This window comes from Candidatus Atelocyanobacterium thalassa isolate ALOHA (assembly GCF_000025125.1).
GTDB classification, from domain to species: Bacteria; Cyanobacteriota; Cyanobacteriia; order Cyanobacteriales; family Microcystaceae; genus Atelocyanobacterium; species Atelocyanobacterium thalassae.
On the sequence record NC_013771.1, the window covers coordinates 1,326,443 to 1,384,113 of the forward strand.

Here is a 57,671-nt window from a genome sequence, read left to right on the forward strand (position 1 = left end):
CTTGCTAAACCCTGCCCAACACCTATACCTTTACCTAGTATTGCTCTAATCGTCTCTATCTTTATTAAGTCGGTTGATCCCGTTATCCCTTGAATACTTCCAGCTGTCATGACGACCAAATCTCCGTCTTTAAGTAAATTATTTTCTTGAGCTACATTAATTGCTGATTGGAAAGTCTGAGTAGCTGATGGTGAATCTAAAACTAATAAAGTTTCCAACCCCCAAACTAATTGTAATTGTCTTGCAACATCTATTCGAGGAGTTACAGCCAATATTGGAATATGAGGACGAAATTTAGAAATATTACGAGCAGTTAAGCCTGTTTTTGTTAAAGACATTATTGCAGCTGCGTTTAATTGTTCGGCAATTTGACTAACTGCTGCCGAAATTGCATTAGTAATAGATTGTTTTCTCTGAGAGGAAATTTTTATGGTTGTAGGCTCTTTTTCTATACGTTCGGCAATAGTCGCCATAGTTTTGACAGCCTGAACAGGATATTTTCCTACAGCTGTTTCATTTGATAACATGACTGCATCAGTACCATCTAAAATTGCATTGGCTACATCAGACACTTCTGCACGAGTAGGACGAGGATTATTAACCATGCTATCTAACATCTGAGTAGCAGTAATTACGGGGATTCCTAAATTGTTTGCAGTGGCAATTAAGCGTTTTTGTAAAATAGGAACATCTTCTGGTGGTAACTCAACGCCTAAGTCCCCTCTGGCAACCATTACACCATCACATAAATTGAGAATTTGTTCCATATTGTCAATAGCTTCGTGTTTTTCAATTTTTGCAATTATCGGAATATTTTTTCCTGCATTAGTTATAATTTCTTTCACTTCTAAAATATCTTGCGAACTTCTTACAAAACTTAATGCGACCCAATCTACTTGATTTTCCAAACCAAAGATCAGATCTTTTTTATCTTTAGTTGTTAACGCTTTTACGGATAAGGAAATTCCCGGAAAATTAACACCTTTATTATTAGACAAAATCCCGCCAATAACTACTCTGCAATATAAATTTTGATTATCAATATCAACTTTCTCAACTAGCATTTCGACTTTGCCATCATCCATTAAAATTCTTGCCTGTTCTGGAACCTCTTTTATTAAATTTTTATATGTAACGTAACTAATTTCTTTATTACATTCTACTTCTCTGCTTGTAAGAATAAAAGAATCACCAGCTTCGAGAGTTATGGAATTGTTTTTAAATAATCCAAGACGAATTTTAGGTCCTTGTAAATCTTGAAGAATAGCTACAGGTTGATGTAATTCAAAAGCAATTTGTCGGATAAGCTTAATACTTTGTGCATGACATTCATGATCACCATGGGAAAAATTAAGACGAAAGGTAGTTGCGCCAGCCAAAATTAATTTGCGTAGAATTTCTTTGTCTTGAGTAGCAGGACCAATAGTTGCCACTATCTTAGTTCGACGAGGCATAGAATAAGATCGCATGATAATTTTAATAAAATATAATAACTAATATTTGCATTGTATAAAAAGTCAACTTTGCTTTGGAATTGCATGAAAGACTATCGTCGTTTAAGTATTTTTCCTGCATTTTTGATTTTTATAACTTCAGAACTAGATAGTTAATAGATAATCATTACATTAATATGTAGTTATTATTTAGTTTTTAAATTAAATTTAAGAACGAATTTTGAAAACAAGATATATTTTGATAACTTTTAGTATCTATACGAAATTTATAAGTCATAACGATTAATATAATAAATAGAAAATAAAGATAACTGTACAATATGTGAAGTTTAAATTATAAATCAGTATCAATAAGCATCAAATTGTTTCAAGTAGGTAGGTATTTTCAAAATTGGACTGTGTAGAAATAAATTTACTGAAATCATTTTTTAATTAAATTCTTGAAGTCATATATAATAAGGTTGAGTTGAAGTTATTTTAAATAATAATCAACAATAAATTAATATCACTTGTTAACTTACAGGCTACATGAAAATACTAGTTACAGGCGGTGCTGGTTTTATTGGCTCCCACCTCATTGATCGCTTAATGGAAAAGGGACATGATATTCTTTGCTTAGATAATTTTTATACTGGCAATAAAAATAATGTTTTGAAGTGGGTTGGAAATCCTCATTTCGAATTAATTCGTCATGACATAACCGAACCTATTCGTTTAGAAGTTGATCAGATTTATCACTTAGCATGTCCTGCTTCTCCGATTCATTATCAACATAATCCTGTAAAAACTATTAAAACCAATGTTTTAGGAACATTGAATATGTTAGGTCTTGCTAAACGGGTTAGCGCACGTATTTTGCTTGCATCTACTTCTGAAGTATATGGTGATCCGGATATACATCCTCAACATGAAGAATATAATGGAAATGTAAACTGTACGGGCTTAAGAGCTTGTTATGACGAAGGCAAAAGAGTAGCGGAAACTTTAGCATTTGAGTACCATAGAGAACACCAAACAGATATTCGAGTAGCACGTATCTTTAATACATACGGACCTAGAATGTCAGAAAATGATGGTAGAGTTGTAAGCAATCTTATTGTACAAGCTTTACAAAATAAATTTTTAACCATTTATGGAGATGGAACTCAAACCCGAAGTTTTTGCTATATTTCTGATATGGCAGAAGGATTGATAAAGTTAATGAATGGAAATTATATAGGTCCAATAAATCTAGGTAATCCTGATGAGTATACTATTCTAGAATTAGCTACGATAATTCATAAAATGACTAAATCAAATGCACAATTAATTTATAAAGAATTACCTAAAGATGATCCTAAAAAGAGGCAACCTGATATTACTAAAGCTAAATTTCATCTTGATTGGCAACCACAATTTTCTTTAGAAAGAGGACTGGAATTAACAATCCAGCACTTTCAAGATCAATTATTTGAATAATAATTAAGTTCATTTAGAAGAATTCTAAATATTTATAAAAACACAGTTGAATCTCAAACTTTAAACAAATTAAAAAAGATAAAATCATGCGTGTTTGTGTTATTGGTACAGGTTATGTTGGATTAGTGACTGGGGTTTGCTTAGCTCATATTGGTCATCATGTTATTTGTGTTGATAATAATGAGGAAAAGATTAAGTTAATGAAGGCTGGTCAATCTCCTATTTATGAACCTGGACTTTCAGAATTAATGCACTCTTCTATGAAAGAACAACGTTTAGAGTTCACATCAGATTTAGCGAAAGGTGTTCATCACGGAGAAATTCTTTTTACTGCAGTAGGTACTCCTGCTTTAACTAATGGAGAGAGCGATACTCGCTATGTTGAAGCTGTCGCGAGGGGTATTGGAGAAAATTTAAACTGTGGATATAAAGTCATAGTAAACAAATCTACTGTACCAATTGGATCTGGAGATTGGGTAAGAATGATTGTTATGGAAGGTTTGGCTAAACAAAATAATCCTTCCATGAAAGTAGAATTTGATGTCGTTAGTAATCCTGAATTCTTAAGAGAAGGATCTGCAGTCTATGATACATTTAATCCTGATCGTATCGTTCTTGGGGGTAACAGCAAACAAGCTATTGATTTAATGAAAAATCTTTATAAACCTTTAATCGAAAGAAAGTTTTCTCAAGATAAAACTTTACCTTTTGTTTCTTTAGTGGTGACAGATTTAAATTCTGCAGAAATGATAAAGTATGCTGCTAATGCATTTTTAGCAACTAAAATTAGCTTCATCAATGAAATTGCAAACATTTGTGATCGCGTAGGAGCAGACGTTTGCCAGGTTGCGCAGGGAATAGGGCTAGATTCTCGTATTGGTAGTAAATTTTTAAAAGCAGGGATTGGGTGGGGAGGCTCTTGCTTTCCAAAAGATGTTTCAGCTTTAATTCGTACTGCTAATGACTACAACTATGAAACACAACTACTAAATGCAGCTGTTAGGGTTAATAAAAAGCAAAGATTAATAGTTATAGAAAAGTTACAACAAGAGTTAAAAATTCTTAAAGGTAAAACTATTGGTTTATTAGGATTGACTTTTAAAGCAGATACTGATGATATGAGAGATGCTCCTGCACTGATAATAATTGAAGAACTTAATCGTTTAGGAGCTAAAGTTAAAGCATATGATCCAATAGTTTCTCAATCTGGTTTAAGTCATGGACTATCGGGAGTTATTATTGAAACTGATGCTGAAATGCTTTCAGATAAATGTGATGCTCTAGTATTAGTGACAGATTGGCAAGAATTTCTTAATTTGGACTATGAAAAAATGGCCACAGTTATGATCAACCCTGTTATTATTGATGGTCGTAATTTCTTAAAACGTGAAGAACTGCAAATGGCAGGTTTTCATTATGTAGGAATTGGTTGTTAATCAATGATTTAGTCTCATTAAAATATGAGTTTTACTATTCTAGTTAATCAACTAATATATTATGATTCTGAATATTTTTTATTCAAATAATAAAAATTAGTATTGATATTTTATTTAATAGGTAAGATGTAAATAGCTAACACAGAGTTCAATTGATTATTTCTTATTAGGTTTAGTGTATGATTTGGAGAAGACGTCATATTTTGAGTTTAGCTGATTGGGAAGAAGAAGAATACAATATACTACTTCAAACTGCTTCTAGCTTCAGCGAGGTCCTATTACGACATACTAAAAAAGTACCAGCTCTTCAGGGACTAGTAGTTACTAACATGTTTTTTGAACCATCTACAAGAACCCGTAGTAGTTTTGAACTAGCAAGTAAACGTCTTTCTGCAGATATATTAAACTTTTCTCCAGGAACCTCATCTCTAGTAAAGGGAGAAACTATTCTAGATACGGCTAAAACTTATTTAGCTATGGGAACAAACATTATGGTCATTCGCCATAAACAAGCAGGAGTTCCCAAAATAATTGCTAACGAAATGGATCGCTTGCAAAGCGGTGTCAGCATTTTAAATGCTGGGGATGGTATGCATGAACATCCTTCTCAGGGATTATTAGATTTATTTACTATTTGTTCTGAGCTAGACTCTAGTTATCCAAGATTAGAGTTATTGCAAGGTAAAAAAATCGTTATTGTTGGTGATATATTACATTCCAGAGTTGCTCGTTCAAACATATGGAGCTTAACAAAAGCAGGAGCTAACGTTCATTTAGTAGGTCCTCCAACATTACTGCCTAAGTGGTTTACAGATATAAAAAATACAGATAGCAAAGGCCAATTATTTATACATTGGAATTTGGAAGATGCTTTAAAACAAGCAGATTTCATTATGACATTACGTTTACAAAAAGAAAGAATGACAGAGGCTTTACTGCCTAGCTCGAGAGAATATCATAAATATTATGGTATTACTCATAATCATTTAAATATTTGTCAACCTAATGTAAAAATTTTACATCCAGGGCCAGTAAATCGTGGAATTGAAATCAGCTCAAAGTTAATAGATGACCTTAGTATTAGTTTAGTTCAAAAACAAATTACAAACGGTATTGCTGTCCGTATGGCTTTACTATTCTTATTGGGAACATTTTCTGAATAAAAATAATAGTATTTTTTAATAAACAAAATTATATTTTTGGCCTAAATAGATTTTGAAAATGTATTCTCCTTTGATTTTTTAAGATATGGATCAAATATTGATGCAATATTTCTAATAAGCCAGCGTCCTGAGCTAGTAACCTCTAAGCGATCATCATATAAGCTAACTAATCCATCTTTTTCCAAAGGTTGTAAATCAATTAATTCTTGTGCAAAATATTCATCAAAATTAAAGTTCAAATTATACTTGCTTTTAACACGATTTTTATCAAGTTGAGATTGACACATTAATTCCATAATGATGGAGCGACGAATAATATCATCTTGACTAAGAGCAAAGCCTTTCTCAATAGGTAAAAGCCCTTCATCTATAGTTCGATAATAATCTTTAATTTTTTTATGATTCTGGACATAAACATCGTGAAGCATACTAATAGATGTCATTCCAAAAGAGATAAGATCAGATTCTGGTTTTGTTGTATATCCTTGAAAGTTACGATGCAAGTCACCTTTCTCTTGAGCAATTGACAACTCGTCATTGGGTTTAGCGAAATGATCCATGCCTATATATACATAATTATTGTCGTTAAATTTATCAATAGCCATTTGTAAGATAGCAAGTTTTTCTGATGCGCTAGGCAATTCATCGATAGGAAGATTTTTTTGAGCAGGTTTTATCCAAGGAATATATGCAAAGTTGAATACAGCAATACGATCAGGATTCAATTCTATTGTTTTTTGAATTGTTTTTTCAAAGGTATATCTGTTTTGGAATGGCAAACCATAAATCAGATCAACATTAACGCTCTCAAAATTTGCTTCTTTTACCCAGTCCATAACCTGAAATAACATTTCTTCAGGCTGAACACGATTAATAACGTTTTGTACTTTTTCCTCAAAATCTTGAATCCCGAAACTAATACGGTTGAAACCAATATTTCTTAGAAAAAAGATAAGATTTTTATCGACATATTTAGGATTAACTTCAATAGATATTTCTGCATTTTTATCTATATTAAAGTTATTTTTGATCGTATTAAACAATTGTTCTATCTGAAGCTGATTTAGATAATTAGGTGTTCCTCCTCCCCAATGAATTTGATTTACTAATCGATCTGAAGAAACAAATTGAGAAGTTTTTTTAATATCATTCACTATATATTCTAAATAAGAAGAAGCAACTTTCTTATTTTTTGTAATGATTGTATTACACCCGCAAAAATAACATGCACTTTCACAAAAAGGAATATGACAGTAGAGAGAAAGTGGAGTTTTTTTCTTGTTACCTGATTCAATACCTAATTTAAACTCTTTCTCTCCTGAATTTATCTTCAGTTCAGTAGCAGGAGGATAGCTTGTATATCTGGGAAGAGATTTATCATATTTTTTGAGTAATTCTTGATCAAAGCTTATGCTTTTTAATTTTGATTTCATAGTTTTAATTACTTTTCAATGATTAAGATAGTCTAAAAATAGTAAATTTCAAAAAGAAAATTCAAATGAAAGTTATTATTTAACATTTGAATTTTATTTGTTACATAAGCAATAGTTTTAAATTCTTATTTCTTAACTTATTAGTCAGTTTTCCGAATTTTTATAATACTGATTGTTTTCTAATAAACTAGAAGCTTTTTAGAAAGAAACGAGCAAAAGTCTTAATATTTGTACATTAAGCTTAACTTTAAAATAGAAAATTAATAATGAATTTACGATATGGTCCTAAAACTTAACAGGGAAAAATTCATAATAGGAAACTATTTCAATATAGTTCAGCAAATTAAGTAAAAAATATTTGATTTGCTATTAAATTTAAGATTGTAATTTCTTAGTTTATTTTATTGCCATACAGTTATATTATCATTGAATTGTCCAATATGCTCAAAATTGATATCATCTCAAGTTGTAAGCTGATTATTGTTAAAACTATTAATATACTTAAAACACAAAAGTAGTTAAGCAAAAAAATATTTGGTCTTAAATAATTATTTTTTAAAAATATTGAAACTAGTTGATAAAAATATAAATTTTAATCTTTTGTTAATTCAGGGATAGACAAACTTCTTGCAAGATAAGATAATATAACTATCAAGTTATATAAATATAATTATGGTCACTACTTCAGTTAATACACAGACAAATCAGCTGAAATCTAATAAGAAAGAAGTCACTAAAGAGACTTTATTGACTCCACGTTTTTATACTACAGATTTTGAAACTGCAGCTACTATTTCTTTAAAGGATCAAGAGACTCAACTACAAGCAATGTTGACAGAAATGCGTAACGATTATAATCGTTATCATTTTGTACGTGACGAAACCTTTAAGGATCTTTCTTTAGATCATTTAGATAAAGACACAAGAGAAGGATTCGTTGAATATTTAGAAAGATCATGTATTTCTGAGTTTTCTGGTTTTTTACTTTTTAAAGAATTATCTAGAAAAATTAAAAAAAGTAACCCTACATTAGCAGAAATTTTTCATCTAATGGCAAGAGATGAAGCACGGCATGCTGGATTTCTTAATAAAGCAATGGCTGATTTTAATGTTGCATTAGATTTAGGAAAAATAACTAGAACACGTAACTACACCTTCTTTCCACTAGAGTGGATAATTTATACAGTATATCTATCTGAAAAAATTGGATATTGGCGATATATTGTTATTTTCCATCACTTAGAGAAACATCCTGAAAAAAAATTCTATCCAATCTTTGATAAGTTTGAGAATTGGTGCCAAGATGAAAACCGTCATGGAGATATTTTCAATGCTTTATTGCGTTCACAACCTAAACTTTGGAATGATTGGAAAGCAAGATTATGGAGTCGCTTTTTTCTTTTAGCTGTATTCGTAACACATACATTAACTGTACATGAAAGAGCAAAATTCTATAAATCTTTAGGATTGGATCCAACAGAATTTGACAAAGAAGTAATTCGCGAAACAAATAATACGGCTGCCAGAGCATTTCCATCTATTCTAGATGTAGAAAATCCGGAATTCTATTCCCGTTTACAGAGATGTTCAGAACGCAACTTGGCAGTGAAAGCTTTACAAAAAAGTAACAAGTTAGGAATTATAAAAACTTTAGGGAAAATTTTACTATTTACTGGCATTGCTGGAGACTTCTTTAAAGCTTTTCTTATAAAACCTATTGATACAGAAGCTTTACGCGGAGATATTCATTGATAATATTTATGTAAGATTGTCTAATCTTTATATATAAACATCTACATTTTTGCAGAACGGTGTAGATGTTTACATATAATATTAATAGATATGTTTTCAGTATTAAAATATTTTTTGCTTTACTAATCTTTTTAAAACAAAGGTAAATAGCAAAGTATTTCTTTATTTAAATCAAAAATAGAAAACTATAATATGTTAAGCTCAATTTTATTTAAATTTTCATAATTTATAGATTGTTGAATAATATTTTGATGAATCATTTCAAATTGAGGCTTTATTTCAGAATAGAATAAATGTGATGTGCAGTTACAATCAGAAGCCCCAAATTTTTCTATAGAAGCCTTAAATAAGTTACTATTCAATAATAATTTAGCCCATTGATGTTCTTGTTTTATTGAAGATGTTGAATACCATACTTCTAACGGAATTAAGTATTGTCTTAAATAATCAAGATGCCAATGTTTTTTTTTATAAATTTTTGCGTGTCTTTGTATCCTTGAGCTTAAGCCACCTGATCCAAAAGCACTTCCCACATATAGATAATACCCTAGATTTATTGGATGAATACCTAGCCTACCTATATTGACTAATGTTGAATTAAAACATAAAAATAATAAGCAATAAGTCCCTTTATCGTTTTTTGGTAACAATTTATAGCCCATAATTATAAATTTTCGAATTTATTAATAACTCTTATTTATATTAGAGTTTTCTAAAAAGTAAAAGTTGTTCTAATTGTTCCAATTACTAAATCATCATTAGCATTATCATAATTAGGTGACGTGATAATTACAATTCCAGGAGTAATCTTAACATTATTATTAATCGTATATTCATAAAAAGCTTCTAAGTGAAACGAAGCATTTTGATTACTATTAATTAATTTTCCAGGCAAGTTAATATTTGACTTAGCAACCCAAGGTTCCATTCCTATAACTATAGCACCTATTCCACCTTCAATTAGTGCATCTGGGAAAGCTAATGTTACTGCCCAATTCCAAATATCTAAGTTTCCTCTATTAATAAAGTCTTCTTGTAATATTACTGGACCAGTTTTCGTTGTAGTAAAACCTCCCCAGCCTCCGAAAATAAAATTAGGGGATACACTCCACATAAACTCTATTCCATAAGCATTATTAACAGTATCTACATTAGATGAAAATTCTTCTTGAATAAATGATTGAAAATTTGATAAACGGCTTCCTGTACCAGAATCAAGATTATTATAACCATGAACATACGTAAAATCAACAGTAAAATTTCCATCAGTTCCATATGGATACCATCCAACCTGTCCAATGACACCATAAGGACCATTAAACATTCCTGAGTCTAAATCAGGATCATTACCATTGTTAGCTAAATAACCACCACTCCACTCAAAAACTTCAAAAATAGTTCCTCGAAATCCAATTCCAGGCCCTCCAGCCATGAAATATAAAGGATTGCGGCTGCCAAATGAAGTAATTGCACCAAATGCTCTATCTCCATCTAAAAAATTCACTGTTGGTACAAAATCATCAAATGCACCACCTACTGGTTCTATAAACATTCTTACGTTTTCTGCTAAATTAAATTGATAAATAATCAACTGTACAGATAGATCAGAACTATCTGGTTGTTGAAAACCTAAATCTCCTTCAAACGTATCTGTAATAGTTGCATAGGAAGGGATTGTTCCTGTTGCAACACGAGTATAAAGTGAATCATTCCCATCAAAGCTTGTATTTAACTCAATTCGTCCTCTATAACCTAAATTATTAGTATTATGTATATCCTCAATTCCTCTCTTTTTTTCTCCATTAGTAATTCCTGTTAAACCTATAACAAACTGTCCACTAAGAGTTGTAGTAGTGGAAAATTGATGGTTTTCTATATAAGCTACTCTTTTTTCTAAATTTGATACCTTAGAACCTGAAATAATTACTTCTTTATCAAATGCTTGCATTAGATGCTTAGATATTTCGATATCTTCTTTTGAAATTGCAATATTTTCTTTTAATAATTCTTCAATAGTATTTAAACATTGATTTAATCCTGCGCTAAACTCATTGCGAGATAAATTATATTTTCCAGCAAAAATCTTATTAGGGTATCCTGAAATACAATCATACCGTTTGACTAACCTTTGTAAAGCTTTATAAGGCCAATCTGTAGTAGATATTTCTTCTAATTTAGAAAGATTAGTAACTTTAGAAGTTAATTTTCTAGAATTATGAAGAGGATTAATAAATCCATCACGGAATTTCTGAAGCTTAAGATTCTGGGATGTTTCAGGCCAAGCTTGAGTAGTAGTAGTGTTTGACAAAAAAATTATTAAAACAGCTACGCCAACTGTTTTATACATAGAAAACAAATAAAACATTAGTTTTTCACACTTCATATAAAATGAAGCTTTGTCAAAAAACAAAGAACAGAACAACAACATGATAATCCTATCTCAAGATACAGAAATTAAAATATATAACTTATTACAAAATCTTCTAAAAGATAAGTATTTATTAACATTCAATATTTAACAGACCTTTCTCTTTTAACCATTTCTTATTATAAATACGTGATTGATAGCGTGCACCGCCATCACATAATACTGTAACAATAGTATGTCCAGGACCAAGTTTTTTAGCTAAAGCAACTGCAGCTCCTACATTGATACCTACAGAGCCTCCCATGAATAAACCATCATGAGATAATAATTGATTAATTACTTGAATTGCCGTATGGTCGTTGATCTGTATAGCGTCGTCTATAGGAGCTCCTTGCATATTAGCTGTTATGCGGCTATTCCCTATGCCCTCTGTTATGGAGTTACCTTCTGATTTTATTTCACCTGTTTTTACATAACTATATAATCCACTACCCATTGGATCAGCTATTATGCATTTGATTTTAGGATTTTGTTCTTTGAGGAATAAAGCTGTACCAGCATAAGTTCCCCCCGTTCCCGTAGCTGATATCCAGGCATCTATTTTTCCATCTGTTTGATTCCAAATTTCAGGACCTGTTGTTTTATAATGTGCTTCACGATTTGCTAAATTATCGAATTGATTAGCCCAAACAGCGTTATCTATCTCTTTTGCCAATCTACTTGAAACTTTAACATAATTTTCTGGATTTTTATAAGGGACTGCAGGGACAAGTCTTACGTCTGCTCCTAATATTTTCAATAGATCAATTTTTTCTTGTGATTGAGTTTCAGGAACAACAATAATACATTTATATCCTTTAGCATTACAAATATGAGCTAATCCGATACCTGTATTGCCTGCAGTTCCTTCAACAACAGTTCCTCCAGGCTTCAGTAATCCTTTTTCTTCCGCATTTTTAATAATATATGAAGCTGCTCTATCTTTGACAGATCCTCCAGGGTTAAGGAACTCTGCTTTGCCTAAAATATTACATCCTGTCTCCTCACTATAACTTTTAATTCTAATGAGAGGGGTATTTCCAATAGTATTAATTAAATCTTTTTTAATATCCATAAATTAAAGTATTCAAACAAATAAATTATATCTCAAATGTTTATTGTATTTTAACCAAAGACTTTATGAAGTAGTTAAAACTTATTTGTTAAGAATATTATAAGCATTGGTTAAAGTTTTAACATCTCCTACATTACCAGGAAATAAAAGAATTAGTAAGCCTGGGAATAAAGTATTGTTTTCTGATGTTTTAACAATTGAACAACCAGGTAAAATTTGTCCTAATAAACGAATAGATCTTAGTTTTAAGGTTGTACGTAAAAAATTATTAGAAGTTGTACCTCCTTTACTTATTAGAAAACTAATATTACTAGGTAAATTTTGAGTAATTTTCGTTAACAATAAAAAAATAAGTTTTTCAAAATTAGATTTTTCTTCAAGAGAAGTAAAAGTTATTTGTTGTCTACTAGTATAAATAACTACAGTTTTCCCACTATTATGGATAGTTTTTATTTGGTCTAAAAATTTTGTCAAGAATCTACTTTGATTATCTAGATAATCCTGTAATTTTTTTAGGTTAATTTCAAGTCCTAAAACATTATTTTGCTGCAACAGATCATTCAATTGCTCAGTTGTTTTTTTTGAATAGGAACCGACTAAAATAATTCCCGGATTATTTTTATACTTGTATTCTTGTATATTTTTATTTTCTAACGGCTGTTTACCGATTTTAGCTAATGAAGTCAACATACTTGCAGCACCACAAAGTAAAAATTTTTTACCAAGATTTACTGCTGTTTGTAAATCTTTAGCGAAATAATTTAAATCTGACTGATGTTCTGCATCAACTACAATACAGCGATTACTATTTAGATTCATTAACTTATTTAGACTACCTTTCCTAATATCTTTCAATAATAAGCGCCCTACATCAGTTGCCTTTAATAATTTCTTTGTTTTTTCTTCTATATAGTAAGGTAGATAGCTATGGGAATAATTAAAAACAGAATCTTTAGCAAACTCTGTCCTATGGACTGGATCTAAATCAACTCTATCGTCTAAGTACTGTATGCTATTGATGGTTTTTCTTCCTCCTTCAAGAAAAGCAGGAATAAAAAAATGAGAATCAAATTCCCCGAAATTATTAGAAATAATTTCTATTTCTAAAGGATAGTGGCCTCTAAGCGTAGAATCGAAACGACTATAAATTAAAAATCTTGTTATATTTTCATTCTCAAGAGCAATTTTCAAATTATGACAAACTTGTTGAGTAATTTTTTTCGCTTCTTCTGAAATTAATGCTCGCGTATTCGTTATGATAAAGAGTATAGAAGATTTATCTCTTAAACCTAATCTAATCGTTTCTATATCCCACTCCATTAATAGCAAACAACTATGTACAGTTTGAGAGCCGGTAGGGTCATCATCTAAAACAATAATTTTTGATACACAAACCATATCCACAGTAAATAATAATTACGGCGAAGCTTATTTGCATAATGCTTCGCCGATATTAGGTTACTCAAAAATATTCTTAACTTCTTACTCAATTAATTCTTAACTATTTAGCAACCTTAGCAGCTTCTACCACTTCAGTAAACGCTTCAAAGTCAACAATTGCTAAATGAGCTAACATTTTTCGATTAATGCTAATACTAGATTTTTTCATAAGCCCGACTAGCTTGCTATAGCTTATTCCATTTTGTCTGGCAGCTGCATTAATTCGTGTAATCCATAATCTGCGGAAGTCTCGCTTGCGTTTACGACGATCTCTATAAGCATTGCGTAAAGCTTTCATTACCTGTTGATTAGCAATACGGAATAATCGAGAATGACTTCCTCGAAATCCTTTAGCAAGTTTAAGAATCTTTTTCCGACGCTTACGGGCAACATTGCCCCGTTTTACCCTTGTCATAATTCAGCTTCTAGTGTTTTGTATATTTAATATCAATTAGTTTATAGATAAGGTAACATTAGCCGAACATTTGGCTCATCTTGCTCACTGACTAAAGCAGTCTGAGATAAACGACGACGTTTTTGTTCAGAACTTTTGTGATTTAACAGATGGTTCTTATAGGCTTTACGCCTAACAATTTTTTTACCGCTTCCTGTTACCCGAAAACGCTTGGCGGCAGCTTTACGCGTTTTTAGTTTTGGCATAAATTTTGTAGAATTAAAAGACGCTTAATTAGCATAGCATTAACTAATCAATAAACGCAAAAAATCAAGAAAAAATTTTTATAAAAAAGTTCTAATGACATCGAATTTTAATATCTTAGAGAAATTTCCTACAGAAGGAATACTATGTCGCTTGGTATAGATAATTGATAAAATGGTATAGATAATTGATAAAATAAATGTTTTTTTACTAACTATCTATCAAAATTGACAATACTTTTAAAAAATTATGTACAGTCTAAACTAAATTAATTAAATTTTCTGATTATTATCTTATACATAAGATAATTTTACGGATTAATTTAATTAAAAAAAATGGAGCTAAGCGGATTCGAACCGCTGACTTTCACAATGCCATTGTGACACTCTACCAACTGAGTTATAGCCCCTCGGTTACGTTATCTATAAACATATTTGAAATAGACTTGGTTGTAATAGTAATAATGCAATGATTACTATTACTTCGTCAAGTACCTCAATTGAAAATTCACATAAAGTTTCAATATTCTATTGTTTTGATAATAAAATTCATCTACTATGTTTCTAAAGTAGAATATTAAATAACAATTACAACAAACATCATATAAAAAAATGGCATCTTATGTAACTTCGTCTGCTAGAGCAGAAATGAGTGAATTAAGGCGGTTAAGAACGCTGCTACCGCTTGAATTGCAAAACTGGGTCATGATAGAAGGAAGTACAGAAATTAATCCTCCTCTAATTCGATGTGAAGAACTTGGAAGGGATGAAGTTGAGATTCAAGTTGATTTAGCTAAATGGGAAAGTCTAGCTATAGATCAGCGAAATTTACTATTTTGGCAGGCAGTTGCTCGTATTCAAAATGATACTATACCGCGCGAAGGATGGGAAATGGCAGCTCTGGCTATTGGCTTAGGGGGAGCTGTAGGAGAACTTTGGGTCCAAGATGCTTTGTTATTAATTCTAGCTATAGGTTTATGTAGTGTCTCTGGTTATAGGCTATGGCAAAAAAATAACGGAGGACGTAAGCTTAAAGAATCTATTGAAGCAGATGAAAAAGCGATAGTTCTGGCCACACGTTTTGATTATACACTTCAAAATGCTTATAAAAGCTTAGGTAGTGCTTTCAAGACACTTATTGAACAGACTCCCAACCGTCGTCAAAGAAAAGAGTATGAATCAAGACTACAAGCCTTAAGACGTAGTGCTAGTAAAGCAAAAGAAAAAATGCAGAGAGAAAAATAATGATAATGAATTGATTTTAAAATTAACAATTAATTATGATAGTGTAAATTTGCATAAGATAGTTAACAAAGTTTTAAATAGTAAAATTAATAAGTTAGAGTCAAGGGTTATTTGTCTATTCCTTGATATAGTTATTAAAAGAAAAAGAGGAACAGTTTGTACAAACTGTTCCTCTTTTTCTTTGAGTAACTTCTATTTCTTTTAATAACTTTTATAACTTATAAATATAAGAAGTAAGAATGTCATTATAAAAGTTGAGGACCAACTATACATCATAATAAAGAGCGAACTCATAAGGATGAGGACGTAAACGCATGGGTTGAATCTCATTATCAAACTTATATTCAATCCAATTGGTAATAAAATCTTCTGTAAAGACGCCACTACTGGTTAAAAATTCATGATCCTTTTCTAAGTTTTCTAACGCTTGTTCAAGAGAAGGAGGAGTGGAAGGAATTTTATTTATCTGCTCAGGAGGTAAGTCATATATATCAACATCTAAAGACTGTCCTGGATCAATTTTATTTTTTACGCCATCAATTCCTGCACATAAAATAGCTGAAAATCCCAAATAAGGATTACATGTTGCGTCAGGACAACGAAATTCTAATCTTTTTGCTTTAGGATCAAGACCTGATACGGGAATACGAATAGAAGCAGAACGATTTCCTTGAGAATAGGCAAGATTTACAGGAGCTTCATATCCAGGAACAAGACGTTTATAAGAGTTAGTAGTAGGATTTGTTATGGCTAAAAGTGCAGGAGCATGTTTTAAAATACCACCGATATAGTGTAATGCAATTTCACTTAAATTTGCATAACCATCTCCCCAGAATAAAGGTTGTCCATCTTTCCATATCGAGTGATGAGCATGCATACCTGAACCATTATCATTAAACAAAGGTTTAGGCATAAATGTTGCTGTTTTACCATATTTCTTAGCTACATTTTTAATAACATATTTATAAGTCATTAAGTGATCTGCTGCTTCAATTAAAGGAGCAAAGCGAAATCCTAATTCGTTTTGTCCTCCTGTCGCAACTTCATGATGATGTTGTTCAACAGGAACACCGCACTTTGCCATGGTTAACAACATTTCTGTTCTCATGTCTTGCATAGTATCGGTTGGAGCAACAGGAAAATAAGCTTGTTTAAAACTTGGCTTATAACCTAAATTACCCCCTTCTTCTTTTTTCCCTGTATTCCAACGCCCTTCTACACTATCAATGTAGTAATAAGCTTTATTTTCAGTTTGATCAAAACGTATGTCATCAAAGACGAAGAATTCTGCCTCTGGTCCAAAATATGCAGTATCTCCAATGCCTGTGTCTTTTAGGTAATCTACCGCTCTTTGAGCAATCGTACGTGGATCTCTGTCATACCAGTCTCCAGTACGTGGTTCCTTGATTCCACACGTGAGACTTAGTGTTGGTTCTTTATAGAATGGATCGATCCAAGCTGTTTCAGGGTCGGGAACCATACACATATCAGACTCATTAATGGTTTTCCACCCTCTAATACTAGAACCGTCAAAAGGCACTCCATCAATGAAGGAATTTTCATTAATTTGATTATGATAAAAAGAACAATGTTGCCAAGTTCCAGGCATATCAATAAATTTAAGATCAATAATTTTAATATTTTGATCTTGCACCATTTTCAAGATTTCTTGAGCTGTTTGGGCCATGTAAAACTCCTTAGAATACTAAAATATATACAGTAACTTGATATGAGGCTTCGAACAACTGATAATACCGAAAGCTTTTTAAAGATTTTACGCAATCTAGTATTTGTCAGAGTTATTAAACTTATAAATAATATTAAATTGTGACAAAAATAAGAAGAAAAATCTTATTTTCATCTCATATGCCATGTCAATATCAATAAACTAAGAAAAAGTAATTCAATCTAATTAGATTAACGATATAGTACAATTTGATATAAGTTTATTGAACATCTTTTATTAATGCAGGTTTTATTCCAATTCAAATCCATTATTTGGTTAATTTCAAGTATATCTTTGAAACATTTCAAATATGATGTTAAACATTTCCTTACAAAAAAGCAATGGCAAAGTACGATTGTTTATTTATTAATATCCACAATGACTACTTTTATGCTTGCTTGGAACTGGAAATTAATTTGTGCAATCTTAATAGGTATCATTTTAATGATCTTTATACAGAAAGCTCAAAATAAAAGCTTTCAAAATATTGTATTAAATTGGTATAAATTTTTGAATAGCCCAAAGGGAAAACTTGCTTTAGCTGTTGTGAGCGGCTGTTTTGGAATAATGGGAAGCTACATAACTTTATCTGCATTACCTAATATTGGAAATTATTGGTTGGCAAGTGAACTAATTTTTCAAGACTTAGGAATTTTTATAATATTAATAATTCTTGTTCCGCAGTTATTTGATTTACTAGAAAAAAAGCAAAATATACAGTATAAGGAGTTAATATCCCAATTAAGTGAACTTAATCCTTTAAAGCGTTTAATTGCTGTTCAGGATGTATCTCAATTACTTGAAAAGAAACAATTAAATATAAACCAAGAAAAAGAAGTACTAGAATATTTCAAATTTATGTTGAATCAAGAACAAGAGATAGTAATTCGCCAAAATATTTTAAAAAATTTATTTTAAGGTATTTTTTGAAATTATTATTTTTTATTTGACCTATTATCTAAATTTGTTTAGCAAAATGGTTCAATTGCTTGAGATTAGTCAATGATAAGGTTTGTTGGATAGTATTTATCTCTATACAACCTTGATTTTGTAATTGTATTATGATGTTTTGACATTCTTCACGAGAGATGCCAGAAGCATCAGCTAAATCTTGGTTAGTAAATTGTAATATCTCTAATCCTTCTGATGTTAACTTGCCATAGGTTTCGGCAAATTTAATTAAAGCCTTAATTAATCTTATTTTTGGCTTTTGTTGGCGTAGTTGAAGACGGCGATATAAATAGCGATATCTTTTAACGCTTAGTTGTAGCATTTTGTGATGTACTTGAGGATCCTTAAATAGCATCTGTAAGAAGCGCTGAGCTGAAATACTTATTAAATGAACTTCAGACAAAGCGACGACATCTATACATTTAAGAGGTTCGTCAAGTATTTCCATTTCTCCCCAAAAATCACCTTTGCTGAGGATTTCTAAAGTTAGTTCTTGGCTAGAATCACGAGAACGTACTTTAACCCATCCAGAAATTATGAAGTAAATTGCCTTTCCACAATCATTCTCCTTGATAATTTCTTCATTTTGAGCATAGTGTTCTTCATCTGCTACGGATATTATCCACTCTATAGTTTCTGGACTTGCTACACTAAACAGAGGGAATAGCTCTACGATTACTTGAGTTTCCATTAAAGGTGCTTTAAGATGGCACTGAATAAAAGGTTAAAAGGTATTAATTGATTGATTTTATCTTTTTTCAATCTCCCATTCAATGATAAACCCCATAGATACTCTAAGTCTAGAGTTGTTAGAATGGTATAGAGAAGAAAATCTAACAAAAATTAGCAAACATACAGTTTTTAAAGAAATATTAACTAGATTTATTTTTAATATAAATGATTTAAAAGTATTATCTAACTAATAATATTAGAAGAAAACTATGGGAATGATATATTTTTTCATCTTTTTATATATGTAGGTGCTAGAATATCAGCTACTCAAATTAAATAGAAATACACAGATACTCATGATGTTAGACCAATTCCGTAATTACTATCCTCAAGGAAGTTTAATTAGTGAGCTAATAACTATTGATCATGGAAAATATATTGTTAGAGCATTAGTACAAATTAATGGTGTCGTTTTAGGGACAGGCTTGGCTGCAGATAATATAATAGAAATAGCTGAAGATCGTGCTATAAATAGAGCTTTGAAAAGTATAGTAGAAGCTAGATCTTCTACTAAGCTGAATTCTACTAATTTAGACTCGAGACTTAGCAATACTGCTTCAATTTCTTCAGAAAAACTAATAACACCTTTAAACACAGATACAGAAAGAAGTAAACAGGATAATAAAGACTATCTTTCATTAGACTCTAAAGCTTTAGATATAGTAGAAGAAGATAATCAAGAATTTACTAGTTTTGAAGAGCCTGACGATAAGATAAATGAATTAGAACAAGATGAAAACTTTTCTCTTGTTTCCAGTGACAATAATACTCCTCTTGATTCTAAAGCAGATAATGAATCTCTCGATTTTTCGGAAATTATTGCTCGTTCGAATATAGAATTAAAACGAGTAAAATGGACAACAGAACAAGGTAGAGATTATTTGATCAAAACTTACGGCAAAAGATCCCGCCAAGTGCTTTCTGACAAGGAACTTTTAGATTTTCTTCATTATTTAGAAAACCTTCCAACGCCCATACAGTAGAATTAGCTTGTTTTTTTATTAGATAGAGGTGGATGATTCAACACCCCTATCTAATAAGTATTTAAGTTTAAGAAGTTGGAGAGTTAGTTGTTGAGGAATCACGACTAATAACTTGATCAATTAATCCGTAATTTTTAGCCTCTTCTGCAGACATAAAAAAGTCTCGTTCTGTGTCTTCAGCAATTTTGCTTAAGGGTTGTCCTGTATGGTCGGCAAGATGATTATTCAAAAGACTTTTAAGGTAAAGGATCTCTTTAGCTTGTATCTCAATATCTGTAGCTTGTCCTTGGGCACCACCTAAAGGTTGATGAATCATAATACGGGAGTTAGGTAAACTCATTCTTTTACCTTTAGCTCCTGCACTAAGGAGGAACGCTCCCATACTTGCTGCCAAACCTGTACAAACAGTACATACATCGGGTTGAATTTTATTCATTGTATCAAAAATCCCTAGTCCAGAAGATACGGAACCACCTGGAGAATTAATATACAAATAAATATCTCTTTCAGGATCTTCTGCTTCGAGAAATAATAGCTGAGCTACAATTAAATTGGAATTTTCATCTCTAACTTCTTGTCCCAGAAATACAATACGTTCTCGTAAAAGGCGAGAATAAATATCAAATGCGCGTTCGCCACGGCCAGAGGTTTCAATAACAGTAGGAATCATGGAGCTTTTTTTTTATGTTTGTTATGATCTTAGCGACTTTATCCACACAAAACCATAATAAATTATGATAATTGTTAAATTTAAAAATTTAAATCACTCAAAATAATACTAGTATCGATTATTCTTCAACTAATGTAAGCTATGGTCAGTAAAAAAGACTTATTAAATTATAAGTTATGAAACTTATCAACAATACCAGCTCATTAATAACTTATTCTAGCTCTAATATGTTAGCTATTTTATCAGTTTTTATCTAAAATATTTTTTGAAACGTTTTTATAGATTCTAATTGTTGATTTTTCTGTTGTAACTGTATAGCAACAGAATTACAGACCAAATCACATAACGAAAAAACTAATGGATTTGCGATCGCATAAAATACATTAACACCTTCTTGAGTTCTTGTAACGATACCAGCCTGCGATAACACTTTTAAATGTTTAGAGACATTAGCTTGCCCTAGTTCTGTAATCTCAATAATTTGGGAAACATTTTTCCCCCCATTTTTGAGTGCACAAATAATTTGTAATCGACTAACTTCTGATAAGACTTTAAAGAAATCTGCAATCATTGTTAAAACTGCGGGAGATAAATTAGAGATTTCTCCTTTTTCCAAGAAATTCATCTTAGGAGTGTATTGAGAGTAAGTCGTTTCTAATATACTTTCCATAGAAGCAATAGGCTGTATAAATACTTGGTGAGCCTCATTATAGCTTAATTAGTTTCATTTTCCTATATAACTAAGTAGTTATTTATTAACCTAAAAAAGCTATTTTCTAAACTATATTGTCAAGATTACAATAATGAAATTACCGAATAAGAGAAAGTAATGAAGATAGATCAACTATTAAACAAGTATGATTTAGGAGAAAGGAATTTTCAAAGCATTTGTTTAAGAGAAGTAGATTTAACAGAAGTTAATCTTCCTAAGATTAACTTTGAATCAGCTGATATAAGGCAAAGTCGTTTAGGAAAAAGTAATTTTAATGGAGCGATATTAAAGCAAGCTGATTTAAGCGAATCCATTATTTGGGGGACGAACTTAGAAAATACCAACTTATCTAAAGCTATATTGAGAGATACAGATCTCAGTGGGGCCGAGTTAACTAATGCCGATCTTACAAATGCTTATTTAAGCAAAGCCAGCTTATGTGGAGCAAATTTAGCAAAAGCAAACTTATCACATGCCGTATTGTACGAAGTGGATTTACGTCCTTTATCAAATAGAAGAACCAATTTAGGAAGAGCAAATTTAAGTTCCACTGATTTGTCCTATGCCAAATTAAGCTCAGCTTTACTATTTAGAGCTAATTTATCAGGAGCAAAACTCTGTCGAGCAGAACTCAACCAAGATCCTTACAAGTTTCCTTTCTTGACAGATTTAACAGAAGCAAATTTACAAGGAGCAGATCTAAGTTACGCAGATTTAGGTAATGCTATTTTAGTTAATGCTAATTTAAAAAATGCGGATTTAACTGGTACTAATCTCAAAGGAGCAAATTTACAAGGAGCTATTATGCCAGATGGGAACACATATAAGTCGTTAAATTTTAATAAATAAATATTTTGATAAAGATTACGTAAAATGATTCGTTAAATATTTCTTCACAAGATTTACCTAAATATTTGAAAAGTAATATGACAAAACTTGACTTTTAATAAAAAAAGTACACAATAGGGCAAGTCTTAGCATCGACTTGCCTTATTTATGATCTATTGTAAAATTAAGGTTTGGTATAAAAAATATTGTGTAGTAAGTGTAAAAGAGGATAGCTATTATGTCTAAACGAGTTCCAATGGTCTTAAGTAAGTCTATTAGTAAATTAGGAAAAATTGGTGATTTGGTAGAAGTTGCTCCAGGATATGCCAGAAACTATCTTCTTCCCCAAAAATTAGCTGTTATCGCTACCAGCAGTATTCTTAAACAAGTTGAACAACGTAAAGAGAAAGAATCTCAAAGACTTTTGTTAGCGAAACAAGTAGCAGAAGAACAAAAAGTTTCTTTAGAATCTGTCGAATCTTTCACCATTAGCAAACAAGTTGGAGAAGGGGAAGCAATCTTTGGAACTGTTACTAGTCAAGAAGTTGTAGAAATCATACAAAAGATAACTAATCAAGAGATAGATCGCCGAGGTGTTGATCTTCCTGAAATTAATCAAATTGGTTCTTATGAAGCAACTATTAAAATTCATCCAGAAGTAATTGCTAATATTAAAATTCAAGTAGTACCTGCTTAAAAATATATTTTTTAGTTATTATAGCTTTTTGAACGCCAGCTAAAATCAAGTAAACTCAATAAAAGTTCTGGTATATTACTCTGTAATTTTGTAGTACTTAACTTTACTCTTAAAGGCACTTATAATTATTTAGAAAATCATGAACTTTCTTCATTGAGAATGTTTGGAATGAGAAAATTGTTAATCACTTTTTCTTCTTTTACAAATTACTAAATAAAATTGTTTCCGAGAGTTAAATTGAAAATAATATTTTTCATTTTGATCAATTCTTGTTCATTTATTTGGATAGAGAATTAAAACTTACTCAGGTTTCTAGAATAACTTTATTTTTATTAAATAAAATATTTAAAGAATAATCTTATTTAAATTTTAAAGCTACTAATTTTGGCCTCTAAGTTTATATTATCAACATAAACTTAGGGGTCAAAGTTAGTAGCTTTAAAATTTAACCATATAGTGGCTTTAAAATTTAACCATATAGTTAGAGAATATATTAAGACTTAAAATTTGATATGGGAAAGAAGCCACTGATGAATTACACAGTTTATTATTATCAAAGCTTAATTTTGTGTAATAACTTCGCTTCCTTCAGAAAAGTTTTAGTTAGACTAAAAACTATTGAGGAGGCAAAGTAAAGCTTATGGTAACATTATTAGAAAATCCATTTCGCATTGGACTACGCCAAGAGAGAAACCCACAACCCTTAATACTAGTGATCTTTGGTGCTTCTGGTGATTTAACTCAACGTAAACTCGTTCCTGCCCTCTACAAAATGAAACAGGAACGGCGATTACCTCCAGAGTTAACAATAGTAGGGGTTGCTCGTCGAGATTGGAGTCACGATTATTTTAGAGAAAAGATGCTAGAAGGAATTGAAGAATTCTCTGATGGTATTGGAAATCAAGAATTGTGGGATGATTTCGCTGATGGCCTATATTATTGTTCAGGTAATATGGATGAACCAGAAAGTTATCAAAAATTGAAAACTTTCTTGAAGGAATTAGATAGCAAGAGAGGAACTAGAGGTAATCGCGTATTTTATCTATCTGTCTCTCCTAATTTTTTCCCACCTGGGATTAAGCAATTAGGCGCAGCTGGAATGCTAGAAGATCCTTTAAAGCATAGAATTGTTATTGAAAAGCCTTTTGGTAAAGATTTAAGTTCAGCGAAAGTTCTTAACCGTCTTGTTCAAAATGTTTGTAAAGAAGAGCAAGTCTATCGAATTGATCATTATTTAGGAAAAGAAACTGTTCAAAATTTATTAGTTTTTCGTTTTGCGAATGCAATTTTTGAACCTTTATGGAATCGTCAATTTGTAGATCATGTTCAAATTACAGTAGCTGAAACTGTCGGGGTAGAGGATAGAGCAGGTTACTATGATACCTCTGGAGCTTTACGAGATATGTTGCAAAACCATCTTATGCAGCTTTTTTGTTTAACTGCTATGGAACCTCCTAATGCTTTAAACGCTGATAGTATACGTAATGAAAAAGTTAAGGTCTTACAAGCAACTAACTTAGCGGATACTCATAATCTAGAAAACTCAGCTATTCGTGGGCAATATAAAGCAGGTTGGATGAAAGGAAAACCTGTTCCAGGATACTTAGAAGAATCAGGAGTTCCTCTAAATTCTTCTACGCCTACTTATGTAGCAATGAAATTAATGGTAGATAACTGGAGATGGAAAGGAGTACCTTTTTATCTTAGAACTGGAAAAAGATTACCTAAAAAGGTAACTGAAATATCTATTCAATTTAAAGATGTACCATTTCTTATTTTTCAGTCAGCAGCTTACCAAACAAATCCTAATATTTTGAGCATGCGTATTCAACCTAATGAAGGTATAGCTTTAAAATTTGAAGCAAAAATGCCAGGTTCAGAACTTCGTACTCGTTCAGTAGAAATGGATTTTAACTATGGTTCTTCTTTTGGTATGACCACATCAGATGCATATCATCGCCTCTTATTAGATGCCATGCTAGGAGATCAAACTTTATTTACACGGGCTGACGAGGTTGAAGAGGCATGGCGTGTTGTTAGCCCTGTTCTTTCTGTATGGGATAGTCCGGCTGAGCCTAATAGCGTTCCTCAATATGAAGCTGGAACATGGGAACCTACAGAAGCAGAGTTGTTAATGAATCGTGATGGTCGTCGTTGGCGACGCTTGTAATAGAAATCAGGATTTCTTTCCTGCTTAGTTGATTTCTTATCTAACCAATAACTTCCTCCCATAACAGAACAATTATGACTACTCAAACTCTTCCAATCGTTTCCTTGCAAGATTCCAAGGATGTTTCCATAAATGCCATTGAAGCCGAACTAAGCAATATTTGGCAAAGTTATAATAACGATGATGGAATTATAGCTACTCGTGCCAATACATTTACTTTTATCATTTATGAGCCTGGACCAACCCAGTATCTATTAGCTGTTCTTGGCTTCTATACAGGCACTATTGATGGCATAGTTGGACCTCGTACTATTGCTGCGATTAAATCTGCAGAAGAAACATATAACTTGAAAGTAACAGGTGAATCTAGCGAAGAATTTATTCTTAAGTTGCAGTCAGAGTTTAAACAAGCTAAAGCTAAAGGACAGCTTAGTGATTTGCAAAAAATTACTGCTCAGTCTTACTCTCCTGACTTAGAAGAGACAGGTTTAGCTAATTTTAATCCTTGTAGGGTAATTACAATTCGTCCTACTGTTGATAGTAATGATCAAGAAGTTAGGGCACAAGTCTCTGCCTCTTGTCCTATCAACAAGCAAGGTAACCATATTCTAACTTGTTGCGAATATATTACATTACAAGGAAGTGCTGATGCTTTAGAAAAAGTTAGTGATGTTATTTCAGATTTAAGTATTGATGGACTACCTACATGTACTTGGTGGAAAGCTATCCCTGAACCGGAGTATGAACTTTTTAAAAAGTTAGCCTCTCAAAGTAATACTTTAGTCGTAGATTCTAGTACTTTTAGTAATTCTGCTAGTCAACTAGCAAAGTTAGGGAAAATGTTAGAACAAAACTTACCTTTAGCTGATTTAAATTGGGTGAGGCTTAGTCCATGGCAAGAATTAACAGCTGCTGCTTTTGATCCTCCGGAACGCCGTAATGCTGTTTTAGAAATTGACCGTATTGCTATTGATTATGAAAAAGGAAATTCAGCCCAAGCATTAATGTACTTGGGTTGGGTTGCTAGTCGTTTGCAATGGAAACCTATTTCTTATGAGTATGAAGAAGGTGACTACAATGTTTGTAGAGTTAAGCTTCTTAATAACGAGCAAAGAAGTATAGAGGCTGAATTATCTGGAATACCTTTGGCAGATTGGGGTGATGTATTAGGCGATTTAATTAGTCTGAAATTAAGTTCTACAAACCCAAAAGCAGATTGCTGTACAGTATTATGTTCTGGGACTACTGGATGTATGAGAATGGAGGCATCTGGTGGTGCTCAAGCTTGTCGTATTGAACAAGTAACATCTCTAGCAGATCAGAAAACTGACAACTTAATTCAAAGGCAGCTTCAAAGATGGGGTACAGATGCTTTGTATAAAGAAAGTATGGAAGTTGTTAGTTCTATGCTTAAACTAGCTCTAAATTAATAACAAAGTATTGTATCTGGAAGTGGGATTGGAAAACTGAGATCTTCTAATCCCACTTTTTATCCGTCTTACAAATAACTTAAGTTGGTAAAAATTGTGATTGAAAAATAAAATCTAGGAACTTTTTTGTACACTAGATTCTAATTTAAAAGTTTAAAAAATTACCTTTTTATATTTCTATACAATAAATTCTCAGATTCAAATAAAGTTTGATGTTCATTTAAATAATAAGAATGAGAAAACTGATTATATTCTATAAATGACCGACAAAAATTGAAATTCATGTTTAAAATAATTCGATCTTTTTACCCTTTTTTCTTACGCTTAATTATAAATTATCCGGAAAAAGCTCATCAATTCTTTCTAGAAAGCTTAAGCTTATTAAACCAAAAACGTCATACTTCTTTCGGAAATTATTTATTATCAAACATAAGCAATTCTTTTCAGTACGATGACATACGTCTTAAGCAAAATTTATGGGGACTTGACTTTAATATTCCTATAGGATTAGCTGCTGGATTTGATAAAAATGGTTTAGCAACAAGCATATGGAATAGTTTTGGTTTTGGCTTTATTGAAGTTGGAGCTGTTACCTTTCATGCTCAAGATGGTAATCCAAAACCAAGATTATTTCGTTTACCTTCAGATAAGGCAATTTTAAATAGGTTAGGTGCAAATAACGATGGAGCTGCATCTATAGCTGAAAGATTGACAATAGAAAGTCGAGCACAAACTTTTAAAGTTCCAGTAGGTATTAATTTATGTAAATCAAAAGTTACTCCTCTAGATTTAGCCGTTGATGATTATTTAAGTAGTTTTCATCGCCTTGAGTCTTGTGTAGATTATTTCACTATTAATGTGAGCTCTCCTAATACACCTGGTCTTAGGATATTACAAGAAAAAGAATATTTAGAAAATATTTTATACAGGTTACAACTAGAGAATAAATTTAATAAACCTTTATTTATCAAGATTTCTCCTGATTTAACTTGGGAATCTATCAAAGCGATTATTGAATTATCTAAAACTCATAATTTATCAGGAATTGTGGCTACTAATACAACTATTAAACGCGAAAATTTGAATACTATCACTTTAAACTCAACGGGAAACTATGTTGAAAAAGAACTTGGAGGTATTAGTGGAAAGCCAATTAGTGAGAGATCAACAGAAATAATTAGATTTATTTACAAGGAATCTAAAGGCACATTGCCTATTATAGGAGTAGGAGGAATTTTTAATACAGAAGATGCCTGGAATAAAATATCTGCAGGAGCGACATTATTGCAATTATATACAGGTTGGATATATCAAGGTCCTTGGTGTATACCAGAGATAGCAAATGGGTTAACTCTTCAATTAGAAAAGCATAAACTATCCCATATTTCTCAAGTTATAGGTAGCGAAATTCCTTTTTGTTGAATCAACAACTATTATTTTAAAATTTACTTATTATTCTGTGAATAAGCCTTAGCAGAAGCCTTAATCCAAGTAGTAGCAGCGATCCCAAGAGGAACTATCATCACGCCAAGACCTGTTATCAAAGAATTTTGGCGAGCAAAAGGACTATTCATTAATAATAAAACAATACAACCACAATATAACAATCCAAGCAAGGGTAACCCTATTACAAGAATAGAGAATTTAGTATCTTTATCCATAAAACTTACAACTATTTGAGATATTAATTAATTCAAAATAATTAGAGATAAAACTGTCCTATCGATATCGTATCTTGGAAACAAAAAATTTTATGGAATTAAATAGATAAAAATTTAATAATATTGAATTATTTAAAAAAAATTTCTTTAATAAAAATATATTGCTATTGAAAGCTTTATCTAACTAGTTAGTTCTATCCCACTCCTTAATGTAATCATGTTATTAAGTAATTGTCTATAGAATGCAAATTAGTAGTGATAAAACTTAAATAAGGTCGCTATTTATTTACATTTCTAATATTGTATCTAGCATTAGTTAAATACAATTTTTTGTTTTATAGTTATATTTTACCTGACGCTTCATTCATAAGTAAAACTTAAATATATTCAAGATAAAGGCACTGTGATATTTTATTTTTCACTTGGATTATTAACTAATTTACATGTTCTTATTTTCAGAAAAATCATAAAATTAGTCATCTTGTTACTGCAAAGAATAATAATCTTAAAACAGATTTAGCTAATTATGAAAATCATAAGCAATTATTTAGTAATTAGATTTTTTCAAATAACTAATTATCTACAATAAAGATCGAAAGTTTGCTAGTATATCAGTAAATATAATGTTTATTCATTGATATATCTCATTTAAAAACAAAAATCTTTAACCAACTCTGCTCTATTTATTTTATGATTAATAATTTGTTCAAATTATTTTGTTTAATTGGTTATTCTGTTAGCATTATCTATATTTTCTCTTTTCTATATACAAGCGGAAATAATCTCGCTTTTGCAAAAGATACCACTTCTAACTCATCTTCTGCTATTTTTCCTTATCTTGAGGATGCTGCTAAGAAAATCAATGAATTTACCCTTGATAATGGCATGAAATTTATTGTCATGGAAAATCATAGTGCACCTGTAGTATCTTTTGTAACTTATGCTGATGTTGGAGGAGTCGATGAACCTGACAACAAAACTGGAGTAGCACACTTCTTAGAGCACCTAGCTTTTAAAGGAACTACAGAAATTGGAACAACAAATTATGCTGAAGAAAAAGAGATCTTAGACAACTTAGATAATGTTTTCAATCTTATAAAAGAAGCGAAAAATAAAAAAGATAATAATAAAGTTCAACTGTTAACTAAGGAATTCTATACTTTACAGGCTAAAGCTCATAATTATGTTAAGCAGAATGAGTTTGGGCGCATTGTTGAAACAGCAGGAGCTGTTAATATTAATGCTGCAACTTCTCCAGATTCAACTATTTATTTTTATAGTTTTCCTTCAAATAAATTAGAATTATGGATGTCTTTAGAATCACAGCGGTTCTTAAATCCAGTATTTAGAGAGTTTTATAAAGAAAAAAATATTATTTTAGAAGAGCGTCGTCTTAGAACAGAAAATAATCCTATTGGTAAAATGGTAGAAGCTTTCTTAGATACTGCTTTCGTCCAACATCCCTACAAACGTCCAGTAATTGGTTATAGTAAGGATATCAATGGGCTTACTCGTAAAGATGTCCAAGATTTTTTTGATATTTATTATGGGCCAAATAATTTAACAATCTCTATTGTAGGAGATGTAAAATTTGAGGAAGTGAAAAATTTAGCTCAAATATATTTTGGGCGTTATCCTTCCAAGGTAGAGCCACCTAAAATATCTACAGTAGAGCCAGGACAGCCAGAAAAACGTGAAATTACATTAAATCTTGATTCTCAGCCTTGGTATTTAGAAGGATATCATGTACCCTCTCTGAATCATCCAGATAATGCTGTTTATCAAGTAATCGCTAATATATTGAGTTCTGGACGTACAGCTCGTCTCTATAAATCTTTAGTTGAAGATAAAAAAGTAGCTTTAGTTGCTCAAGGTTTAAGTGGTTATCCATCAGATAAATATCCTAACTTAATGCTTTTTTACGCACAAACTTCTCCCCAAGCTTCAGTTGAGGAAGTTGCAGAAGCTTTATCATTAGAAATCAAAAAATTGAAAACAGAGCTTGTTTCTGAGCAAGAATTAGAAAGAACTAAAAATAAATTGAGAGCTAGTCTTTTACGTTCTCTTGATTCCAACTTAGGCATGGCTCGTGCCTTGGCAGAATATGAAGTAAAAACTGGTCAATGGAATAATTTATTTAGTCAAGTTCAAGACCTGGAGGCTGTTAGTGCAGAAGATATTAAAAGAATTGCTAATGTTACCTTTAAAGAAGAAAACATGACTATTGGACGTATACTACCAAAGAAAAAATAAATTAACTTTATGTATCCTTTAATTTATTATCAAAGATACATAAAATTAATTCATAAGATTTAATTATCTAAATTAATTCAGTTTTTATTTATTTTATATAGCTTTAGATATATAAATAATTTTTATAAAACTTAATGGTATATTTCCCTAGTTAAGCTTAAATTAATTTAATGATTACTTTGTAGATATTCTTTTCATTAGCAGCTAAACTTTTTATAAAATAATTTAATAAATTTGAAGTTTATGACGTCTCAAAGAGAAACCAATTCTTCCTCCTATAAAATTTCCACACCTCCTGAAGATGCAAAAACTAGAGTAAGTCAGTTTATGAAGAATCTTCAGGATGAAATTTGTCATTCGTTAGAAAAAGCAGATCGTCGAGGTCAATTTCAAGAAGATAATTGGCAAAGAGAGGAAGGTGGTGGTGGACGCTCTCGGGTTTTAAAAAATGGTGACCTACTTGAACAAGGAGGGGTAAACTTTTCTGAAGTTTGGGGTGAAAAATTACCGTTATCAATTATAAAACAACGGCCTGAAGCTCAAGGGCATAAATTTTATGCTACAGGAACTTCTATGGTTTTACATCCTCACAACCCTTATATTCCAACAGTTCATCTCAATTATCGTTATTTTGAAGCAGGTCCTGTTTGGTGGTTTGGAGGAGGAATTGATCTAACCCCTTATTACCCATTCGCGGAAGATGCAACTTTTTTTCATAAGACTTTAAAACAAACTTGTGACAAACATCACGAACAATATTATCCAACTTTCAAATCTTGGTGTGATGAGTATTTTTACCTTAAACATCGTCAAGAAACGCGAGGTGTTGGAGGAATTTTCTTTGATTATCAAGATGGTAGTTACCCTCTGTATCGTGGTTCTAGTACTGACAAAACAGTCTCTAAAGATGATGCTCAAATCTCTATTTCTGAGTCAAAACCGCGTACGTGGGAAGATATATTTGCTTTTGTTAGCGATTGTGGACAGACTTTTTTGCCAGCGTATTTACCTATTGTTGAGAAACGTCGTGACCTTCAATATGGAGATAGAGAGCGTCAATTCCAGCTATACAGACGGGGACGCTATGTTGAGTTTAATCTGGTATACGACCGTGGTACAATCTTTGGACTACAAACTAATGGACGCACTGAGTCTATTTTAATGTCTTTACCACCATTAGTTCGTTGGGAGTATTCTTATGAACCGAAAGTCAATACTCCTGAATTTGAATTATATAAAACATTTTTAAAGCCTCAGGATTGGGCTAATTGGAAATAATTCTACTATTGCTATAAAGTTTTCTCTACATTTTTATTAGAAACTTTAATGTAATAAACCAATTGAGAATAAAGAAGATGTAAATAATATTTATATCTTCTTCTATCTAATGAATGTAGTTTTTTTAGATATTTAATAATCCACTATATTTTAACAAAGCTTCTGTTTTAGGTTCTCTACCTCGAAATGATTTAAAAATTTCCAAAGGATCTTTACTTCCACCTAAAGCTAAGATATTTTTTTTAAAATTTTTACCTACTTCTGCAATCTTATTATCATCTTCTAAGCCAGCCTCTTCAAATGCAGAAAAAGAATCTGCACTTAATATTTCTGACCACTTATAACTATAGTATCCAGCCGCATAACCACCAGCAAAGATATGGCTAAATGCACATAAAAACGCATCTTCAGGTAAGATTTTCATTACTGTTGTTTTCTTGGCAACTCTATCTCTAGCTTCGAATAAAGTCTCGTTACCATCTGGTTGATACCTATGATGCAAGTCTAAATCCAAGAAACTAAAATGAAGTTGTCTTAACATAGACAATCCAGCCATAAAATTACGTGAAGTTTTTAATTTATCATAGTAATGCTTAGGTATCGTTTCTCCTGTTTGATAATGCTTTGCCATGCTGAAAAAAGTATTTTTTTCATAACACCAATATTCCATAAATTGACTAGGTACTTCTACAGCATCCCACTCTATGTTATTAATACCTGATGCCCCAGGATAATTAATTGTTGTTAACATATGTTGTAAGCCATGACCAAACTCATGAAACAGAGTAGTTACTTCATCAAAAGTCATTAAACTAGGCTCTCCATCGAACGGGGGAGTTTGATTACAAATTAGGTATGCAACTGGAAGGCGAATGATAGGTTTTTCGTCTTGATATATTTTTGATCTTCCAATACAATCACTCATCCAAGCACCCCCGCGCTTTTCTATAGGACGGCTATAAGGATCTAAATAAAAGTATGCAATTATCTTATTCATATCATCTTTTACTTGAAAAAATAGTACATCTTTATGCCATGTAGATACCTTCTCGTCTGTAACAGTTATTGTTACTCCAAAAATACGTTTTGTAAGGTCAAATAATCCTTCTAATACTTTCTCTAAAGAAAAGTAAACTCGTAATTCTTCATTAGTAAAATCAAATAAAAGTTTACGCTGTTCTTCTATCCAATAACTTATGTCCCAAGGTTCTAAATCAAAATCACAATTTTTGAACATAAAAGTCTTTAAACTTTTCAATTCTTCTTGTGCTGCTTGATAACTTACAAATCTTAGTTCCTCTAGTACTTCCTCTACACTCTCTACATCAGAAGCCATCTTCTTACTTAAACTCATTTCAGCATACGATTGATAACCAAGAATTTCTGCTTGTTCTTTTCTTAACTTTAAAATACTTTCTATTAAAGGCTCATTATTCAACTTTCCAACTGATGCTCGAGATATAAAAGCTTTGTATACTTTTTCTCTTAAATTTCTCTGATTACTATATTTCATAAAAGGCACGTAAACAGGATAATCTAAAGTTATTATCCATGGACCTAACTCAGGAGTAGCATTATTGTATCCTTCTAAAACGGCATTATGCGCAGCTAATTTTAAGATACTTAATGGTAAATTGCCAATCTCTATTTTATTTGTTAATTTCAACTTAAATTCTCTAGTTGAATCTAAAACATTATTAGAAAACTGTGTAGATAATTCAGCAAGTTCTAAATTAATTTCATTAAATTTATGACGTTTATCTGGTGTTAGATTAACACCAGATAACTCAGCTTCTCTAATAGAGCTTGTGATAATACGTTTTTGACAACTGTCTAAAGTATTCCATAAGACAGAGTCTTTTCTTAAATCTTTAAATGTCTGATAAATAAGTTTATTTTGCCTTAATTTATTTAAAAAACTTATTATATCAGGCTGAACAGTTTGATATATCTCTCGAAGTTCTTTACTATTTTTAACCCCCATTAAATGATTAACGATCCCCCAGGTCCATTTAATTTTTTCCTCAATAATAGTTAAAGGTTCTACAATGCCTTCCCAAGTTGGGGTAATATTTTTTTCTAAACAAGTTAGTCTATTATTTGATTGTCTAAGGATTTCATCTATTGATGGAATAATATCCTCTAATCTAATTTTTTCAAAAGCTGGTAAACCTTCTCCAACTAATAAGTAATTATAGGTATATTGATTATTCATAAATAAAAGATAGTGACACTTTTCATATATAGGAATTAATCTATAGCTTAAGATAATTTCGCTTATTAGGAAAATTTAAGATAGATTATCCTATTTACAAGAAACATAACAACTATTAGTCTTGTTAGTATGATTTCAGTTAAGAAAATGCATCATATACTGTAATATAAAAGTATGATTTATTTTGGGAAGTAAATACTCATGGATATTTTAGCTCTTGGTTGGGTTAGTATGTTAGCCTTATTCAGTTGGTCTCTTGCTATGGTTGTTTGGGGACGTAACGGTTTTTAAAATTCTATAGGCTATGCAAGTTCTCAACTTTCTTTTCTACACTGCTTTTACTTTATTAGTTTTAGTAAGCATCGGTGTTATTTATTTAACTGTTATGGACCGATATGGTCGTTATTCTCAAAAACAAAGTGAAGAAAATAAATTCTAAGATTTAAGAAGGAAATCATCTTTTCTTGGATTTTATAACACAACTTAAGCAATACGAACTACATAGATGAATTAAATCATATGATTTATTCATATCTTGTGAACATTAAAAATCAATAAGGTGAATAATTTGATTTTGCCTTATTGATTTTTAATTTTATTTAGGATTTAGAAGTGGAAGTTAAGGAAGCTAGTGGATCTGGAATTGTAGAAGAAGGAGCTTGAAATTCTCCTCGTGCTACATATTCTAGTCGTAGCTTTAACCAAGTAATAAAACCATGATCTGTTGAAATAATAGCAACACTTGGCTGAGGGCATTGAGCCTTAATATCAGCAAATTCCGGAGCTTCAATAAAAGCAGGGTCTTTGATGAGCCAGAAATCAATTGTTTTTTCTTTTTCTTGATAGTCTCTAACTCTTTCTCTCAATACTTCGTCTAAAGGTTCTTCTTCTAAAAGAAATTTTTGACTAGCTAAAACGTAATAATAGGTATTCATTGCTTATTAATTAATCCTGACTGCTCAACTACTATTATTCAACTTAAGGATGCTGTATTGGTCAAGATTAATTAATAATTTATAATTCTCCTTTTATTGCTAGTTTCATTTCTTTAACCGCTCTTTCCATTCCTACTAATACAGCACGACTTACAATCGTATGGCCTATGTTTAACTCTTCTATACCTGGAAGACAAGCAACAGAATAAACATTACTATAATTGAGACCATGGCCAGCGTTGATTTTTATACCTAAATCAAGAGCTTGTTTACATCCTAATTTCAATAATTTTAGTTCTTCTTGACACTGTTTATCGCTGGTTGAATTTACGTATTGTCCTGTATGTAGCTCAATATGTTTTGCTCTGGTATCTGCGGATGCCTGAATTTGATCTTGATTGCTATCAATAAAAAGACTAGCGATAATTCCATTTTCTTGTATCCTACCAACTATTTTTTTTAAATGCTCCAAATTTGTTTTAACATCTAAACCACCTTCTGTAGTTATTTCTTCACGCTTTTCCGGAACTAGAGTAATACAGTGAGGTTTGATATCAAAAGCAATTTGAAGCATCTCTTCAGTAGCAGCAATTTCTAAGTTCAAACGTGTTTGGATTGTTTCTTTGATGAGAAATACATCTCGATCTTGAATATGCCGCCTATCTTCTCTTAAATGCATAGTAATACCATTTGCCCCTCCTAGTTCTGCTAAAACTGCTGCTATAACTGGATTCGGTTCAGTTGAACATCTTGCTTGACGAATAGTAGCAATATGATCAATATTTACTCCGAGAGTTGGTAATTTAAACTTTTCTTCTCTATCAGACATTTTATAAATTAGTAAAGGGTTTAAACTGAAATAACTAATATCATTTTTATAATAACAACTATATATTGATCGAAAAGAATAAAGTATTAAATTTCAAATATAACTAAAATAATTTAAGATGTAGTCTATATAATCTTATTTCATTGATTAAAAACACAAGAGTAAATTCTTACATAAAAAAATTTAATATCAAATATATGAAATATTAGATTAACGGATAATAGTTTTTAATCAAGATATCTTCTATCTAATCATACCACTATGAATTTTTTATGTTTTCGGTATAATTTCATTTCTATCACTATATTTTGTAGTACATTTATATTTTTTATTTTTAGTAGTCTTAGACATATACTTTTTCAATCAACAGCTTGGGATTTAGCAATTTTTGACCAAGCAGTTTATTTAATTAGTCAAGGTAAAATACCTAATTCATCTTTTCTAAATATCCACATTTTAGGAGATCATGCTTCTTTAATACTTTATCCATTATCTTTATTTTATGTATTTTACCCTTCAGTTTATTGGCTGTTTTTTGTGCAAGCATTATCTCTAAGCTTAGGAATATTACCTATTTATTATTTATGTCAAAATCAAGGCTTAAATAAAAATGATTCGTTGATGATAATTTTTATATATTTGTTCTACCCGTTAGTTTTTAATATTAATTTATTTGATTTCCATCCTGATGTAATATTTATTCCAGCAATTTTATTTGCTCTTTTAGCCGTCTTCGAAAATAGATTTTTTTTGTTTGTCTTATCTATACTCATCGCTTTGAGCTGTAAAAGTATATTTTCTTTAACAGTTATGTTTATGGGTTTATGGCTGTTGTCTTTTGAGAAGAAGAAATTTAGTTTATTTGCGATTGGAAGTGGTTTAACTTGGTTCATTGTTAGTACAAAGGTTATCATTCCTATTTTTGGTAATAATAATTCTAATATTGAAAGACATATCGAAAGATTTAATTATCTCGGAAATACATTTTCCGAAATAACTCACAATTTATTTTTTAGACCTACTCTAGTTTTAGAAGGAATATTCAATCTATCTAATTTTGGATATTTACTATTACTAATGGCACCTATTTTTTGGGGTATATCCTTAGTATCACTTTCTCCTTTGATATCTTGTATTCCTAGTTTTGCAATAAATTTATTGTCTCAAAATATTCTACAAAAAGACCTTTTACATCATTATTCTCTGCCTATTTTACCATTTTTAATGGTAGTTGTTATTAAAACTATAGCTCAAAGGAAAAAGCCGATTTGGAGAAAATATATATTCCTATGGTCTCTAATTTCTTTTATTGCGTTGGCTAAGTTAGGTAATTTTACTTCCCGATATTTAGTGTCTTTAGACATGTGGACAGCGAATACAGAAGCTATCAATAAGATATATGATGAAGAGAGTGTATTGACTTACTCTTATATTGCTCCTCATATTAGCCATCGCTCTATTGTAAAGTTGATTGAGCAAGAGGCAAATATAAATTTAGAGCAATTTAATAATATTCTCTTAAATGATGTTTTTCCGCAGAGTGAAAATATTAAAAGACGGATTCAAGAAAGTGACCACTTCTCGTTAACTTTCCAAAAAAATAATGTTTATCTTTTCCAAAAAAATAATGTTTGATTTTGATAAATTAGCAAAGAAACAATTGCATAAGCATTATTTACACTTAATTAAGATAAAAATATTCAAATAATTATTAATAAATTTAAATTTTTACGTAATGTCGTTTTCATAGTTAGTTATAGATTCATTATTTATTTGGTTATAAGAATTTTCTTCTATGAAAACTGGCTTATCAGGAATAACTGACATCTTATAAAAGACAAGATAAGCTAAAAGAGAAACACTACCAAAGAAAAGAAAAACTCCGATAAACATACCCAAAATAGTTTTAGAAAATTTAGATAGACTAATCATATTTATTTTGTAACAAAACTGTAAAAACTAAAATAGTGATTAACTGTATATGAATTATTTAAGCAATGTTTTGAATTTTACTGAACTGTACATTGAACTTGATTTAAAATCATAATAATATTCTTGATCTTGAGATATCACTTATTAGATATCTTTCTTACTTAAATAAACTATATAGCAATCATTTTTTAATAATACTCATTGTACACATAATCTTCATGAATATACCTTAACCTTAAATATAAAATTTCGATAGCCGAATATTTAATAATAAGTTTGATATAAAAATTAAAATCCTAACTCTGATCTTGCTATTTTTGCAGTATTAAAAACTTCTTCATTAGACACTTCTTTCCAATTAGTATTACCAATCTGTGAATAAAATTCTTTATCATAAGTACGAGTCTTCACAACAACAGGCATTGGAACAGCATGACCTAGTATTAAGACTTGTTGCTTTGAATCTAATTTTGCTAAAACTGAACGAAGATTTTGTCCCCCAGAAACCCCTGTAAAAATAGCATCTATATCTTTCTCGTCATTTAATAAACATGTAATTCTTGTTCCAATTTGTGACATAACTTCATTATCAATTCCAGACGGTCTTTGATCTACAATCAACAAAGTAACAAAATATTTTCTCATTTCTCTAGCAATAGTTCCAAAGATAGTCTGATGAACTATCTTAGAATCTAAAAAACGATGAGCTTCCTCAATTGTAATTACTAATTGTTTCGGGCGATTAAGGGGATTTTTAGTTTGTAAAAAATTTTCTGCTTTTTTCACATAACTATTATGTATCCTCCGTGTAATCATATTAGTTGCAAGCATATAAGAAAGCATATTAGATTGAGAGCCAAATTCAATAACAACGTGTTTCCCAGCATCCAGAGATGCTAATATTTGATTTATATAATTATGCGGACATATATTTTTTAAATATTTTAAATTTTCTAAACGCATTAATTTTCTTTGCAAAGACATAATTGATCCTGCATGACCTTGTTTATCTTGACAAAAAAGCTTAATTTCTTCGTTTGTCATACTTAATAATTGTGTTATCCAAGATTTACCATATTCAGCTTCTAAAATATTTGCATTGTCTAAACTTGCTTCAGAGATTCCTAGTTCTTGTCCAACAAGTCGTATATCTTCAATATCAATTTGGTCATAGCTTAAATATAATTCTTGAGCATCTATAACTCCTCTTCTCTTTGTTGATTGAGAGTCTAATGTAAAGATTTCTACTTGTCCTGGAAATAATTGACATAAGCCTTTAACAGTAGAGAATTTTTTACCTTCTTTTATTGCTTCCCATCCATACTCTGAATGCATATCGAACATAAGATTAACAGCTGCTCTCTTTTTAATAATTCCTGCAATTAAGAGTTTTGTTAAAAAAGATTTTCCAGTTCCTGATTTTCCAAAGATACCATTACTTCTTTCAACAAATTTGTCTAAATTAATACAAATAGGAACATTCATATCTAAAGGTTTTCCAATCATAAAATTATTGCAAGTATCATCATCTTCCCAACCAAAAACTGTTCTGAAATCTTTTTCAGAAGCTTCATAGACTGGACTAAAGTGAGAAGGTACTGTCTTTACAGGGAGCAATTCCAGATTAGTGTCAATATTTTTTGTATCTTGTTTAGTAGGAGCCAACATTAGCATAGGTGTAATTTCAATAGTGCTATAAATAGTTCTACCTGCCAAAATATCTATCATTAAAGTATCTTGAAAGCTGGGAGGATTAGAAAAAATCCTAGAATTTGTAATTCCTAATGAAATGTTCGTTACAAGAGAAAAAAAGCGAGATTCAGATCCTTGAACAACTAGGAATTTCCCTACCCGCATCTGCTCAACAGATATATCTGAATTTAATTTAACTTCTAATCCTTGAGACAAAGAACCTTGAATTACTATACCTAAAGAATGCTCTTGTATATTCATTGAAAGATAAAAAACATCAAAATTTTAGTTAATAAGTAAGATAGTAAACTATATGTAGTAACCTAAAAAATATTATGTACTTATAATCAGTTTTATTTATTTATATTCATAACAGTCACTATTAAAATGATGTTAGGCTAGTAAGTTAGATTTTTAGTAATTTCTAAAATGATAAAAGTGATATATTGTTATCTTAGAAAATATAAAATAAAAATAAAAAATTATAAACTTTGTATATTGTTTAAATATTTTAGTAATGTTTATTATTAATACTATTTTAAATAATTTTTTCTCTCAAGAAGATGAGATGATCATATGTCCCGTAGTTATAAGGAAAACTTTAAATGCAACTATCCAAAGTATTGTTTGTGACTTTACGTGAAGATCCTGCAGAAGCAGAAATAATAAGCCATAAACTTTTATTGAGATCTTGTTATATTCGTCGTGTTAGTAGTGGTATTTATTCTTATCTACCTTTGATGTGGCGAGTATTAAGAAAAACTTCTCAAATAATAAGAGAAGAGATGAATTCAATTGGAGGTCAAGAATGTTTATTACCTCAGTTACAAATATCGGATTTATGGGAAGAATCAGGCAGATGGAAAACTTATACTGAAGCTGAAGGGATTATGTTTTCTCTAATAGATAGGCAAAACAGAGAATTGGCTTTAGGCCCAACTCATGAAGAAGTAGTTACATCTATAGTTAGAGATATGGTCGTTTCATATAAACAGATGCCTTTAAATTTATATCAAATTCAAACGAAATTTAGGGATGAGATTCGTCCTCGTTTTGGTTTGATGAGAAGTAGAGAATTCATAATGAAAGATGCTTATTCTTTTGATGAAAATCTAGAAAACCTGCAGAAAAATTATGATATGGTAAGCCAAGCTTATTGTAATATTTTAAAACGTTGTGGATTATCTTTTAAAGTTGTAGAGGCAGACTCTGGAACTATAGGTGGTTTAGCTTCTCAAGAATTTATGGTCTTAACAGACGTTGGGGAAGATGAAATTTTATATACAGAAGATAATAGTTATGCAGCAAATGTAGAGAAAGCAGTTTCTATCCCTAGTTCAGAAAACATATCACCTTTTAATATTTATGAAGAAAGAGCAACTCTAAATTGCAACACAATCAAAAAACTCTCTGAAGTGCTCAATTGTTCTTCTACCAATATTGTCAAAAATTTACTATATCGAGCAATCTATGATAACAAAAAAAGTATATTAGTCTTGATAAGTATTCGAGGAGATCAAGATATTAATGAAATAAAACTTAGTAATGAATTAAATCATTTAGCTTTTAAATACGGCGCATCAACATTATTAACTTTACAAATCTTTGATCAAGAGTCTGAATTAAAACTTATTAATAGTACATTTCCGTTCGGTTATATTGGCCCAGATCTAGAAGATTCTTATATTAGTATTGAAGAAAATCTTGAATCTTCTTTTTTAAGAATTGCAGATAAGACTATTATTAATTTGAAGAACTTCGTTACTGGCTCCAATAAGGAAGGGTATCATACTGTAGGAAGTAATTGGGGAAAGTCACACAAATTACCAGAATTAGTCTTTGACGTAAGGAGAGCTAAGGAAGGTGATAAGATTTCTGAAAATAGTCAAGAAAGATTAATAAGTAAAAAAGGGGTTGAAGTAGGACATGTTTTTCAGCTAGGAACAAAGTATTCGAAAAAAATGAAAGCAACCTTTACAGATAAAAATGGTGAGGAGAAACCTATTGTTATGGGATGTTATGGTATTGGAGTTTCTCGCTTAGTTCAGTCTGCTGTAGAACAAAATCATGATAAACATGGAATCATTTGGCCACTTGCAATAGCTCCTTACCACGCTATTATAATAGTTCCAAATGTTAAGGAGAAGCAGCAAATGGAAATTGCAGAAAAGATATATTACGATTTAAATAGCATTGGAATAGAAACTATTTTAGATGATCGTACTGAGCGGATAGGCTCTAAATTTAAAGATGCTGAACTTATTGGAATTCCTTATCAAATAGTAACAGGAAGAACATTGAAATTTGGCAAAGTAGAGGTAGTAGACAGAAAAACTAAAAATTCACAAGAAGTTATTATTGAAGAATTACCTAAGCTATTTCATGAGTTTTTTAAGAATATTAAGTTGTCATCACCATTAATCTGAAAAATTAGTAAAAAACTATAACTTGTTTATCATATAAGATAAAAATATTAAATTACTATATATCTTATTTTCAAGTAACTTTTGTTGTTGCAAATTTCAATTATTTTTTGCAATTTTTATGCATGTAATTACCGGAAAAACTAAGCTTTTAGGAGTTATTGGAGACCCTGTCAAGCATTCTCTTTCTCCAGTTATACATAATACGGTTATTTCTGAATTAGAAGTAGACTATATTTATGTTCCTTTTTCTGTTACTAAAAAACACTTGGATACTGCATTAATAGGACTTGCCAATATAGGAGTAGTTGGTTTTAATGTAACGATTCCCCACAAGCAAGCTATCTTACCTTTACTTTGTAAAATTACCAAAACTGCTCAAATGATAGGAGCAGTAAATACTGTCTGGCACACAGATGAAGGCTGGAATGGTACTAATACAGATATTATTGGTATTCTAGAATCTTTAAAACCATTAAATTGTAATTGGTCAAAGATTAAGCCTATGATTTTAGGATGTGGAGGAGCCGCCAAAGCATCTATTGTTGCTTTGGCAAAGTTAGGATGTACTGACATCATAGTAGTAGGAAGAAGTTATGATAAATTAAAAACCTTCAAAGAGGTTTGGTCAAAGAATAAGTTTTTTGATTCTATAAATATTTATTGTTTTAGTGAGTTATCAAAAATACTACACAAAACTCAATTACTCATTAATGCAACTCCTGTTGGAATGTCTCCTAATATTAATAAATCTCCTATAAATAAAGAGCTTTTAAAAAAGTTACCCAGTAAAGCAATTGTTTATGATCTAATTTATTCCCCAAGTTCAACTATGTTACTTCAGGACGCTCACAACTTGGGATTAGCAACTATGAATGGTTCAACAATGCTAGTTTACCAAGGTGCTGCGTCATTAGAATTATGGCTACAGAGAACAATCCCAATTGATTTAATGCATCGTTCATTGATAGATTACTTGAAAAAAAATTAATCTTCTAATATCAAAATTAACTATTGAGCTCAGTATATTTAGAGTAATAATTTAAGATAAATGTTGATAGATTATCATTTTATTACTCTAATATATTATTTCTAAGTTGTCTTTAATTATGGTTATCAGTCATATTAACGAAAGAGACTTTTAAGTAATCGTTCTCCATTTTAGCTCCTGAAGGATTTAGAGAAGCTAGCGACTGCGGTAGTACTAAGTTGCGCCTATGGTTGCCAATTCTAATATTTAGTTCGTCTCCAGTTTTATTTAGCTGAATTTGTTCTTTCGGAATACCTGGTAAGTATAGCTCTAGACTGTATCTGTCTTCTTCTTTGACTATACGAATAGTATCTTCTTTATAATAGACTTGAGTTGGATCTTCATCCTTATAAAGAATTTCTTTCAATCTTTCTAATGCCTCCATTCCACATAATTCTTCTGAAAATAACGGAACTTCTTTCACAGGTAAAGGATGAAAGTTATCATGAATTTCTTGTTTATAGATACTTTGACTATTTTTCCATTTTTCAAAGAAAGAATCATTGACTGTGTCAGGAATAATTCTATTAGCTATAACTAAATCAGTAGAGACATTATATAAGCTTAAATAAGCATGTGCTCTTAAAGATTCTTTTATCACCATTTTCTCTGGGTTAGTCACCAATCTAACAGAAGTTTGTTTGTTATTTGTTAGGACCTTTTCTAAAGCTTCGATTTGTTCATAGAATTCATAAGGTGCGTCCATAACTTCTTTATTGGGTAGAGAGAATCCTGCAATTGGCTTAAAGAAAGGTTCTACCAAAGGACGTAATGCTACAGATACTCCTTGTAAAGGCTTATAGAATCTTCTCATATACCATCCTCCAACTTCAGGAATACTTAGTAGTCTTAATGCAGTTCCTGTAGGGGCGGAATCAATAATTAAAACATCATATTCACCTTCATCATAATGGCGTTTCATCCTTACTAATCCAAAAATTTCATCCATTCCTGGTAGTATTGCCAATTCTTCTGCTTGAACTCCATCTAAACCTCTAGCTTGTAAAACTTGAGTAATATATCTTTTTACAGCTCCCCAGTTTCCTTCCAATTCCATAAGAGCATCTAATTCTGCTCCCCATAATTTAGGACGAATTGCTACAGGTTTATGCCCTAGCTCTAAATCAAAACTATCAGCCAGAGAATGAGCTGGATCAGTGCTTAAAACTAAAGTTTTATAACCTAATTCAGCACATTTCATACCAGTTGCAGCAGCAACAGAGGTTTTGCCAACTCCTCCTTTACCAGTCATTAGGATTACACGCATAGTTCTTTAAAAATTAACTTGTTTCTTATATTATGAAGTATTTCAAAAGATAATTTATATAGTATCCATAAATATTAGTATTAATATAATTTTTTTAAGTCAAAAGTCGTATATATTATCTCTTGTCATAATTTTAATTCTATAAAAAATTGTACTTTTCTAGAAAATAATTCACTAATGTAGATGAAATAATAATAGAATTAGTACTTTATGTTCTTGAAATGAAAAAAATTAAGCGTTATGGTATATTAACTTCTTTTTCCTTAAGGGTAAAAGTACTTAAATATTTTTTTTCTCAGGCCTAAATAGGTGATTATAGTCAGGATGATATAGCTTTGAACGAGTATCAATATTTTTCTTTAAAGCAGGACTTATAATATATAGAGTTGTACGAACAAGTTTTTCTTTTTGAGTAACTTCTGCCATTTTTTCTAAAGGAACAATTTTAATCACTTCGTCTGGCCAACTCACTCGAAAACATATGGCAACTGGAGTATCAGAAGGATAGTGCTTAAGTAGCTCGATTTGAGACTTTTCTGCGTGACGTGCTGCTAAGTAAAGACATAGACTTGATTGATGAGCAGCTAATTTATCAAGTTTTTCTGAGCTAGGCATTTGTGAAGCAACACCGTCTACTCGAGTCAATATAATTGTTTGAACTAGTTGGGGAATTGTCAACTCTGCGCTAATTTTAGCTGCTGCTGCTTGAAAAGCACTAATACCAGGAATTAACTCAACTTGAATGTTCTCTTTTGAAAGAAGAGTAATTTGCTCATAGATTGCACTATAAAGTGTTAGATCTCCTGAATGAAGACGTACAACGGAATGACCGCTCATAACCCTGTCTTTTATTAATTTCACTATACTTTCTAAAGTTTTATTTCCGGTAGGAATTAACTCTGCATCTTCACGGGCATCTTTCAGAATTTGTTTTGGAACCAGAGAATCTGCATATAAAATAACATTAGCTTTAGTGATTACTTTATATGCTTTTAACGTTAATAAGTCTGGATCACCTGGACCAGCACCAATGAAATAAACAGATGGTTTAGAAGAAGTCATATCTTTATTTTTTTAAATATTTGAAATCCAACTCATAATTCGTCTACCTAAAAATAGACTTTAATACGGAAAATTTGACAATTATCAAAGCTAGAAATATAAATAATGCATAATTTCTGATGCAAGCTTCCCGTTTATTTTTAACTTTTTCTGCAGATCAGCTAAATCTTTAAAATTACCTTTCGTTAATCGATGTTCTACAATCTCTTTTGCCATTAAATCACTGATAGGACTAATTCCTTTAAGTTCTTCTAGCGTTGCAAAATTTATATTGATTCTTTGTGGGATTAACGCACTTTCAGGATCGTAATAAGAAAAAGCTAGAATCTTTTCTAAAGGCTTAAGACGTTGAAGAGGAATTTTTAATGCAGCTGACATATCTTCTACGGATAAAATTTCTACTCCTGAATTAATCAATTCTACTAAGCTACGAGCTTGATGAATTGATATTCCAGGTAGTCTCAATAAATCGTCAACACTAGCTTTGTCAATTTCAATTTTAACTCCTAACTCTGTTGCAATAGATATTTCTTCAAGAGAATTAAAGCGATGATATGGATCATTTTTAATACGTTCTCGAAGACTCTTTTTTTGAGAGTTTAATTTATTAGCTAAAAAAGAAAATATCATAATAAAAAATAATTTGTATTTTAAATATAAATTCTATTTATATTTAATTTTCTATAAAGTATTCTAGATTACATACTTTATAATCAGGAAATCTAATTAATCCTATCTAATAATTGTCGACGTTTTTGCTCAAATTCATAATCAGTGATTAATCCTTCTTCTCTTAATTTGTCTAATTCTCTTAATCCTCCAGATACCATATCAATTTGTAACGGCTCGACTTTCCTGATTTGCTGTTTATCAGAGGCTATACCAAGGGGTTTAGGTTTCACTTTAGCAGGCTCTAAAACAGGTAAATTATTGAACTGATTATTAAATTGCTCCTCCCCTTGTACGAAATACCACATTGCATCAATTGCACATGCAATACTAGGAATAGGAGTATTCCATAATAAAAAGTACATAACTCCCCAAACAGGCTGTCCCAAGTAAAATTTATGTACTCCAGCAATAGGCCAGGGTACTACGGTAGATAGTAAAGCTAGGGTAATACCAACTTTACGGTTTTTGGGTTGAGTAAGTAATTTTTCCAATCGTTGCATTGGGGTCTTGATTTTAAGATTTTTTAAATTTACGATATCATACTATATCATTATTGTGGACGAAATAGATTATTTGAAAGACTTGAGTTTATAAAGTTATTTATTAAATTTATTTACGATACGGTAAACCGTAGTTTCCTATGACTTTCAACTCTTCTACAATGTTAGTATAAAGTACAATAATGATATAAACCAGTATCAACTAGTTAATGTGCAACTATTAATCCAATTGGTTTACGTTTAAATCATAAGGAAAATAAATATGGGATTTTATGATTCGGAAATCGTCCAGAAAGAAGCTAAACAATTATTTGAAGATTATCAATCATTGACGCAATTAGGAAGCGAATATGGAAAGTTTGATCGTAAAGGGAAAAAAATTTTTATTGAGCAAATGGAATCACTTATGGAACGATACAAAATTTTCATGAAACGTTTTGAACTATCTGAAGATTTCATGGCTCAAATAACTATTCAACAGTTAAAAACCCAACTTGGACAGTTTGGAGTAACCCCGCAGCAAATGTTTGATCAAATGAATGTAACCTTGAAAAAGATGAAATCTGAAATAGAAAGCTAGTATCTTTCAAGTAATCAATAACCTTTTAAAAAAGTTTTGAATTATAGATAATAGGCTTTAAAAGTCAAAAGTAGTGTTATCATAATTTCTCGTCTAGATTTCAATTTGAAAATTATGTATGATTTCGTAATTATTGGCGGAGGTATCGTTGGACTTTCCGTCGGTATGAATTTAGGAAAGCGTTTTCCTAATGCATCTATTTTAATTGTAGAAAAAGAAAATAAAATTGCTTCTCATCAAACAGGGCATAATAGCGGAGTAATACATTCTGGAATCTATTACAAACCCAATAGTTTTAAAGCAGAATTTACCCGTAAAGGAAATGAATCAATCGTAGAATTTTGTAAAGCATATGACCTTCCTTATGAAGTATGTGGCAAATTTATTGTTGCTACTAAAGAAAGTGAACTACCATTACTACAAAATTTATATCAACAGGGACTAGAGAATAATCTAGATGTGGAAAAAGCTTCGGCTGAAGAAATTAAAGAACAAGAACCTCATGTAAAGTGCTTAGAGGGTATTAGAGTTCGAAAAGCAGGTATCACTGACTATACAAAAATTTGCCAAAAGTACATGGACTTAATTCAAGAACAAGGTGGTGAATTAAAGCTTAATACAAGAGTGATAGGTATTAAAAATACAGAGAAGAGTAAGGTTTTAGAAACTACACAAGGAACAATAGAAACAAAATTTATGATTAATTGTTCTGGACTATATAGTGACTTTATTACTAGACTAGATGGATTTAAACCTCCGGCTCAAATTATTCCTTTTCGTGGTGAATACTATAAGCTTAAATCTGAAAAAAACTACTTAGTCAATAGTCTTATCTACCCAGTCCCTAATCCTGAATTCCCTTTTCTGGGTGTTCATTTTACTCGTATGATTGATGGTAGTGTACATGCTGGACCTAATGCAGTTTTGAGTCTAAAAAGGGAAGGATATAAAAAAACTGATTTTGATCTTAAAGAATTTTTTGAGATAGTGACCTATAAAGGATTTTGGAAGCTAATTCAAAAACATACAAATGAAGGTATGAAAGAAATTATTCGTTCTTTTAGTAAAATTGCTTTTGTAAAAAGTCTACAGCAGTTAATTCCAGAGGTTACTATAAACGATGTAATTAGCTGTCAAGCTGGAGTAAGGGCACAAGCTCTTAAAGATAATGGTAGTTTAGTAGATGATTTTTTAATTATCCAAAATAAAAACTCACTACATGTTTGCAATGCTCCTTCTCCCGCTGCAACAGCTTCTTTAGAAATTGGTAAGTATATAGTTAATCAAATTTCTTCATGAAAACATTAGGTAATTTGATTAATAAAACATACAGTGTAATAAGCCTTATTTTTGTTTATGGTTTAGTTTTAAACATTAGTTTTTTACTAAATATCAGAATATCCTTTCCAACGATTTATAGGAATACAATCAATATTTAATTGATCTAGCACACGAACTATAACAAAATCTACTAAATCCTCTATAGTTTGAGGTTTATGATACCAAGCTGGAATTGCAGGAACTATTTTTACCCCTACCTCTGCTAAAGTTACTAGATTACGTAGATGTATTAAGCTCAAAGGAGTTTCACGAGGAACTACCACTAGAGGACGTCCCTCTTTTAATTGAACATCAGCTGCTCTTTCTAGTAAATCTGAACTTAACCCTGAAGATAGTTTTGCAATAGTGCTCATACTACAAGGTATGATAATCATGCCTAAAGTATGAAAAGATCCGCTTGCTATACTTGCTCCAATATCTGTCCATCGATGACACTTCAATTCTCCTGCTTTTGCTACTCCTGCCTGATTACGCCAAAATTGTGCTTGCAAATCAGGTTCTATAGGCATTTTAATTTTTTCTTCTGCTTGCCAAACTAAATAAGTAGCCTTAGAAGCTACAATATCAACTGTGTAGTTTGCTTCGAGAAGAAATTTTAAAATACGAACACTATAAATTAAACCAGAAGCTCCGCTAATACCCAAAATCAATGGTTTTCTCACTCAATTAACCTTTCTAATTTAAAATCTTACCGATCAACACTTCTCTTCTTTTTTTTACTTTTAACAAAACATTTTTTGTATCTTCTTTCATACTATACTTTTTATTCTTTAAAAAAATTTAAAGAATATATAGTTTTTTAGATAGTAATAAAATTATATCGTATTGACTTCAATATATTGTCATGACAATAAAAACAAATATGAGTAACTGTCGTTATTGATTGAAAAATTTAGTTTGAATTACAAAACTTAAGATATACGTTTTAGTAGATTTAAGAGTAATATTACAACATATACTTTGTAGTTATTATTTGCAGGATGTAATGCTTGTAAGAGTAAAAATCACGTATATTTTTAGATATTTAAGTTATAAATTATTGTGCTTAATTGATTTTTTTATAATCTATTTTTTTACCAAAATATAATATCCTATTTCATCTTAATAAAAAATATTATCTTTAATTTAAAGATGTATAAAATTTTTATCAAAATTATAATTTTTCTGTTTTATTTTATGTCAATATTAATCTTTATAGAAAGATTTATGGTAGATTTATATGGGACAGATCCAATACGATAACAAAAAACGAATTTTTATAGTTAACGACTAATGAATAAATCTCTATTACCTGTTCCTTCAGGTATTTTTAAGATTTTAGATCTTTCAGGAAATGATAATAATAATAAAGAAAATTCTCTTGAATTTTCTTTGGTACTGCCTACTTATAACGAAGCAGAAAATATTCAAAATATTATTAAGATTTTAAGTAATTTACTAGATAAAGTTGCACCTAATAACTACGAATTAATAGTAGTTGATGATGATAGCCCAGATCATACTTGGCAAGTAGCTTTACAATTAACATCTAATTATCCCCACTTACGTGTTATGCGTAGAATACGTGAGAAAGGTCTTTCTACTGCAGTTATACGAGGATGGCAAGCAGCTAAAGGAGAAATCTTAGGAGTTATTGATGCTGATCTACAACATCCTCCAGAAGTGTTACTAAAACTTCTTCAGGACATGAAAAGTGGTGCAGATCTTGCAGTTGCCAGTAGACATGTTGAAGGGGGTGGAGTTAGTGAATGGAGCGTAGCTCGTCGATTTTTATCTCGAGGTGCACAAATGTTAGGTCTGATGCTATTACCTGAAGTAATAGGTCGCCTTTCTGATCCTATGAGTGGTTATTTTATGGTACGACGCAAATCTATCATTGATAAAGCTCTAAATCCTGTGGGTTATAAAATCTTAATTGAAGTTACAGCAAGAGGGAAAATAAATTGGTTATCTGAAAGAGGTTATGTTTTTAGAGAACGTCAAATCGGGGAAAGTAAAGTTACTTGGAAACAATACATTCAGTATCTTCAACATCTTGTAAGACTTCGTTTATCTCTATCAACACGTTTTTTTCAATTTTGCTTAGTAGGATTAGGTGGAATGATCGTAGACATGGGTATTTTATATATGTTAAGCGATAATAACACTCTAGGATTACCTTTAACTCGTAGTAAAATTGTTGCTGCAGAGTTAGCAATTATTAATAATTTTATATGGAATGATTTCTGGACGTTTAGAGATATTACTTATTTGCAACCAGGCAAACGTTTGAGAATTAGAAGATTTGTAAAATTTAATATTATTTGTTTAACAGGTTTAACCTTAAACATTTTTTTACTAAACTTGTTTTTTAATACATTTAACTTTAATCGTTATTTTGCTAATTTTTTTGCAATTATTGGTGTAACTTTATGGAATTTTTGGTTTAATTTAAAATTAAGTTGGAGAGTTACTGAGACAGATAAATAAATTACAGTTTTATTAGCCATATCTATTAATTAAAAGTGCAATAGTATTTAGTGAAAATATATCCCACATATATAATTTTGATAGGAAAAATTTACTTTCAATATTAACGATATTTTCTAAATGATTAATTCTTAATATTGCTCAATAATTTTATTCTTATTTCTTATACTAGAAAGTCAAAAGTTGGAAATTTTTTATCCAAATCATTTTTAAACCTTTAGTCAATACTTAAACTTATAGTAATGATTAAATATTTCACTATTTTGCTAATTAAGTATATGTTAATGAAAAGGTTAATTCAATTTAAATTAATTTGCACTATCTTTGATATTTAACTGTGAACAACTCTGCAATGACTGTAACAGTAATATTTTTTGTTTACTCGCAATATATTCATTTAAATAATATTCAAAATTAACTAAGTCTTTGTTTTTATCAATCATTTGATATTTGGTTTTACAATAATAACAGTATTTTTTTAAACTAGCTTTTTCAAGGAATATTAGAGATGCTTTTATGATTAAGTCTAAGCGTTCAATGTCATTATCTTCATGTTGTTCTAGTTCACTAAAATTTAATATTTGATTAATACATATTTCAGTTAGAGATGAATCCCAAATAGTTTCTTGAAGTTTATAAATGAGCTGGTACTTATCTATTTTTTCATCATACTGATGGTTATCTTCAAATTCTAATATTTCCGCCCATATTACACGATGTTCTTGCACACTGAAAAATAAGTTTTTAGACTCAAGATCTTTGGATATTTGAGAACGATATTCAGGATAACGAAGATAAACTTTTAATAAATTATTCTCTGCTTCTTTCAATAATTGATCTTCAAGAAGTATATTTACTTTTGTAAACTTTCCGGATTTTTCATTGTTGGTCTGTTTAGCTATTGGCTTAGCCAGTTGCAACTGAAAATTTTTAAGATATATTGGAATTAGTCTTGCATCCCCCTGCGACAAAACTTCCGAACAGTGTCTAATATAGTATTCTCGCTTATTATAATCAGACAGTTTAGACAGTAAATCTATCATTTCTTTCACAATTTTTTCAAAATGGTCAGCCCTTTTTAAATCTTTATTTAATAAAATTTGTTGAATTTGCCAACTAAACCATAATGGAGCATTGCTGATTAATTCATAATATTGCTCTGTACTATTTTGATTAAATTGTATAAATTCATCAGCATCTTTTCCATTAGGAAGATTTAAAATTTTTAACTGAACTTGTCCTGAATAGACTAAAGATTCTATTTCAGTGATCATCCTTTGTGTAGCTTTAATTCCTGCATTATCAGCATCAAAGTTAAAAACAATTTGTTTTGAATCTGTATATCTCAATAACTTTCTAAGCTGAGCTTTACTAAAAGTAGTACCTAATGAAGCTACTGTATTGTTGATACCTGCCTCATGAAGTGAAATTACATCAAAATATCCTTCAACAACAATAGCTTGATCTAAATTGCGTATATTTTTATAAGATTGGTCTAAAGCAAATAGAATTTTACTTTTACTAAAGAGAGCAGTCTCAGGAGAATTTAAATATTTTGGTTCCTGATTATTTAGACTTCTTCCTCCAAAAGCAACAATACGTCCTTGAACATCCTTGATAGGAATCATTATTCGTCCACGGAACGTATCATAATAACCGTTACCCTTATTTCTTCGCTTAATCATTCCTGTTTGTTCAAGAAGATCAGTAGAATATTTTTTATATTCTACCAAATAAGAATATAAGGTTTCCCAGCCTTCTGGAGAATATCCTATATTAAATTTTGATATGGTTTCTAATTTTAATCGTCTTTTATTAATTAGATAATCTAAAGCTTGGGTTCCTGATGGCTCATGTAGCAAATGTTCATAGTAATTTGCTGATGTTGCTAAAATTTCATAAAGCTGGTCTTGAAGGGAAATTTTTTCTTGTAATGTTTTAGTATTTTCTGATTCTAACTCTTTAATAGGAATTTTATATTGCTTAGCTAATTCAAGTACAACTTGATGAAAAGGTTCTTTTTTAAGTTCCATTAAAAATTTAATAGCATTACCCCCTGCTCCACATCCAAAACAATAAAATAACTGTTTGTCAGGATTAACTGAAAAACTAGGAGTTTTTTCATTATGAAAAGGACATAGGCCGACGTAATTTTTCCCTCTTTTTTTTAATACAACATGCTCAGAAATAACTTCATATATATTAGCTCTTTCTTTAATTTCTTCTAAAGTATCAGAGGGTATACGTAAAAAGCTCATAAAAATTAATAATGAAATTTTGTTAGGTTATTTATTTAAGTTAGGAACTTAGCTCAAACATCTTTAGTAGATATGTACAAAAGATATATTTATTAAGTAAAACATTATTAATGAAATAATAAATTAAAGTATTATTAATTACTATTCACTAACCAAGAAAATTCACCAATTCCATACCAAAAATATACAAATATAACGGACATTAAAAAGGTTATCAAAAAGCTTATAGTTAGGTAATCAAAATTATTGAATGATGATTCATGTAAATAAGTTCTGTTAGAGCTCCCCGAAAATGATTTAGATTGCAATACAATTTCTATTTGATTCGTTTTAGCCATGGAATTGAGAATTAGAGACACAGCAAGATTTAAGTAAATTATAGCTTTTTTTTTAAAGCTAACTTTATTTAAAGCCAACCCTCTTAACTTCTGAGCTTCTAAGATAGATTGTATTTCTTCAACTAAGAGGGGGAAGAATCTCAAGGTAGAGGAAAAAATAAAAACAATCTTATATGGTATTTTCATTTTTACCATTCCTATAACCATGTCGTTGACATCAGTAGTAAAAATCCCTAATGGAATTATTAAAACCATATTTAAGGTCTTAAATATTATGTTAAGTCCATAAAGTATACCTTCATAATTCATTGTCAGCCCTCCAATCCAGAACCAGCTACTAGGTAAAATAAAAATAGGAGTTAAATCATTTATATTTAACAAGACTTTTATCTGATCAATATAAAAAAATCCTGTAACAATTAATATAAAGGAGTGAAAAGGTATCATGAACATAAATATTTTTTTAAAATAATTTAGCTGTATTCCAGCTAAAATACAACCATATCCGATAACTAAACTTAATAAACCCTCAGTAAAAGGGCTTTCCCAAAGGAATGTAATTATAGTAACAACTATAATCATCAATAATTTGGTTCTAAAATCTAAGTAAGTAAAAAACGATTTTTTATTAACTGTTTCAAATTTCATGATAATTAAAGCAATCTACTATTTCATCAGGTGTTAAAGCAAGATATTTATTGTCTATATTTCGATTTATTTCTTGCATCAAGAAAACTGCTTGAGGCGGAAAAAGATAAGTAGACTTTAATAGTTCTAGGTCATGATAGGCTTCATTGATGGAAGTATCTAGTATAATTTTCCCTTCTTTCATAAGAATAACCCTCTCAGCATAGTTTGACATCAGATACAGATGATGGGTTATGACTATAATAGTTTTTCCGGCTTCATGTAATTTACGAGTAATATCCAGGATTGAACAAGCACCTTTGTAATCTTGACCAGTTGTAGGTTCATCAAAAATAATTATTTCTGGTTCCATAGCTAAAATTGCAGCAATAACGATTCGTGCACGATCACCTTTAGCTAATGAAAAAGGATGAGATTGAAGAAACCCTAGTAAACCAAGTTCTTCTAAGATTACATAAACTTTATTTTTAATTTGACTTTTATCATAACCTAAATCATTTAAGGCAAAAGCTACTTCATCTTCTACTGTCATGTTGAAAATTTGGTTGTCAGGATTTTGTCCTACATATCCAATAATTTTAGATATATCACTGATAGATAAAATTTTCGCATTCTTGTTTTTTATTTGTACAGTTCCCTGTGTGGGTTGTAAAAGATTTAAGAAATGCTTAACTAAAGTACTTTTTCCTGAGCCATTTTGACCAGCAATTAAAACATACTCTCCTGAAAAAATATCAAGAGATACTTGATTTAATGCCTTTAACTTATTCTTATAATAATAAGTTAAATCTTTTGCAGATAATAAGCGTACTAAATTTTTTTTGAGTGTTTTATGATTTTTTTTGACAGTAGTTGGTATTGTAATATTGCTTTTTATCTTTTTTAAGATTCTAATTCCTTGTTCCAACGTAACAGGAATTTTAGATAAATTAATTCCTTTCGCTTTAATATCGTAGAATATTTTAGCTACTTGTGGAGGACGTAGATCGTGAGACTCTATTAAAGGAATTTTTGTATATATCTCTTGTGGAGATCCTATCTCAATTATTTCTCCATGAGATAGCAAAGCTAAGCGATCGCTAAACTGAGCCATTTCTTCTGATGCATGAGATACCATTACAATTGTTATTCCTAATTCTTTATTCAATTCTTTAACAACAGAAAAAACTTCTTGAGAACCTACGGGATCAAGCTGTGAAGTTGGTTCATCTAGTATTAATAGTTTCGGCTTTAAAGCAATTGCTGCAGCAATTGCCAAACGTTGTTTTTGTCCCCCTGATAATTCCTGAGGGTGTTTGTTTTCCATCCCTTCTAATCTAACTGCCGTTAAAGCAGATGAAATACAAGTGATAATTTCTTCACGCTTAATACATAAATTTTCTAATGCAAATGCTATTTCATTAATAACTGAAGTTGATACTAACTGAGTTTCTGGATCCTCAAAGACAGAACCTATATAGCGAGATAAATAGCTTACTGGATATTTTAGAGTGTCTAATCCTGCTACTTTGATATATCCGAAAAAGCGTCCCCCATAAAACTGTGGAATTATTCCATTTAGTGTTAGACATAATGTTGTTTTTCCGGATCCGGTAGGACCTATAATTCCTAAAAACTCTCCTTTCTGAATATTTAAAGAAATATTTTTAAGGACGGGTTTTGTCGAATTAGGATAAACATAAGAAACCTTATCTAAACTGGCTATTATTTCCATAATGGTTAATAGATTGCTGATTGAGGTTTAACAATACTGATAGCTCGTAATCCATAAATGACACGAATACCTATAAAAGTTCCCACTAAAGAACGAACTAAATTTTCTAAAGGCATTACTGGAATCAAAAATACCCAAACTTTTTCTGGCCAATTAAATATAGTGTAGGTAATAAAGACTTGGCTTAAATGATACATACCACTAATTGTCCAGCTTCCAAAAAATAAACCTAGTGACAATAAATATAAATTCTTGCTGTGAATCCAACTTGCAAACAAAGTACGAGTAGGTAAAACGAAAAATAATAGTCCTGACCAGTCAATTAAAGAACCTTTAATAATTATAGAGATCGGAACTCCATTATTGAATGCACGAAACATATAGAAAAATAAAATAATAATGAAGAAGACCGCCATGCCGATCCACCAATATCGACGGTGCTTTCCAATAGTCATAGTACCTGCTGCGAAACTACTGATTATTGCCCCAAAAATAGAAACAGGAGGTATTCCTGCAGTATGTGGAGCTAGAAAGACACCCATCAAAGTTCCTATCCCGCTGGCCATTGCGCCACCAAATGGTCCTAAGATCCAACCCAAAAGAGGGAATATACCTTGACTTAGAGGGAAAATTCCTCCAGCTCCGATAGTAATGGAAAAAGGAATAAAATTTAAAACTGTTACAACCGCAGACATTACCATTATGTGGTTTATTGGAGTTCCATCTAAGGAAGCGCTTCCAAGAGATTTTACTTCTCGTTCTTCGCCCTGAAGTTCTTCTTCCATAACGTTTAGTGCATATGAATTTTTGGCTTGAGAGTTTTTATCCATATCCACTGAAAAGATAAAAAATTATAATATCAAAAACTTATTGAAATAAATAATAAGATAATTGTTTCATTTAATCTCTTAATGCGCATTATAACTGATAGATAATAATTATCTTATTATTTATAGCCAAAATAGGTTTAGTAATAAAAAATGTATTGCTATAAAGTACCAACACGACAATCTCTTAGCCACAAGCGAATTCCTTGGCCAACTGCACTATTAATAGAATTTCGAGAAGGTAATGATAATCCATTACTATTATCTATATGAGCTAGTTTTGAAGAAAGAGATATCAATCTCCAGCTATCAGCTTCTTTAGATAAAAATATTCGATAATGATTTTGTAAACGAAAAACTTCTTTATTACTATAATGCCGTTCTAAGGTGGTAAAAAATGCTTGCTTTGTATTATTTGGAAGTAAAGATTTATACTGAGAGCTTCTTAACGGAAGAGCTTTTAGTTCTGGCTTCCCTGCTAAGATAATATAACTATATGTATTTATTTGATTACTCCTTCTTGATTTTTGGGCTACACGATTTGCATAACTAGGCAAGTCGTGTAGCAATTGTGTCATAAGGACCTCAAAACTTCTTGGACAGTTTTTTTTAACTGAATTAATAGATAAATACTTGTTGTTTTTCGCACTGTATAAATGATCAGAGTTTTGTACTGTCGTAATAGCATAGCCATTAGGCATACAAATTACATGAAAAACACTAATAATACCTAAAAAATAGGATTTTAATATAAATAAAGTTTTAAATTGTGATGTCATTAATAATACGGTTCCATGCTTCAATTGGATTATCTGCCATGGTTATTGGACGCCCAATAACCAAATAATCTGCACCTGCTTCTAGAGCTTGTTTAGGTTGCATTATTCTTTTTTGATCTTTAACTTGAGACCAAGAAGGTCTTACCCCTGGACAAACTAATATGAAGTTTTCTCCACATAATTGTCTGATTTGAGAAACTTCATGAGGAGAACATACTGCTCCATCAATACCTAATTTTTGTGCTAATAAAGCCATGTGCAGAGCATATTGTTCTAATTCTACTGAAATTTTCAGATCACAATTCAATTCTTTTGAATTTAAACTTGTAAGAAGCGTTACCGCTAAGATTTTGGTTGTAGAAGAACTAGAAGCAATAGCTTTGGCCGCAGCCTCCATCGCCTTTTGCCCAGCAGCTGCATGAATAGTTATTAAATCTACACCATGATTACTAGCAGATTTGCATGCTCCAGCGATAGTGTTGGGAATATCGTGAAATTTTAAATCTAAAAAAATTTTTTTTTGTCTATCCTTAAGTAAACTAAATATCT

At 30.7% G+C, this 57,671-nt stretch carries 50 protein-coding genes and 1 tRNA gene (2 of these 51 running past the window's edge); 21 read left to right on the forward strand and 30 right to left on the reverse strand.

Annotated elements, in window-relative coordinates:
* On the reverse strand, positions 1-1,469 hold the 5' portion of the coding sequence (gene pyk / locus UCYN_RS05530; RefSeq protein WP_041487785.1) for a pyruvate kinase. It extends 298 nt beyond the left edge of the window; 1,469 of the gene's 1,767 nt are visible here — the first part of the coding sequence; the start codon lies at positions 1,467-1,469; the stop codon falls past the left edge of the window.
* A 513-nt stretch (positions 1,470-1,982) separates the two neighbouring features.
* On the opposite strand from pyk, the gene UCYN_RS05535 reads away from it, so the two are divergent.
* The 3 genes from UCYN_RS05535 to UCYN_RS05545 all read left to right on the forward strand — a co-directional run bounded on the left by UCYN_RS05535 (position 1,983) and on the right by UCYN_RS05545 (position 5,511).
* Positions 1,983-2,912, forward strand: coding sequence for a UDP-glucuronic acid decarboxylase family protein (locus tag UCYN_RS05535; protein ID WP_012954532.1), 930 nt, complete (start codon positions 1,983-1,985; stop codon positions 2,910-2,912).
* 86 nt (positions 2,913-2,998) lie between these two features.
* Complete coding sequence (locus UCYN_RS05540) at positions 2,999-4,348, forward strand: UDP-glucose dehydrogenase family protein (protein WP_012954533.1); 1,350 nt, start codon at positions 2,999-3,001, stop codon at positions 4,346-4,348.
* Positions 4,349-4,527: 179 nt separating this feature from the next.
* Positions 4,528-5,511 (forward strand): aspartate carbamoyltransferase catalytic subunit, encoded by a 984-nt coding sequence (locus UCYN_RS05545; protein WP_012954534.1) that lies wholly within the window; start codon positions 4,528-4,530, stop codon positions 5,509-5,511.
* Between the two features lie 41 nt (positions 5,512-5,552).
* Here UCYN_RS05545 and hemN read toward each other — a convergent pair whose 3' ends face one another.
* On the reverse strand, positions 5,553-6,944 hold the full coding sequence (gene hemN / locus UCYN_RS05550; RefSeq protein WP_012954535.1) for an oxygen-independent coproporphyrinogen III oxidase: 1,392 nt from the start codon (positions 6,942-6,944) through the stop codon (positions 5,553-5,555).
* Between the two features lie 672 nt (positions 6,945-7,616).
* Between hemN and acsF the strand changes: the two genes are divergently transcribed.
* Positions 7,617-8,696, forward strand: a complete 1,080-nt coding sequence (acsF, locus tag UCYN_RS05555) for a magnesium-protoporphyrin IX monomethyl ester (oxidative) cyclase (protein ID WP_012954536.1) — start codon at positions 7,617-7,619, stop codon at positions 8,694-8,696.
* A gap of 185 nt (positions 8,697-8,881) precedes the next feature.
* On the opposite strand, the gene UCYN_RS05560 is transcribed toward acsF, so the two are convergent.
* The 7 genes from UCYN_RS05560 to UCYN_RS05590 all read right to left on the reverse strand — a co-directional run bounded on the left by UCYN_RS05560 (position 8,882) and on the right by UCYN_RS05590 (position 14,685).
* Positions 8,882-9,358, reverse strand: a complete 477-nt coding sequence (locus UCYN_RS05560) for a GIY-YIG nuclease family protein (RefSeq protein ID WP_012954537.1) — start codon at positions 9,356-9,358, stop codon at positions 8,882-8,884.
* A gap of 50 nt (positions 9,359-9,408) precedes the next feature.
* Positions 9,409-11,043, reverse strand: a complete 1,635-nt coding sequence (locus UCYN_RS05565; protein ID WP_012954538.1) for an iron uptake porin — start codon at positions 11,041-11,043, stop codon at positions 9,409-9,411.
* A 154-nt stretch (positions 11,044-11,197) separates the two neighbouring features.
* Positions 11,198-12,178: a cysteine synthase A gene (locus UCYN_RS05570; protein ID WP_012954539.1), complete on the reverse strand. Its 981-nt coding sequence runs from the start codon at positions 12,176-12,178 to the stop codon at positions 11,198-11,200.
* Between the two features lie 81 nt (positions 12,179-12,259).
* Positions 12,260-13,576 (reverse strand): four-carbon acid sugar kinase family protein, encoded by a 1,317-nt coding sequence (locus tag UCYN_RS05575; RefSeq protein WP_012954540.1) that lies wholly within the window; start codon positions 13,574-13,576, stop codon positions 12,260-12,262.
* Positions 13,577-13,679: 103 nt separating this feature from the next.
* Entirely contained in the window at positions 13,680-14,033 is a 354-nt protein-coding gene (gene rplT, locus UCYN_RS05580) for a 50S ribosomal protein L20 (protein WP_012954541.1), read from the reverse strand.
* 41 nt (positions 14,034-14,074) lie between these two features.
* Positions 14,075-14,278 (reverse strand): 50S ribosomal protein L35, encoded by a 204-nt coding sequence (rpmI, locus tag UCYN_RS05585; protein WP_012954542.1) that lies wholly within the window; start codon positions 14,276-14,278, stop codon positions 14,075-14,077.
* Positions 14,279-14,612: 334 nt separating this feature from the next.
* A tRNA-Ala gene (locus UCYN_RS05590) sits at positions 14,613-14,685 on the reverse strand.
* A 202-nt stretch (positions 14,686-14,887) separates the two neighbouring features.
* Here UCYN_RS05590 and UCYN_RS05595 point away from each other — a divergent pair.
* Positions 14,888-15,520, forward strand: a complete 633-nt coding sequence (locus UCYN_RS05595; protein ID WP_012954543.1) for a DUF3318 domain-containing protein — start codon at positions 14,888-14,890, stop codon at positions 15,518-15,520.
* A gap of 265 nt (positions 15,521-15,785) precedes the next feature.
* Here UCYN_RS05595 and glnA read toward each other — a convergent pair whose 3' ends face one another.
* Positions 15,786-17,207: a type I glutamate--ammonia ligase gene (gene glnA, locus UCYN_RS05600; protein WP_012954544.1), complete on the reverse strand. Its 1,422-nt coding sequence runs from the start codon at positions 17,205-17,207 to the stop codon at positions 15,786-15,788.
* Between the two features lie 417 nt (positions 17,208-17,624).
* Here glnA and UCYN_RS05605 point away from each other — a divergent pair, with 417 nt between their 5' ends.
* Positions 17,625-18,164 (forward strand): hypothetical protein, encoded by a 540-nt coding sequence (locus UCYN_RS05605; RefSeq protein WP_012954545.1) that lies wholly within the window; start codon positions 17,625-17,627, stop codon positions 18,162-18,164.
* A gap of 40 nt (positions 18,165-18,204) precedes the next feature.
* Here UCYN_RS05605 and UCYN_RS05610 read toward each other — a convergent pair whose 3' ends face one another.
* Positions 18,205-18,888, reverse strand: coding sequence for a Crp/Fnr family transcriptional regulator (locus UCYN_RS05610; protein WP_012954546.1), 684 nt, complete (start codon positions 18,886-18,888; stop codon positions 18,205-18,207).
* Positions 18,889-19,228: 340 nt separating this feature from the next.
* Here UCYN_RS05610 and UCYN_RS05615 point away from each other — a divergent pair, with 340 nt between their 5' ends.
* Positions 19,229-19,912 (forward strand): slr1353 family protein, encoded by a 684-nt coding sequence (locus tag UCYN_RS05615; RefSeq protein WP_012954548.1) that lies wholly within the window; start codon positions 19,229-19,231, stop codon positions 19,910-19,912.
* A gap of 67 nt (positions 19,913-19,979) precedes the next feature.
* Here the strand turns inward: UCYN_RS05615 and clpP are convergent, their stop codons facing one another.
* Positions 19,980-20,582 carry an ATP-dependent Clp endopeptidase proteolytic subunit ClpP gene (clpP, locus tag UCYN_RS05620; RefSeq protein ID WP_012954549.1) on the reverse strand — a complete coding sequence of 201 codons (603 nt, stop codon included), beginning with the start codon at positions 20,580-20,582 and terminating at the stop codon, positions 19,980-19,982.
* Positions 20,583-20,835: 253 nt separating this feature from the next.
* A complete protein-coding gene (locus UCYN_RS05625; protein ID WP_201763759.1) occupies positions 20,836-21,207 on the reverse strand; it encodes an ArsR/SmtB family transcription factor in 372 nt (123 codons plus the stop codon).
* Positions 21,208-21,411: 204 nt separating this feature from the next.
* Between UCYN_RS05625 and hetL the strand changes: the two genes are divergently transcribed.
* The 5 genes from hetL to UCYN_RS05650 all read left to right on the forward strand — a co-directional run bounded on the left by hetL (position 21,412) and on the right by UCYN_RS05650 (position 27,841).
* Positions 21,412-22,143, forward strand: coding sequence for a heterocyst differentiation pentapeptide repeat protein HetL (gene hetL / locus UCYN_RS05630; RefSeq protein ID WP_012954551.1), 732 nt, complete (start codon positions 21,412-21,414; stop codon positions 22,141-22,143).
* A 217-nt stretch (positions 22,144-22,360) separates the two neighbouring features.
* Positions 22,361-22,819, forward strand: coding sequence for a 50S ribosomal protein L9 (gene rplI / locus UCYN_RS05635; RefSeq protein ID WP_012954552.1), 459 nt, complete (start codon positions 22,361-22,363; stop codon positions 22,817-22,819).
* 640 nt (positions 22,820-23,459) lie between these two features.
* Positions 23,460-24,989, forward strand: coding sequence for a glucose-6-phosphate dehydrogenase (gene zwf / locus UCYN_RS05640; RefSeq protein ID WP_012954553.1), 1,530 nt, complete (start codon positions 23,460-23,462; stop codon positions 24,987-24,989).
* 74 nt (positions 24,990-25,063) lie between these two features.
* Entirely contained in the window at positions 25,064-26,419 is a 1,356-nt protein-coding gene (gene opcA / locus UCYN_RS05645; RefSeq protein ID WP_012954554.1) for a glucose-6-phosphate dehydrogenase assembly protein OpcA, read from the forward strand.
* Positions 26,420-26,701: 282 nt separating this feature from the next.
* Positions 26,702-27,841 carry a quinone-dependent dihydroorotate dehydrogenase gene (locus UCYN_RS05650; protein ID WP_012954555.1) on the forward strand — a complete coding sequence of 380 codons (1,140 nt, stop codon included), beginning with the start codon at positions 26,702-26,704 and terminating at the stop codon, positions 27,839-27,841.
* A gap of 23 nt (positions 27,842-27,864) precedes the next feature.
* Here UCYN_RS05650 and UCYN_RS05655 read toward each other — a convergent pair whose 3' ends face one another.
* The gene (locus tag UCYN_RS05655) at positions 27,865-28,080 is read right to left on the reverse strand and encodes a hypothetical protein (protein ID WP_012954556.1); all 216 of its coding nucleotides are present in this window, start codon (positions 28,078-28,080) and stop codon (positions 27,865-27,867) included.
* Between the two features lie 690 nt (positions 28,081-28,770).
* Here UCYN_RS05655 and UCYN_RS05660 point away from each other — a divergent pair.
* On the forward strand, positions 28,771-30,333 hold the full coding sequence (locus UCYN_RS05660; protein ID WP_012954557.1) for a M16 family metallopeptidase: 1,563 nt from the start codon (positions 28,771-28,773) through the stop codon (positions 30,331-30,333).
* A 243-nt stretch (positions 30,334-30,576) separates the two neighbouring features.
* Positions 30,577-31,611: an oxygen-dependent coproporphyrinogen oxidase gene (hemF, locus tag UCYN_RS05665; protein ID WP_012954558.1), complete on the forward strand. Its 1,035-nt coding sequence runs from the start codon at positions 30,577-30,579 to the stop codon at positions 31,609-31,611.
* Positions 31,612-31,735: 124 nt separating this feature from the next.
* Here hemF and UCYN_RS05670 read toward each other — a convergent pair whose 3' ends face one another.
* Positions 31,736-33,826, reverse strand: coding sequence for a M3 family metallopeptidase (locus UCYN_RS05670; RefSeq protein WP_012954559.1), 2,091 nt, complete (start codon positions 33,824-33,826; stop codon positions 31,736-31,738).
* 201 nt (positions 33,827-34,027) lie between these two features.
* On the opposite strand from UCYN_RS05670, the gene petN reads away from it, so the two are divergent.
* Positions 34,028-34,117 (forward strand): cytochrome b6-f complex subunit PetN, encoded by a 90-nt coding sequence (petN, locus tag UCYN_RS05675; RefSeq protein WP_012954560.1) that lies wholly within the window; start codon positions 34,028-34,030, stop codon positions 34,115-34,117.
* Positions 34,118-34,425: 308 nt separating this feature from the next.
* Here the strand turns inward: petN and UCYN_RS05680 are convergent, their stop codons facing one another.
* Together UCYN_RS05680 and UCYN_RS05685 are read right to left on the reverse strand one after the other, a co-directional pair.
* Positions 34,426-34,761, reverse strand: a complete 336-nt coding sequence (locus UCYN_RS05680) for an MgPME-cyclase complex family protein (RefSeq protein WP_012954561.1) — start codon at positions 34,759-34,761, stop codon at positions 34,426-34,428.
* Positions 34,762-34,840: 79 nt separating this feature from the next.
* Positions 34,841-35,590 (reverse strand): pyridoxine 5'-phosphate synthase, encoded by a 750-nt coding sequence (locus tag UCYN_RS05685; RefSeq protein WP_012954562.1) that lies wholly within the window; start codon positions 35,588-35,590, stop codon positions 34,841-34,843.
* Between the two features lie 261 nt (positions 35,591-35,851).
* On the opposite strand from UCYN_RS05685, the gene UCYN_RS05690 reads away from it, so the two are divergent.
* Entirely contained in the window at positions 35,852-37,225 is a 1,374-nt protein-coding gene (locus UCYN_RS05690) for a DUF2079 domain-containing protein (protein ID WP_012954563.1), read from the forward strand.
* A gap of 93 nt (positions 37,226-37,318) precedes the next feature.
* On the opposite strand, the gene UCYN_RS05695 is transcribed toward UCYN_RS05690, so the two are convergent.
* Together UCYN_RS05695 and UCYN_RS05700 are read right to left on the reverse strand one after the other, a co-directional pair.
* The gene (locus UCYN_RS05695) at positions 37,319-37,522 is read right to left on the reverse strand and encodes a hypothetical protein (RefSeq protein WP_012954564.1); all 204 of its coding nucleotides are present in this window, start codon (positions 37,520-37,522) and stop codon (positions 37,319-37,321) included.
* Positions 37,523-37,810: 288 nt separating this feature from the next.
* Positions 37,811-39,469: a helicase HerA domain-containing protein gene (locus UCYN_RS05700; RefSeq protein WP_041487891.1), complete on the reverse strand. Its 1,659-nt coding sequence runs from the start codon at positions 39,467-39,469 to the stop codon at positions 37,811-37,813.
* Positions 39,470-39,819: 350 nt separating this feature from the next.
* On the opposite strand from UCYN_RS05700, the gene UCYN_RS05705 reads away from it, so the two are divergent.
* A complete protein-coding gene (locus UCYN_RS05705; RefSeq protein ID WP_012954566.1) occupies positions 39,820-41,640 on the forward strand; it encodes a proline--tRNA ligase in 1,821 nt (606 codons plus the stop codon).
* Between the two features lie 118 nt (positions 41,641-41,758).
* Positions 41,759-42,628, forward strand: coding sequence for a shikimate dehydrogenase (locus UCYN_RS05710; RefSeq protein ID WP_012954567.1), 870 nt, complete (start codon positions 41,759-41,761; stop codon positions 42,626-42,628).
* 112 nt (positions 42,629-42,740) lie between these two features.
* On the opposite strand, the gene UCYN_RS05715 is transcribed toward UCYN_RS05710, so the two are convergent.
* The 4 genes from UCYN_RS05715 to UCYN_RS05730 all read right to left on the reverse strand — a co-directional run bounded on the left by UCYN_RS05715 (position 42,741) and on the right by UCYN_RS05730 (position 46,168).
* Positions 42,741-43,934 carry a TRC40/GET3/ArsA family transport-energizing ATPase gene (locus UCYN_RS05715; protein ID WP_041487787.1) on the reverse strand — a complete coding sequence of 398 codons (1,194 nt, stop codon included), beginning with the start codon at positions 43,932-43,934 and terminating at the stop codon, positions 42,741-42,743.
* Positions 43,935-44,213: 279 nt separating this feature from the next.
* Positions 44,214-44,996 carry a precorrin-4 C(11)-methyltransferase gene (cobM, locus tag UCYN_RS05720; RefSeq protein WP_012954569.1) on the reverse strand — a complete coding sequence of 261 codons (783 nt, stop codon included), beginning with the start codon at positions 44,994-44,996 and terminating at the stop codon, positions 44,214-44,216.
* Between the two features lie 90 nt (positions 44,997-45,086).
* Entirely contained in the window at positions 45,087-45,626 is a 540-nt protein-coding gene (locus UCYN_RS05725) for a ComEA family DNA-binding protein (protein WP_012954570.1), read from the reverse strand.
* A 92-nt stretch (positions 45,627-45,718) separates the two neighbouring features.
* Positions 45,719-46,168, reverse strand: coding sequence for an NINE protein (locus UCYN_RS05730; protein WP_012954571.1), 450 nt, complete (start codon positions 46,166-46,168; stop codon positions 45,719-45,721).
* 262 nt (positions 46,169-46,430) lie between these two features.
* Here UCYN_RS05730 and UCYN_RS05735 point away from each other — a divergent pair, with 262 nt between their 5' ends.
* Both UCYN_RS05735 and lhgO read left to right on the forward strand, forming a co-directional pair.
* Positions 46,431-46,748 carry a DUF1825 family protein gene (locus UCYN_RS05735; protein ID WP_012954572.1) on the forward strand — a complete coding sequence of 106 codons (318 nt, stop codon included), beginning with the start codon at positions 46,431-46,433 and terminating at the stop codon, positions 46,746-46,748.
* A gap of 114 nt (positions 46,749-46,862) precedes the next feature.
* Positions 46,863-48,047 carry an L-2-hydroxyglutarate oxidase gene (lhgO, locus tag UCYN_RS05740; protein WP_012954573.1) on the forward strand — a complete coding sequence of 395 codons (1,185 nt, stop codon included), beginning with the start codon at positions 46,863-46,865 and terminating at the stop codon, positions 48,045-48,047.
* A gap of 86 nt (positions 48,048-48,133) precedes the next feature.
* On the opposite strand, the gene UCYN_RS05745 is transcribed toward lhgO, so the two are convergent.
* Complete coding sequence (locus tag UCYN_RS05745) at positions 48,134-48,751, reverse strand: flavin prenyltransferase UbiX (protein WP_012954574.1); 618 nt, start codon at positions 48,749-48,751, stop codon at positions 48,134-48,136.
* A 610-nt stretch (positions 48,752-49,361) separates the two neighbouring features.
* On the opposite strand from UCYN_RS05745, the gene UCYN_RS05750 reads away from it, so the two are divergent.
* The gene (locus tag UCYN_RS05750; RefSeq protein ID WP_012954575.1) at positions 49,362-50,558 is read left to right on the forward strand and encodes a glycosyltransferase; all 1,197 of its coding nucleotides are present in this window, start codon (positions 49,362-49,364) and stop codon (positions 50,556-50,558) included.
* A gap of 308 nt (positions 50,559-50,866) precedes the next feature.
* On the opposite strand, the gene dnaG is transcribed toward UCYN_RS05750, so the two are convergent.
* The 6 genes from dnaG to pyrF form a co-directional block, all read right to left on the reverse strand.
* On the reverse strand, positions 50,867-52,816 hold the full coding sequence (dnaG, locus tag UCYN_RS05755) for a DNA primase (protein WP_012954576.1): 1,950 nt from the start codon (positions 52,814-52,816) through the stop codon (positions 50,867-50,869).
* Positions 52,817-52,950: 134 nt separating this feature from the next.
* Positions 52,951-53,802 (reverse strand): energy-coupling factor transporter transmembrane component T family protein, encoded by an 852-nt coding sequence (locus tag UCYN_RS05760; protein WP_012954577.1) that lies wholly within the window; start codon positions 53,800-53,802, stop codon positions 52,951-52,953.
* Entirely contained in the window at positions 53,792-55,516 is a 1,725-nt protein-coding gene (locus UCYN_RS05765) for an ABC transporter ATP-binding protein (protein ID WP_012954578.1), read from the reverse strand. The genes UCYN_RS05760 and UCYN_RS05765 overlap by 11 nt, the downstream gene beginning before the upstream one ends.
* A 5-nt stretch (positions 55,517-55,521) precedes the next feature.
* A complete protein-coding gene (locus tag UCYN_RS05770) occupies positions 55,522-56,301 on the reverse strand; it encodes a hypothetical protein (RefSeq protein ID WP_041487892.1) in 780 nt (259 codons plus the stop codon).
* 203 nt (positions 56,302-56,504) lie between these two features.
* Entirely contained in the window at positions 56,505-57,122 is a 618-nt protein-coding gene (locus UCYN_RS05775) for a hypothetical protein (protein WP_012954580.1), read from the reverse strand.
* Positions 57,106-57,671: the 3' portion of an orotidine-5'-phosphate decarboxylase gene (gene pyrF / locus UCYN_RS05780; protein WP_012954581.1), read on the reverse strand. 133 nt of this gene lie beyond the right edge of the window; the window shows 566 of its 699 coding nt (coding positions 134-699); its start codon lies off the right edge, out of view; its stop codon occupies positions 57,106-57,108. The genes UCYN_RS05775 and pyrF overlap by 17 nt, the downstream gene beginning before the upstream one ends.

Excerpts from the sequence above, each read along its gene's own strand:
- UCYN_RS05535 (WP_012954532.1), top strand. The coding sequence starts at position 1,983 with ATGAAAATACTAGTTACAGGCGGTGCTGGTTTTATTGGCTCCCACCTC.
- UCYN_RS05540 (WP_012954533.1), top strand. The coding sequence starts at position 2,999 with ATGCGTGTTTGTGTTATTGGTACAGGTTATGTTGGATTAGTGACTGGG.
- UCYN_RS05545 (WP_012954534.1), top strand. The coding sequence starts at position 4,528 with ATGATTTGGAGAAGACGTCATATTTTGAGTTTAGCTGATTGGGAAGAA.
- hemN (WP_012954535.1), bottom strand. The coding sequence starts at position 6,944 with ATGAAATCAAAATTAAAAAGCATAAGCTTTGATCAAGAATTACTCAAA.
- acsF (WP_012954536.1), top strand. The coding sequence starts at position 7,617 with ATGGTCACTACTTCAGTTAATACACAGACAAATCAGCTGAAATCTAAT.
- UCYN_RS05560 (WP_012954537.1), bottom strand. The coding sequence starts at position 9,358 with ATGGGCTATAAATTGTTACCAAAAAACGATAAAGGGACTTATTGCTTA.
- UCYN_RS05565 (WP_012954538.1), bottom strand. The coding sequence starts at position 11,043 with ATGTATAAAACAGTTGGCGTAGCTGTTTTAATAATTTTTTTGTCAAAC.
- UCYN_RS05570 (WP_012954539.1), bottom strand. The coding sequence starts at position 12,178 with ATGGATATTAAAAAAGATTTAATTAATACTATTGGAAATACCCCTCTC.
- UCYN_RS05575 (WP_012954540.1), bottom strand. The coding sequence starts at position 13,576 with ATGGTTTGTGTATCAAAAATTATTGTTTTAGATGATGACCCTACCGGC.
- rplT (WP_012954541.1), bottom strand. The coding sequence starts at position 14,033 with ATGACAAGGGTAAAACGGGGCAATGTTGCCCGTAAGCGTCGGAAAAAG.
- rpmI (WP_012954542.1), bottom strand. The coding sequence starts at position 14,278 with ATGCCAAAACTAAAAACGCGTAAAGCTGCCGCCAAGCGTTTTCGGGTA.
- UCYN_RS05595 (WP_012954543.1), top strand. The coding sequence starts at position 14,888 with ATGGCATCTTATGTAACTTCGTCTGCTAGAGCAGAAATGAGTGAATTA.
- glnA (WP_012954544.1), bottom strand. The coding sequence starts at position 17,207 with ATGGCCCAAACAGCTCAAGAAATCTTGAAAATGGTGCAAGATCAAAAT.
- UCYN_RS05605 (WP_012954545.1), top strand. The coding sequence starts at position 17,625 with ATGACTACTTTTATGCTTGCTTGGAACTGGAAATTAATTTGTGCAATC.
- UCYN_RS05610 (WP_012954546.1), bottom strand. The coding sequence starts at position 18,888 with ATGGAAACTCAAGTAATCGTAGAGCTATTCCCTCTGTTTAGTGTAGCA.
- UCYN_RS05615 (WP_012954548.1), top strand. The coding sequence starts at position 19,229 with ATGTTAGACCAATTCCGTAATTACTATCCTCAAGGAAGTTTAATTAGT.
- clpP (WP_012954549.1), bottom strand. The coding sequence starts at position 20,582 with ATGATTCCTACTGTTATTGAAACCTCTGGCCGTGGCGAACGCGCATTT.
- UCYN_RS05625 (WP_201763759.1), bottom strand. The coding sequence starts at position 21,207 with ATGAATTTCTTGGAAAAAGGAGAAATCTCTAATTTATCTCCCGCAGTT.
- hetL (WP_012954551.1), top strand. The coding sequence starts at position 21,412 with ATGAAGATAGATCAACTATTAAACAAGTATGATTTAGGAGAAAGGAAT.
- rplI (WP_012954552.1), top strand. The coding sequence starts at position 22,361 with ATGTCTAAACGAGTTCCAATGGTCTTAAGTAAGTCTATTAGTAAATTA.
- zwf (WP_012954553.1), top strand. The coding sequence starts at position 23,460 with ATGGTAACATTATTAGAAAATCCATTTCGCATTGGACTACGCCAAGAG.
- opcA (WP_012954554.1), top strand. The coding sequence starts at position 25,064 with ATGACTACTCAAACTCTTCCAATCGTTTCCTTGCAAGATTCCAAGGAT.
- UCYN_RS05650 (WP_012954555.1), top strand. The coding sequence starts at position 26,702 with ATGTTTAAAATAATTCGATCTTTTTACCCTTTTTTCTTACGCTTAATT.
- UCYN_RS05655 (WP_012954556.1), bottom strand. The coding sequence starts at position 28,080 with ATGGATAAAGATACTAAATTCTCTATTCTTGTAATAGGGTTACCCTTG.
- UCYN_RS05660 (WP_012954557.1), top strand. The coding sequence starts at position 28,771 with ATGATTAATAATTTGTTCAAATTATTTTGTTTAATTGGTTATTCTGTT.
- hemF (WP_012954558.1), top strand. The coding sequence starts at position 30,577 with ATGACGTCTCAAAGAGAAACCAATTCTTCCTCCTATAAAATTTCCACA.
- UCYN_RS05670 (WP_012954559.1), bottom strand. The coding sequence starts at position 33,826 with ATGAATAATCAATATACCTATAATTACTTATTAGTTGGAGAAGGTTTA.
- petN (WP_012954560.1), top strand. The coding sequence starts at position 34,028 with ATGGATATTTTAGCTCTTGGTTGGGTTAGTATGTTAGCCTTATTCAGT.
- UCYN_RS05680 (WP_012954561.1), bottom strand. The coding sequence starts at position 34,761 with ATGAATACCTATTATTACGTTTTAGCTAGTCAAAAATTTCTTTTAGAA.
- UCYN_RS05685 (WP_012954562.1), bottom strand. The coding sequence starts at position 35,590 with ATGTCTGATAGAGAAGAAAAGTTTAAATTACCAACTCTCGGAGTAAAT.
- UCYN_RS05690 (WP_012954563.1), top strand. The coding sequence starts at position 35,852 with ATGAATTTTTTATGTTTTCGGTATAATTTCATTTCTATCACTATATTT.
- UCYN_RS05695 (WP_012954564.1), bottom strand. The coding sequence starts at position 37,522 with ATGATTAGTCTATCTAAATTTTCTAAAACTATTTTGGGTATGTTTATC.
- UCYN_RS05705 (WP_012954566.1), top strand. The coding sequence starts at position 39,820 with ATGCAACTATCCAAAGTATTGTTTGTGACTTTACGTGAAGATCCTGCA.
- UCYN_RS05710 (WP_012954567.1), top strand. The coding sequence starts at position 41,759 with ATGCATGTAATTACCGGAAAAACTAAGCTTTTAGGAGTTATTGGAGAC.
- UCYN_RS05715 (WP_041487787.1), bottom strand. The coding sequence starts at position 43,934 with ATGCGTGTAATCCTAATGACTGGTAAAGGAGGAGTTGGCAAAACCTCT.
- cobM (WP_012954569.1), bottom strand. The coding sequence starts at position 44,996 with ATGACTTCTTCTAAACCATCTGTTTATTTCATTGGTGCTGGTCCAGGT.
- UCYN_RS05725 (WP_012954570.1), bottom strand. The coding sequence starts at position 45,626 with ATGATATTTTCTTTTTTAGCTAATAAATTAAACTCTCAAAAAAAGAGT.
- UCYN_RS05730 (WP_012954571.1), bottom strand. The coding sequence starts at position 46,168 with ATGCAACGATTGGAAAAATTACTTACTCAACCCAAAAACCGTAAAGTT.
- UCYN_RS05735 (WP_012954572.1), top strand. The coding sequence starts at position 46,431 with ATGGGATTTTATGATTCGGAAATCGTCCAGAAAGAAGCTAAACAATTA.
- lhgO (WP_012954573.1), top strand. The coding sequence starts at position 46,863 with ATGTATGATTTCGTAATTATTGGCGGAGGTATCGTTGGACTTTCCGTC.
- UCYN_RS05750 (WP_012954575.1), top strand. The coding sequence starts at position 49,362 with ATGAATAAATCTCTATTACCTGTTCCTTCAGGTATTTTTAAGATTTTA.
- dnaG (WP_012954576.1), bottom strand. The coding sequence starts at position 52,816 with ATGAGCTTTTTACGTATACCCTCTGATACTTTAGAAGAAATTAAAGAA.
- UCYN_RS05760 (WP_012954577.1), bottom strand. The coding sequence starts at position 53,802 with ATGAAATTTGAAACAGTTAATAAAAAATCGTTTTTTACTTACTTAGAT.
- UCYN_RS05765 (WP_012954578.1), bottom strand. The coding sequence starts at position 55,516 with ATGGAAATAATAGCCAGTTTAGATAAGGTTTCTTATGTTTATCCTAAT.
- UCYN_RS05770 (WP_041487892.1), bottom strand. The coding sequence starts at position 56,301 with ATGGAAGAAGAACTTCAGGGCGAAGAACGAGAAGTAAAATCTCTTGGA.
- UCYN_RS05775 (WP_012954580.1), bottom strand. The coding sequence starts at position 57,122 with ATGACATCACAATTTAAAACTTTATTTATATTAAAATCCTATTTTTTA.